Raw genomic sequence first — 57,671 nt, 5'->3', positions numbered from 1 at the left:
TGTCCTCATAGGTCGGCGCGCCGATCGTGCCCATGAATTCGAGGATTTCCTTCAACGGGCTGCCGATCTGCACCAGATCCGGCGGCAGCCCGAGCAGGTCGACGAACTGGCCGTTGGAGCAGATCAGTTGCAGGTCGGCGTCGAACACCGCGATGCCCTGGCGCACATGGTTCAGCGCGGTCTGCAGAATCTCGCGGTTGAAATGCAGCGCGGCATGGGAATCGTCGAGCAGCTTCAAGGCGGCCTTGGCCGACACCGTGCGCTTGCGCAACAGCAGCGACATCACGAGGCGCGACGACGCCGCGCCAATCGAGGAGGCGATCAGGTGCTCGGCATGGCGCAGCAGCTCGAAATCGGCCGGCGCGGCCGGATCGAGCGGGAGGTTGCGCTGGGCGGCGAACGCCTCGAACGAGGCGCGAGCGCGGTCGGGACCGAGATATTGGCCGACCGTGCTCTGGATGTCCTGCACCGTCACGGTCGAGCGCCAGCGCCGGAAGCTCGGCGCACTCGGCGTCAGCTCGGCCGGTACGAAGATGTCCGCCTGCAAGAGCTCGATCGACGACGGCTGCCGCGCCAGCGACAGCACGATGTAGGTCAGGAGATTGAGCGACAGGCTCCACAGCACGCCATGCAGCAGCGGCGGCAGATCGGTGCCGAGCAGCGCCTGCGGCCTGAGTGCCTCCAGCCCGAACGGGCCGTGCTGGAGAAACAGGATGCCCGCGGTCGAGGTGTCCAGGAAGCTCGGGATGAAGAGCGTGTAGAGCCAGACGGCGAAGCCGACCAGCATGCCGCCCATGGCGCCGCGCGCGGTCGCGCGCCGCCAGAACAGACCGCCGAAGAAGCTCGGCGCGAGCTGCGCGATGGCGGCGAACGACAGCAGACCGATCGCGGCGAGCTGGGTGTTGCCGAGCGCGCGGTAGTAGAAATAGGCCATCACCATGATGGCGAAGATCGCGATGCGGCGGGTGCCGAGCAGGAAGCCCGCGAAGTCGCGGCCGATCTCGCGCTGCTCCTGACGCTGCAGCACCAGCGGCACGACGATGTCGTTGCACACCATGATCGACAGCGCCACGCATTCGACGATCACCATCGCGGTCGCCGCCGACAATCCGCCGACGAAGACGAGGATCGACAGCCATTGCGAATTGGCCTCGATCGGCAACGCCAGCACATACATGTCGCTGTCGACGGCGCCGAACGGGAAGGTCACGAGGCCGGCGAGCGCGATCGGAATCACGAACAGATTGATCGCGACGAGATAGAACGGGAACAGCCAGCGCGCGCGCGACACCTCGGCGTCGTCGGCGTTCTCGACCACGCTGACATGGAACTGGCGCGGCAGCAGCATTGCGGCGCAGAACGACAGCAGGGTCATGGTGAGGAAATTGCCGATGCCCGGCACATATTCCAGCGCGCGCTCGGCCTCCGGCGATTTCATCGCGCGCTCGATCAGCTCGACCGGCGAGAACATCCAGAAGGTGACGAAGGCGCCGGCGGCGATGAAGGCGACGAGCTTGATGATCGACTCGGTCGCGACCGCCAGCATCAGGCCATGCTGATGCTCGGTGGCGTCGGTCTGTCGCGTGCCGAACAGCACCGCGAAGACGGCCATCGCGAGCGTGACCATCAGCGCCATGTCGCCGACGATCGGGATGTGGGCGAAGGCGCGGTCGTCGATCAGGATGGTCTGCAGCGAGGAGGCGACGGCCTTGAGCTGCAGCGCGATGTAGGGCACCGAGCCGATGATCGCGATCAGCGCCACCGTTGCTGCGACCGCCTGGCTCTTGCCGTAGCGGGCGCCGATCAGGTCGGCCACGGACGTGATGTTCTGCGACTTGGCGAGCTGGATCACCCGGCGCAGCAGCGGCGTGCAGGCGCCGACCATCAGGATCGGCCCGAGATAGATCGCAAGGAAGTCGACGCTGGTGCGCGAGGCGAAGCCGACCGAGCCGAAGAAGGTCCAGGAGGTGCAGTAGATCGCCAGCGACAGCGGGTAGATCAGCCCAGCCAGCCGGCCACGGCTTTCCGCCGGCCGCCGCTCTCCGGCCCGGTTGCCGCGGCTGGCGACCAGGAACAGGAAGCCGATGTAGCCGAACGCGGCTGCGATCACGCCCCAGTCATGCAGCATGGCCTTCGCGAACTCCTCGATCGCTGCGCCCCGTGAATTGGCTGCGAACTTAGCGCTTTGCGAGAGGCGGGGCGATAGGGATGTGGCGGGGGACGCAGGGAACGAGGAGGCCTCGTTAAGGGCGGCGCGATGTATCGCTTCGACGGCGGCGGTCCGTTCCATATCCAGACGGATCGGTGGAGTCGTGACGATCTGAGCCCGTGTCTCGCGGCGTGGCCGGTCAGCTCCCCTCCCCCTTGCGGGGAGGGGTTGGGGGTGGGGGGCCCCGGGCACTGAATTGAATTAGACGCGCGCCTCGGCCTTATCGTCAGCAGCTGGACTCTTCGCTCCTTTAGAGAGCTCAGGCTGTCTCATGGAGAGCGGGACTCGTGGACCCCCACCCCCGACCCCTCCCCGCAAGGGGGAGGGGAGCGCAGTGGCACGTGAGGTGATCGCGTAGCCAGCTCAGCCGCGGGCGCGCGTAGCCCGGATGAGCGGAGCGATATCCGGGGTCCTATGAGCTGCCGAGGCGAACCCGGGTGTCGCTGCGCTCACCCGGGCTACGAAGGGCTACTCCGCCGCCATCGCCTTCTTGTGCAGCGAAAGGCCCAGCCGTTCCCAGACCTGCAGCAGGGCCTCGGCGAGGCGGTCGATCAGGCCGTCGTCGTGATAGGGCGAGGGCGTGATGCGCAGGCGCTCGGCGCCCTTGGCGACGGTCGGGTAGTTGATCGGCTGAATGTAGATGCCGTGCTCTTCCAGCAGCAGGTCGGACGCCTGCTTGCACTTCTCGGGATCGCCGACGAACAGCGGCACGATGTGGGTGTCGTTGGTCATCACCGGCAGGCCGGCGGCGTTGAGGATCGCCTTCACCCGAGCGGCGCGGTCCTGGTGGCGTTCGCGCTCCCAGCTCGACGATTTCAGGTGCTTGATCGCAGCCGTGGCGGCCGAGCAGATCGGCGGCGGCAGCGCGGTCGTGAAGATGAAGCCCGGCGCGTAGGAGCGCACGGCGTCGATGATCTCGCCCTTGGCGGCGATGTAGCCGCCGAGGCAGCCGAACGCCTTGGCGAGGGTGCCTTCGAGGATGTCGATGCGGTGCATGACGCCGTCGCGCTCGGCGATGCCGCCGCCGCGCGGGCCGTACATGCCGACCGCATGCACCTCGTCGACATAGGTCATCGCGTTGTAGCGCTCGGCGAGATCGCAGATCGCCGCCAGCGGCGCGACGTCGCCGTCCATCGAATACAGGCTCTCGCAGGCGATCAGCTTCGGCCGGTTCGGGCCGGCCGCGATCAGAAGCTCTTCGAGATGGCCGAGGTCGTTGTGGCGCCAGATCTGGCGCTCGCAGCCGGACTGGCGCACGCCCTCGATCATCGAATTGTGGTTCAGCGCGTCCGACAGGATCAGGCAGTCGGGGATCAGCTTGGCGAGCGTGGCGATGCCGGTCTGGTTGGAGACATAACCGGAGGTGAACAGCAGCGCCGCTTCCTTGCCGTGGAGGTCGGCGAGCTCGGCCTCGAGCTGCACCAGGGGATGATGGGTTCCGGCGATGTTGCGGGTGCCGCCGGCGCCGGTCCCGACGCGGGTCGCGGTCTCGACCATCGCGCCGACCACCTTCGGGTGCTGGCCCATGCCGAGATAGTCGTTGGAGCACCAGATCACGACATTGCGTGGTCCGCTCGGCGAGTGCCAGGTCGCATGCGGGAACCGGCCGGCGATGCGTTCGAGATCGGCGAAGACACGGTAGCGACGCTCATCATGCAGGCGACCGAGGGCGGCACTGAAGTACTGGCTGTAGTTCATCACGAAACCCGAACTGGCGCGCTGCAGTGCAGCACCTGAAGTGAAACCTCGCGGCATGCGTGGCGTGAGGTCTTCTTAGAGCGTTTCCAGAGCGGCTGTCGAGCCGGAATCCCACGGCGGGAATTGGGCGATTTGTCCAAGGGAGGAGGGATCTCGGCCGAACGGCGCCCGGATTGCGGCGACGCGGCGGCGGCACAGCTCCGCAGCCTCAGGTGGTGCGATAATGCAGCACGCCGTCGACGTCCTGGCTGGTCAGCCGACCCTCGACCAGCATGTAGTTGACGTGGGCGATCAGTTCGCCGGCGGCAAAGCCCATCTGGTGCGGGTCGAGCACGTGCTTGTGGAACACGACCGGCACGAGCTGCGCCGAGGTCTTCGGCTCGTCGCGGCAGGCGTCCGCGATCATCCGGCAGCGTTCCTCGTGGTGGTCGGCGAGCTGCTTGATGCGCGTCTTCAGCCCGTAGAACGGCACGCCATGGCCTGGCAGCACCAGCACGTCATAGGGCAGGGTGGTGGTGAGGCTCGCCAGCGAGGCCAGATATTCGCCGAGCGAGTTCTGGTCCGGCTCGACCGCCCAGACGCTGACATTGGGCGAGATCTTGCTCAGCACCTGGTCGGCGGACAGGAACAGCTTGTCGGCGGCGCAATACAGCATGACCTGGTCGAGCGCGTGGCCGCCGCCGGTGATGACCTTGAAGCGCCGGCTGCCGATCTGGATCTCGTCGCCATGGGAGATGCGGCGGTAAGAGGCCGGCAGCACCGAGACGCGCTGCAGATATTCCTGGCCGCGGCCGAGCAGCTTGTCGGTCAGGGTCTCGTCCATGCCGTGGCGGCGGAAGAACAGCCGCTGGGCATCGCGACGCTCCTCGGTGCCGCGGTTCTGGTGATAGACCGACTGCAGGTACTCGACCTGCGACATCACCAGCGGGCAGTTGAAGCGCTCGACGATCCAGCCGGCGAGCCCGACATGGTCGGGATGCGAATGCGTCACGATCAGCCGACTGATCTTGACGTGTTTGAGCGGGCCATCGAGCAGCCGCGTCCAGGCGGCGATCGACTCCTCATTGCCGAAGCCTGAGTCCACCGCGACCCAGCCGTCGCCATCGGCGAGCAGATAGATGTTCACATGGTTGAGGCGGAACGGCAGCTTCAGGCGCAGCCACAGCACGCCGGGCGCGACCTCGACGACCTGGTCCTCACCGGGATGCTGCTCCCAGGGATAGCGCAGGGCTTCGGCGGAGGAGTGAACGGTGTCTGTCTTCGTCATGCCTCATCGATTAACGGCCGCTGCGGGCGAGCGCCAGCCGAAAAACACATGGCTGGACGGCATTCCGGGGTACGGAAGGTGCTTCGGGGCGCGCCAGCATGACCTGCCTCGGCGCCTTCTGCTTCGCCACGCCCCCGTCATTCCGGCGCGAGGCCGCAGGCCTCGAACCCGGAATGACCGGCGAGTAGCAACTACGCCGCCCGGATGTTGGTCAGGAACGAATCGACCTCGGCGCGCAAGGTGTCGGCCTCGCGGCGTAGCGCCTCCGAGGCGCTGAGCACCTCGTTGGCGGAGGTGCCGGCCTGGGCCGAGGCGCTGGAGACGCCGGTGATGTTGTTGGAGACCTCGGTGGTGCCGGAGGCCGCCTGCTGGATGTTGCGGGCGATCTCGTGCGTCGCGGTGCCCTGCTGCTCGACGGCGGCGGCGATCGCGGTGGTGACGTTGTCGATCTCGGCGATGGTCTCGCCGATGTTGCGGATCGCCGACACGGCCGACGAGGCGACCTGCTGCATGCCTGCGATCTGGGTGCGGATCTCATCGGTGGCCTTGGCGGTCTGGCTCGCCAGGCTCTTCACCTCCTGCGCGACCACCGCGAAGCCGCGGCCGGCCTCGCCCGCGCGCGCCGCCTCGATGGTGGCGTTGAGCGCGAGCAGGTTGGTCTGCGAGGCGATCGCCTGGATCAGGTCGACGACGACGCTGACGCGGCTCGCATTGTCGGCGAGTCCCTGCATCGTCGAGTCGGTGGCGCCGGCTTCCTCGACCGCCTTCTTGGCGATCTGGGCCGAGGTCACGACCTGGCGGCTGATCTCCGCGATCGACGACGACAATTGCTCGGTGCCGGCCGACACGGTCTGGACGTTGACCGAGGTCTCCTCGGCAGCCGCCGCGACCGCATTGACCAGCGAGTTGGACTGGTCGGCGGTCTGCGACATGCTCTGCGCGGTCGCCTGCATGGCCGTGGCGGAGTTCTGCAGCGTGCCGAGGGCGCTGCGCACCGTCGCCTCGAACGTGGCGATCTGGGCCTCCATGCGCGCGGCGCGTTCGGCCTTCGCGGCATTCTCGCGGTCCTGCTCGGCGGCCAGGGTACGGGCTCGGACCATGTTGTCGCGGAACACCTGCAGGGTGTCGACCATCGCGCCGATCTCGTCGCGCTGCTTCGAGGCCGCAATCTCGGTGTCGAGATCGCCGCTCGACAGCGTCTGCATCGCCTGCTGCAGCCGCTTGATCCGGCGCAGGATGTTGCCGCCGACATAGAGCCAGACGAACAGCACCGAGCCGAGCAGCGTGGCTGCGCCGGCACCGACCATGCCGAGCGTTGCCAGCTCGATGTCACGGCCCGCCGTGCTGGTGGCGCTTTCGGTCGACTTGCGCACGCCTTCGACGAGCTGCTGCACGCTGATGTCGAGACCGACATTGAGCTTTCGCGTCTCCTCCAGCACGGTCTGCCCGTAATCGTTGGCGTCGAGCTCCTTCTCGCGCGTCTTGAACACGCGGGCCTTGCCCTCGCCGAGCGCGGCGAGCTTCAGCGCGGCATCGTGGATTGCCTTGGTGCTGCGGCCGGTCGGCAGCAATTCGAGATTGGATTTGAGCTGCGCCAGCGCCTCCTTGAACTGCCGCTCGATCGTCTCCAGCGTGTCGCTGTCGTTGGCCGAGAGCGCGGCGGCCATCTGCGCCACCAGCAGGTTGCCGGACGCGATCACGTTGCCGAGCTGCTCGACGAACCGTGCGGCCGCCGTTGCGTCGTCTGCCGACACCTCGGCTGCGCCGAGCACGGCGTTGAGCTGCGTCTGGGCATCCAGCATCGGCTCGTTGGCGGCGGCAGTGAAGTCCGCCTGCGCCTTGCGCAGCGCGTCATACTGCTTGTTGTGCAGGGCCGCGACTTCGAGACGCTCGCGTGCGGCCGACACCAGGCTCTGATTGGCCTCGTTGATGTTCTTGATGGTTTCGGCGAGCGGCGCCACCACGCTTTTCGCGGCGCCGAGCGCGCTGATCTCGCTCAGGCGCTCCTGCGTGGTCTTCTGGATCTCCTGCATCTTCTTCAGGCGATCGTTGAGCGCGTCCTCGCTCTGGGACTGCAGCAGCGCCGGGCCGAGGCTGGCCAGGCCGGAGCTCTGCGCCAGCAATTGCAGGCTCGAGGTCAGGCGCGGAATCTCGCGGTCCGAGAGCTCGACCATGGTGCCGCCGACGTGTCGCAGCATCAGTCCCGCAGCGACGCTGATCGCGATCGCCATGCCGGCGATCACTGCGAAGGCTGCGAACAGGCTGCCGCGGACGCCCCATCCAGGTCGCAGGACTCCGAGCACCCTGCTGAAGCTGAACCGAATCGCCATCTCTGGTGTCCCCCGATATGCACTACTTGGAGCTGTTGCTTGCAGGCAGTATCGCGGCGGGCGGTTAACAAATCCGGGAAACTACTCGGGCAGTGCTGAGTTTTCTCGCATTTTCGCATTTCACCGTGCGGCATTTAACAGGACGGAAAGGATTGTTGGGCCGCGCTTTCGATAACCTATGACAGAAAAGGCCGGCATCGCTGCCGGCCTTCCCGTCGTTTGTTGTTATTTGACGCCTGCGGATCAGTAGCGGGCCGCGAGCGGAGCGCCCCAGTTGAAGCGGTAGTTCACGCCAGCCTTGAAGGTGTGGTCGTCGGTGGTGAAGCTGCCGGTCGGGACCAGCGCGGCGGGCGCCGTGAAGGTGGCGCTGCCGAAATTGTAGTACTGATACTCGGCCTTGGCCGACCAGTTGGGCGCGAACATGTATTCGAGGCCGGCGCCGACGGTCCAGCCGTTGCGGTGGTCGCCGTTGGTTGCGAAGCCGACCGGCGTGCCGGCGAACGTCACCTTCTCGTTGTTGTCGGAATAGGCGTAGCCGCCCTTCACGTAGAGCAGGCCCGGACCCCAGGTGTAGCCGAAGCGGCCGGTGATCGAGCCGAGGCCGCGCTGGCTGTTGGTGTAGACGAGGCCGCCGGGGAAGGCGGCGCCGACGCTGCCGCTCAGCCAGCTGTACTGGCCCTCGGCGCCGATCACCCAGGTCGGTGCGAACTGCCAGTCGGCGCCGACCTGCACGCCGCCCAGGAAGCGGCCGTTGGAGTTGTTGCCGGTGGCGAGGCCGGAGAAGTTGTTGTCGCTGGAGAACGCGCCGCCGAGATGGGCGCCGAGATAGAAGCCGGTCCAGTTGTAGATCGGAGCGGCATAGGCCGGCGGCGCCTTGGTGGCGTAGGGATAGGTCCGGGCGCCGAGATCGGCGGCGACAGCGGACTGGGCCGAGGCCAGCGCGGCGACTGCAACGGTTGCGAACAGGATCTTCTTCATGGCGGGTCTCCGATACTCAACTAACAAGGCTCGCGCAGCGCGCGCCGTCGATGGATCGGAGATAGATCGCTTTCGAATAAAATGCTGTCACTCGGGCAGCACACTGGCCTCCAACCCGACCTTCTGCGGGCAAAGGTTCTGGCGTAGTTAGCAATGCACTAACGAAGGCTGGAGCAGGAGCTGACGCCGGGCCTTGCTGTGCCGTCGCGGCACAACTGGTTAAGGCGCGTTAAGAGCTCGATGCAAGGCCGCGACTGCGTCGCGCAGCTGCTCGCGATGGATGATGTCGTCCTTGGGCATCGAAGCGATGCCGGCGGCGAGCTCGTGAAGGATCGCGGCGAGCAGTCCAAAGTTCAGATGCATATGGATCGATTTGCGGACGTCCTCAGGGCCGGGGCGCTCCAGGGTCAATGCCAGGCCAGATGATTCGAGATGGGCTTCGAACCGCGAGGAATGCTCGAACGTGCCGGCATAGAACTTGTCGGGATATTCGAGCGCGATCTCGGCCTTGTCCGGGATGGGTTTCGACATGGTAGCTCCTGAGCGGCGATGCGCGCATGTTCGCAGATCTGCCTCCCGCCGCCTTGCGCCAGGTCATAGTGGGCGGAGCGCCTGCGTCCCCCGATCGAGTCGGGCCGGACCGCATTTCTACGGGGGCGGAAATTTACCTTCCCTGAGAAAAGGTTGTGCACGCTGATCAAATTGACGACTCGATGCCGGTCGTTCCGGACGGACCAGCTCCATGCAAGCGAGCGGAGAGGGCTCCGGCGGGGCGACGGCGGGTGCAGTCCACCCTCCAGCGAAATGTGCCGCCGACATGAAGATGCGTCTCTCCATTTCCACGTTCATTGCGGCTTTTGGCCTTGTGCTCGCACTCGGCTTCGGTGCGGTCGTGCTGACCAGCGCCTATGCGCTGCGCGAGCTCAAGGTCGGCGGGCCCCTCTACGACAAGATCAAGCTCGGCAATGATCTGGTGGCCGACATCCTGCCGCCGCCTGAATATGTCCTCGAGGCCTATCTCGAGGCGACCCTCGCACTCCGGACGCCGAAGGATCTCGACACGCATGTCAAGAAGCTGGCGCAACTGAAGAAGGACTATGAGGATCGCAAGACGTTCTGGATCGGCTCGGCGCTGCAGCCTGATCTGAAGTCGCTGCTGGTCGAACGATCGGACGGTGAGGTCCAGAAATTCTGGCAGGCCCTGGAAGCCGAGTTGATCCCGGCGCTGCGCTCCGGCGACATGGCGAAGGCCGATGCCGCCTATGCCCGGCTGGCCGAAGCCTACGCCGCCCACCGCGCGGTGATCGATACGCTGGTCGACAAGGCGAACAAGCTGAATGCGGACATGGAGGCGACGGCGGCGACCCAGGATCGCAGCATCTCCATCGTCGTGTGGACCGTGTCCGGCATCGTTCTGGCTCTGGTCGTCGCCGGCATGTCCGGGCTGGTGATCGGCGTCGTCCGTCCGCTGTCGCGCATGACCGGCCTGATGCGGCGGATCGCCGAGGGCGATCCGTCGGCCGACATTTCCTATTCGGAACGCGGCGACGAGATCGGCGCGATGGCGGGCGCGCTGAGCATCTTCAAGACCAACGCGCTGGAGAATGCGAGCCTGCGCGACAAGCAGGAGCGCGACCGTTTGGCCGCCGAGGAGCATAAGAAGCGCGCCATGCTCGACATGGCCGACGTGATCGAGCGCGAGACCGAGACGTCCGTCGAAGCTGCGGCCGGCGCATCGCGCCAGGTCGAGGCCGTCGCCGCAGGCCTCTCGAAACTGGCCGAGGAACTGTCGACCGACGCGCAATCGGTGGCCGCAGCCTCGGAGCAGTCGCTCTCCAATGCCCAGACGGTCTCGTCGGCAGCCGAGCAACTGAGCTCGGCGATCCGCGAGATCTCGAGCCAGGTGGCGCGCGCCAGCACGATCACCAAATCGGCGGTGACGGAGCGCGAGAAGGCGAAGAACACGATGCTCTCCTTGTCCGCGGCCGTGGACAAGATCGCCGAGGTCTCCAACCTGATCGGCGGCATCGCCGAGCAGACCAACCTTTTGGCGCTCAATGCCACCATCGAGGCGGCGCGCGCCGGCGATGCCGGCCGCGGCTTTGCCGTGGTTGCGGCCGAGGTCAAATCGCTGTCGGATCAGACCGCCAAATCGACCGAGGAGATCTCGCGCCTGATCGGCGAGGTGCAGACCACCACGCAGGCGACCGTCGACGTCGTCGAAGGCATCGGCAGCCAGATTTCCGAGATCGACGAGGTCGCAGCCTCGATCGCCGCGGCGATGGAGGAGCAGCACGCGGCGACCCAGGAAATCAGCCGCTCGGTCCAGTCGTCGGCGAGAGCGGCGCGCGACGTGTCGTCCAAGATCGGCAATGTCGGCAGGGACGCCGGCATGGTCAACGATCGGGCCGCCGAGGTGCGCAACGCCATCGGCTCCGTGGCAACGGGCCTGACCTCGCTCCGTGCCACGCTGGTGAAGGCCGTCAGGACGGCGACCGCCGAAGCCGATCGCCGTCAGTCGCCGCGGCTGAAGTCCAGCCTGGCGATCAAGGTCGTCGACGATCGCAAGGGCGTGGTGAAGGCCGATCTGGTGGATATTTCCGAGGGCGGCGCCTGGATCCGGTTCGATCCCGAGCCGGGCATCGGCGATCGCGGCGTCATGGAGTTCAGCGGCTTCGACGGCCGCGTGCAATATCGGGTCCGCGCCCGTGACAAGGACGCGCTGCATGTCGAGTTCGACCCCGGCCAGAATCGCGAGGCGTTTCTGGCGTGGTTCAGGCGGACCTTCGCACGGCAGGCGGCGTAGACGGAGCGCCGTCGCTTGCCTCCGCTCTCGGCCAAGAGAACGGAGGCTTCGTGCCGGTCCTCAACGCGCCATCGTCATTGGCGCGAGACCAGATCGCTGATCCGCACTGGGAAGCGCCTGATCCGAATGCCGGTCGCGTGCGCCACCGCGTTGGCGACCGCCCCGGCGGAGCCGGTGATGCCGATCTCGCCGACGCCCTTGATGCCGAGCGGGTTGACGAACGGATCGTGCTCCTCGACCGTGAACGCCTCGATCGCCGGGACGTCGGCATTCACCGGGACATGATACTCGCCGAGATTGGCGTTCATGATGCGGCCGCTGCGCCGGTCGGTGACGGCCTCCTCGTGCAGCGCCAGCGAGATGCCCCAGATCATGCCGCCGATGAGCTGGCTGTTCACCAGCTTCGGATTGATGATCCTCCCGGCCGCAAACGCGCCGACCATCCGCGTCACCCTGACCTGGCCGAGATCGGGATCGACCTTGACCTCGGCGAAGACGGCGCCATGCGAGCTCATCGCGTACTGCTCGTTGGCGGCGGGATCGGGCACGCCTGAGCCGGAGCCCTCGATCTCGGCGAGACCGGCGCGGGCCAGGATGTCGGCATAGCTCTCGCCGCGGCTGTCATCGTCGCGCCGCAGCAGCCGCCCGTTGCGAGCGATCACGCCGGCATTGCCGGCGCCGAACAGTGGCGAGCGCTCATCCGCCGTCGCAAGCCCGGCAAGCTTCGCGATGACCGCGGCTCCCGCATTGTGGATCGCGGTGCCCACGGTCGCCGTGTGGGCCGAGCCGCCGGCGATGCCGGCATCCGGCAGATCCGACGTTCCGGCCTTGAACGTGACCTGGTCGAGATCGAGCGCGAGAGAATCCGCGGCGATCTGTGCGAACGCGGTCCACGCGCCCTGGCCCATGTCGTGCGCGCCGCTCTCCACCACGCCGCTGCCATCGCGCCGGATCACCGCGCGCGCCTGGCCTGCGAACATCAGCGCATGGAACGTCGCCGTGCCCATGCCCCAGCCGACCAGGAAGCCGTCCTTGTCGCGCATCGTGCGCGGCTTCAGCGGCCGCTCCCACCAGCCGAAACGCTCCGCACCTTGCGTGTAGCACTCGCGCAGCGCCTTGGACGAGAACGGCTTGCCGGTGGCCGGCTCGACCTCGGCGTAGTTCTTGACCCGGAAGGCGAGCGGATCGAGGCCGCAGGCCTCGGCCATCTCGTCGACGGCGCTTTCGAGCGCGATCGAGCCCGGCGCGATGCCGGGCGCGCGCACGAACAGCGGCGTGCCGGTGTCCATGCGCACCGCGTCATAGGTGGTCGCGATCGCCGGCGCGGTATACAGCGTGTGCGTGACATGCGCCGCCGCCTCGTAGAAATCCTCGAAGCTCGAGGTCGCGATCCGCGCGTGATGATGGATCGCCGACAATTGTCCCGCGCCGCTTGCGCCGAGCTGCAACGTCTGCCGGGTCGGCGAGCGATGGCCGAACGGACCGTAGAGCTGCTCGCGGCGCACCACGAGCTTCACCGGACGTCCGGTCAGCTTCGCGGCGAGGATGCCGAGGATCTGCGGTCCCGCGATGAGGCCCTTGCCGCCGAAGCCGCCGCCGAGATAGGGGCTGCGGATCAGGATGCTCTCCGGCGCGATGCCGAACAGCTCGGCGAGGCGCCCGCGCATCATCACGAGGCCCTGGGTCGGCGTGTCGATGACGAGGCGATCGCCCTGCCATTCGGCGACGATCGCATGCGGCTCCATCGCGTTGTGATAGTGCGCCGGGGTCTCATAGGTCGCGGTGATCTGCCTGTCGCTGCCCGCCAGCGCGGCCTCGACATCGCCATGGTAGCTCTCGGCAGGAAATCCCATGCCGACCACAGGCGGCACGTAGGCGTCGCTGGCGTCGAGCCCGATGCGGGCCGGCTCGACTTCGTAGCGCGGGGACAGCAGAGCGGCGCCTTCGGTCGCTGCTTCCAGGCTCTCGGCGACGACGAGCGCGATCGGCTGGTTGGCGTAGCGCACGCGATCGTTCTGCAGCGCCTCGAAGCGGAACGCGAACGGATTAGGCTTGCCGTCGGGATCGGCGTGCAGCGGCGGCCGGTTGGCGGAGGTCATCACCTCGACCACGCCGGGATGCGCCTTGGCGGCTTCGACGTCGAGCGCGACGACGCGGCCGCGCGCGATGCTGGAGACGGCGAGCACGGCATAGAGCAGGCCGGGCGGATTGTTGTCGGCGGCGTAGCGTGCCGTGCCGGTGACCTTGGCGCGGCCATCGACGCGCGACAGCGACTGGCCGATGTTGGAGCCGTGTCTGATATGGGCGGGATCGCGGGAGAGATTGAGCTCAGGCGTCATGAAGCACTCCTGGAACGGAGGAGAAGGGAGAGGCCGGCAGCGCCGGCATGCGCGACGGCGTGCCTTGGCTCGCGGCCTGCAGCGCGCGCACGATCAGGCTGCGCGCGAGCGGGATCTTGTAGGCGTTGTCGCCGGAGGGCTTTGCGTCGTGCAGCGCCGCCTCGGCGGCGCGTTCGAACAGGCGCGCATCCGCGGGCTGTCCTGCGAGCAGCGCTTCGGCCTGGTGGGCACGCCATGGCTTGGCAGCGACGCCGCCGAGCGCCAGGCGCGCCTGCTTGATGCTGCCGTTCTCGATCACGAGACCGGCTGCCGCCGAGACGATCGCGAACGCGTAGGAATTGCGCTCGCGGACCTTCAGATAACGCGCATGCCTGGCGAAGGCGCGTGCAGCCGCCGGCAGCCGGATCGCGACGATCATGTCGCCCGACGCGAGCACGGTCTCCTTCTCCGGCGTGCTGCCGGGCAACAGATGCAGCGCCTCCAGCGCGACCTCGCGCCGGCCCGCTTTGCCTTCGATCTCAACCACGGCATCGAACGCCGCCAGCGGCACGCAGAAGTCCGAGGGATTGGTGGCGATGCAGGCCTCGCTCCAGCCCAGCACAGCGTGCTGGTGGTTGTCGCCGCCGCGGGCGTCGCAGCCGGCGCCAGGCGTGTGCTTGTTGCACGCCGACGCCGGGTCGTAGAAATAGGCACACCGCGTCCGCTGCAGCAGATTGCCGCCGACGGTGGCCGCATTGCGCAATTGCGCCGACGCGCCGGACAGCAGCGCTTCCGCCACCGCCGGAAAGTCGCGCGCGAAGCCTGAATCATGCGCGAGATCGGCATTGCGCACCAGCGCGCCGATCCTGACATCGCCATTGCCGAGCGTCTCGATGCGCGTGAGCTCGGCGAGATGCGAGATGTCGACCAGCCGTGCCGGCCGGACGACATTGCCCTTCATCAGGTCGAGCAGGTTGGTGCCCGCGGCGAGATAGGCGGCGCCGGGTGCGCCGGCGGCGGCAATCGCTTCGGCGACGCTCGACGGCTTCACATAGTCGAACCGGTTCATGCCGCGCGCTCCTTCGTATCAGAGAGCGTCGCCTGCGCGTCGAGCACCGCCTCGACGATACCGACATAGGCGCTGCAGCGGCATAGATTGCCGCTCATGCCTTCGCGCACGCGCTCGGGATCGGAGCCCGCCTGGCCTTCGTTGATGAGCCCGACCGCGCTCATGATCTGGCCCGGCGTGCAGAAGCCGCATTGCAGGGCATCATGGGCGATGAAGGCTTCCTGCACCGGGTGCAGCTGGTCGCCTTGAGCAAGTCCTTCGATGGTGGTGATCGCGGCGCCGTCGAGGCTGACGGCCAGCGTCAGGCAGGAGTTGATGCGGCGGCCGTCGACCAGGACGGTGCAGGCGCCGCACTGGCCGCGGTCGCAGCCCTTCTTGGTGCCGGTGAGGTGGAGGCGCTCGCGCAGCAGGTCGAGCAGGGTGACCCTGGGGTCGTCGAGCGCAAGCGTTCGCGGCTCACCGTTGACGGTGAGTCTGACAGTCCAATTCATGCGTTGTTCCGATCGAAGCGATGGCCTAATCGGATCGCAGCGGGCACCGCCTTACGGGCGGTGGTCCGTCCAGATCCAGCGACCGCGGGACGACAGCTCAGGAAGGTTGGCTGTCCCGGGTGGCAGGTCTATTTATACGGAGGGTTCCTCCGTTTAGCAAGGGGACATGAACGGTCCGTCATCAAGAGCTGGTGAGATGCAGACGAAACCACAAGAGCGGCCGCGCAAGCCGCGCGCCGATGCGCAGCGAAATCGCGAGCGCGTGCTGGAGGCCGCCAAGGCGGTGTTCAGCGCCGGCGGCGCCGAAGCCAGCCTGGAAGCGGTGGCGCGCCAGGCCGGCGTCGGCATCGGCACGCTCTATCGTCACTTCCCCACCCGCGAGGACCTGTTCGAGGCGGTGTACCGGCGCGAGGTCGAGCAGCTCTCGGAGCTCGCCGAGGCGCTGAAGAGCGAGCCGTCGCCGGTCGAGGCGCTGCGGCGCTGGCTGCGCTCGACGGTGCAGTTCGTCGCCACCAAGAAGGGCATGATGGCCGCACTGGCGATCGTCATGAACGCGAACTCCGAGCTCGCCGCCTATTCGCACGGCCATCTCACCCGCTCGATCGGCGCGCTGCTGTCGCGGGCCGTCCAGGCCGGCGAGATTCGCAGCGACATCAGCGCCGACGACGTCCTGCGTGCGCTGATCGGCATGTGCTACATGCACGACCAGACCGGCTGGCAGCAGAGCGTGCTGCGGCTGCTCGATGTGTTCGTGGACGGGTTGCGGGTGCAACGTTGATGGCTCCCGTCGGGAGCCAATGATGCGAGTCGCCGTCGCCCTTATCTTGCTTGTCGCACTGCTCTATTCAGGCGAGTGGGTCTATCGCAGCTTCATCCGGCCTATCGATCCGCTTCCTCCCGAGATCGCCGCGCTTGCGGACCATTTTGAAAGGAATGGCATCAAGGTCTCGCCCTTTGCCGTACGGCATGGCTTTCGACATTCGGAGGTGCAGGCGGTGGCGGCCTTCAAGGTTGCGGAGCTTCCGATCCCATTTATCGCTATCGTTTGCCCCGATAGCCGATCCGCGGCCGTCCGGCTTGCGGGGCTCAAGGGCGACGGCGTGAGGAGTGCTGGCCAGAATGGCCGCATGGTGCTGGACCTCGGCCTGTGGGCCCACGACGATCAGGAGCGCGCGGCGAAAATTGGAGCTCTGTTCGAAACCTTCGAGGGCGAGATGACCGCCCGTTAGCCGCGCGCCTCACGATTGCAGTTATCCCCTCAACCACTCCATCAGCGCCTGCGCGGTCTCCTCCGGCTGCTCGGGCTGCGGCAGGTGACCGCAATTCTCCAGCACGACCAGCCAGCTGCCGTCGATGCCGTCGGCCATCTCCTTCGACAGGCTGTTCGGAATGGTGTTGTCGGTGTCGCCGGTCAGCACCAGGGTCGGGCAGCGGATCGCGGTCAATGTCGGCCGCGAGTCCGGACGCGACATGATGGCCGTCAGCTGCCGGATGAAGCCGATGACGCCGACCTCCTCGGCCATGTCGTGCACCAGCTGGCGCAGCCGCGGATCATCCTGGCGCGACGGATGCACGAAGCCTGAGAACAGCTCGTCGACCACGCCGTGATAGTCGCCCTCCTTGGCGCGGGTGATCATGGTGCGGCGGCGGGCGCTCGCCTCCGGCGTGTCGGGCCTCGCCTGGGTGTTGATCAGCGCCAGCCGGCCCACGCGCTCCGGCGCCTGGCGCATGATCTCGAAAGCGATGTAGCCGCCCATCGAATGTCCCGCGAGCGCGAAGCGCGGCGGCGCCTCGGCCAGGATGCGGCGCGCGATCGCGGCCATGCTGTCATCGCGGACGTGGTTGGCCACCATCACCGGCCCGAGCCGCCACAGCGCCGGGATGACAGGCGCATAGATGCGCGGCGACGAGATCAGTCCAGGCACCAGCACGAGCGGCAGCGCATCAGTCATGGGTCTTCCCCCGGAAACGGCGTTCACCTGCAGGTCCGGGTGTCTTCCACCCGGCATGCCATTTACGCGCGTGAGGCGGCCGATGTCCAACGATGTGCCCCGCTTCGCGCCCGCCGCCCCGGGGCGACGACCTCGTCCTCAGCCTTGCCCTGGCTCCTCCTGCGCCTCTTCGCGACGGCGTATGGCCGGACGGACGCAGTGATCGGGTCGCACGCGATGCTGCTTGGGCCGCGGCGCCTTTGGCTTTCGTGATTGCGGCGCCATTCGCGGCAATCTGGTGGCGTCGTCCGCAATTCGCGCGCGAGGCGGAGGTCGAACTACTTCCGCTCCGGATCATGCCACCATCGCACGCAGCGCGATGATACCTGGATGGATCGTCAATCGTGGCAAACAGGGTCGAGCGTCACGATAATATCACGTAATGGGCGTGGGGCCAGGCGTCGGAAGGCTTGCGACTACAACGATTAGTTCGGGCAGCCGGTAACTTCACGTGGCCGGCGATGGCCGGCTCTCTCGTCCTGTTGCGGCGATGAGTTGGTAGCACCGCGCTGTCCGTGATGACATCGGAACGATTGTCGCGCGAAGTCCGGCTCTCACGAGAACGGCGAGTGCGCCGATCCGCGATGCAGCGAGGGTCGGGACGATGTGCTCGATCAGCGGCGCGACGATGCGTCCCGGCGATGTCGCTGCCGGATGGAGCAGCGGCGCTCGTGGCCGCGAGTTCGATGCGAAGGTTGCGGTGGCGTGACCTGATGCGCGAGCGAGAGCCAGCGCGCCAGCGGCCGAGGCCTCTCCCCGACGATCAGACGAGCAGTGGCTGCGCCGTCGCCGCGAGCTTCTTCAGCAGCGGCAGGAAGCGCTCCTTCATCTCGTCGACGCCGATGCGATCGACGTGGCCGCCGATGTTGGCGGCGGCGATGATGCCGCCGTCATAGCGGCGAATCGGCACTGAAATCGAGCGGAAACCCTGCTCCGCCTCACCGTCGACGAGCGAGTAACCGTCGTCGCGGACGGCGATGATCGACGCGAGCAATGCTTCCTTGTCGGTGATCGTCTGCGGCGTCATCTCGGTCAGCGTCATGCGCTCGACGGCCTGGCGCAACTGATCGTCCGGCATCCGGCTCAGCAACACGCGGCCGACCGACGTGCAGAACGCCGGTAGCCGATAGCCGATTTCGAGCCCGGTCGAGAACATCCGCGCCGACGTCGCGCGCGCGATGAAGACGACCGTCTCGCCGTCGAGGACGGCGAGCGAGCAGACCTCGCGCGCCTCGCCGGCCGTGTTGTCCATCAACGGCTGCATTACGCTGTTGATCTGGTTGGAGGCGAGATAGCTGGAGGCCAGCAGCAGCACGCGCGGCGTCAGCGAGAACAGCCGGTCGTCGCCATGGACGAAGCCGGAGGCCTTCAGGGTCAGCAGAATCCGTCGCACCGTGGCGCGGGCGAGGCCGGTGAGTTCCGCGGCCTTGCTCAGCGTCATCGGGCGGCCCTCGCGGCTGAAGGCTTGTATCACCCGCAGGCCGCGATCGAGCGCTTCCACGAACTCGGGACCGTCGCCCCGAGCCTGCTTCTTCTCCTCATCAGTGCGCTTCAGTTTCGGCATCGGCCTGACATGATCCGCTGTTGTTGTTTTCGGCCGCAGTGAAGCTGCAGTCCGTTGGCCCCTCGGCTTCGGTTGTAGCTTTTTCACTTGCGCTTCTCCCCACTTAAAGCGAATCTAATCTGGGCGAACATGTGTTCGTCTAGCGAACATTATTAGATGATCGCGTGACGCTCAACGCCCGACTTGCGACGGAACAGGAGAGACGGCCATCATGATGAGCCAGGAGCAGAACGACCTGATCACGCGCGTCGGACCCGGCGCGCCCGCCGGTAAACTAATGAGGATGTACTGGCAGCCGGCCGCGCTGGTCGATGAGCTCGCGGGCGAGCGGCCGGTGCGCGCGGTGAAGCTGCTCGGTCAGGACTTCGTGCTCTTCAAGGATGCGCAGGGCCGCTACGGACTACTTGATCGCGATTGCCCGCATCGCGGCGCCGATCTCGCCTTCGGACGGCTGGAGAACGGCGGGTTGCGTTGCGCCTTCCATGGCTGGCTGTTCGACGCCGACGGCAATTGTCTGGAGACGCCGGCCGAACCGGCCGGCTCGCCGCTGTGCAAGAACGTCAAGCAGCGCGCTTATCCCGTGGTCGAGAAGGGCGGCATCCTCTGGGCCTGGCTCGGCGATGGCGCAGCCCCGGCGTTCCCGGACCTCGACTGCTTCACCGCGCCCGACGCCTACACCTTCGCCTTCAAGGGCCTGATCGAATGCAACTGGCTGCAGGCGCTGGAGGTCGGCATCGACCCGGCGCATGCCTCGTTCCTGCACCGCTTCTTCGAGGACGAGGATACGTCGACCGCCTATGGCAAGCAGTTCCGCGGCGCCTCCGCCGACAGCGAGCTGCCGATGACCAAGGTGCTGCGCGAATATGATCGTCCGATCATCAATGTCGAGCGCACCGAATACGGCCTGCGCATCATCGCGCTGCGCGAGATCGATGCCGAGCGCACCCACGTCCGCGTCACCAATCAGCTGTTCCCGCATGCCTTCGTGATTCCGATGAGCACGGAGATGACGATCACGCAGTGGCACGTGCCGGTCGATGACGAGACCTGCTACTGGTACGCGATCTTCACCAGCTACGGCGCGCCGGTCGACCGGGCGAAGATGCGGGCACAGCGGCTCGAGCTCTATGAGCTGCCGGACTATCGCTCGCGCAAGAACAAGAGCAACGACTACGGCTTCGATCCCCGGGAGCAGGCGACCGCGACCTACACCGGGATGGGCAACGACATCAACGTGCACGACCAGTGGGCGGTGGAGTCGATGGGCCGGATCCAAGACCGCACCCGCGAGCATCTCGGGCAATCCGACAAGGCCATCATCCAATATCGCCGTCTGCTGCGCGAGCAGATCGAGAAGGTCGCGGGCGGCGAGTCGCCGATGCTGTTCCTCGATGCCGCTGAGGCCCGCAGCGTGCAGGGCCCGGCGACGATGGACGGCATCGGCCCGACGCGCGGCTGGGAGACCTACTGGATGGAAGTCGACGTCCGCCGCCGCCGCAACGCCCCCTGGGCCCCGCCGGTGCCGGCGGATATCATTCGGCTGGCCCCGCATCTGAGCGCGGCGGAGTAGCTACTTTGCTCCGAGTTGCCGTACGGTGGCCAAGGCCGGCGGAATGGCGCAGCGTGCCGTCCGACGGCGTACCCACCATCCACGTGCACCGTCGCGGCGGTGGGCGCGTCGTGTTCGCAGCGTCCACTGGCGCAACAGCGGAGGCCGCGCCGCGAACGCGCCTTTGCCCGTCCTACGATTCGAGGAGCCATCGTTGAGTTTCGTCGACAAGCATCAGTTGTGGACCGTCGAGCAGGCCGAGGCCGCAGCGCGCATGCGCCGCCTCGCCGAGGAGCACGGCCTCACCACCATCCGCTTCTCGTTCCCGGACCAGCACGGCATCCTGCGCGGCAAGACGCTCACCGTCGATGCGGCGCTGTCCTCGCTCGAGGACGGCTGCTCGATCACGACGACCCTGCTTGCCAAGGATACCTCGCATCGCACCGTGTTTCCGGTGTTCACCGCCGGCGGCGGCTTCGGCATGGCCGAGATGCAGGGCGGCAGCGATGCACTGATGGTCGCCGATCCCACCACCTTTCACGTGCTGCCCTGGGCGCCCGGCACCGGCTGGGTGCTGTGTGATCTGTACTTCGCGAATGGCGCGCCGGTGCCGTTCGCCACGCGCAATCTCTATCGGTCGACATTGGCGACGCTCGATCAGCGTGGCTATCAGTTCAAGGCCGGCCTCGAGGTCGAGTGCCACATCTTCAAGGTCGAGGATCCCAGGCTCGCGCCCGGTGACGCCGGCTCGCCCGGCCAGCCCGGCGTGCCGCCGACGGTCAGCCTGCTGACCCAGGGCTATCAATATCTCACCGAGCAGCGCTTCGATCAGATGGAGCCGGCGCTCGAGATCATCAGGGCGAACCTCGTCGCGCTCGGCCTGCCGTTGCGCTCGATCGAGCTCGAATATGGCCCGAGCCAGTGCGAATTCGTGCTGCAGCCGGGCATCGGGCTGGCGCCTGCAGATACGATGGTGCTGTTCCGCAGCGCCGTGAAGCAGATCGCGCAGCGCCACGGCTATCACGCCACCTTCATGTGCCGGCCGCGCATCCCCAACGTGATGTCGTCGGGCTGGCATCTGCACCAGTCGCTGGTGGCGCGCGACGGCAGCAACGCGTTCATGACGGAGGACGCCGAAGGTCTGTCCACGCTCGGCCGTCACTACATGGCGGGCCTGCTCGCGCATGCGCGCGCCTCCGCGTTGTTTTCGACGCCGACGATCAACGGCTACCGGCGCTACCGCGCCTATTCGCTGGCACCGGACCGCGCCATCTGGGGCCGCGACAACCGCGGCGTCATGATCCGCGTGCTCGGCGGCCCCGGCGATCGCGCCTCGCGCCTGGAGAACCGCATCGGCGAGCCCGCCGCCAATCCCTACCTCTACATGGCCTCGCAGATCGCAGCCGGCCTCGACGGCATCGATCGCAAGCTCGATCCCGGCTCGTCCGCTGACGTTCCCTACGAGACAAAGGCAGATCTCCTGCCGAAATCCTTGGGCGAAGCGGTCGATGCGCTGAAGCAGGACGCGTTTTTCCGCGAAGCCTTCGGTTCGACCTTCATCGACTACTACACCTTCCTCAAGACCGCCGAGCTCGAGCGCTTCCAGGCCGAGGTGTCGGACTGGGAGCAGCGCGAATATTTCGAGATGTTCTGACCACGATGCAGCGCATCGCACGCTGCGCGTCAGCCCGCCGTCGACCCGGATGCTCTGCCCGGTGATGTAGGCCGCGCTCCGTCGGCGGACGCGCAACATCCTCGTCGCGCGCGCAATGCGCCGACGATGATGCGGCGCGGGCATTTCCATATCCGCCGGATTTGTTCCCCCGCCGCCTCCTCGCATTTTCGTGAGCCCTGTGTGCGCCGTCCCGCGTGCAGGCATGCCTGCGGGAACCCGATCCCATCCATCGGCATATCGAAGGGGCGCGTTGCGCAACTCACGCCGGTGCCGGCGCGACCCTGCATGTCATGGAGAGAGAAGGCGGAGCAAGGAAGCATGTTGGAACACAAGCCGCAGCGCGATCGCGCGGTCGTCGACAGCGGCGATGCATCCGATCTGTCGTCGGAGCGCCACGACATCTTCTTCGCGGCCGTCGAGACCACACGGATGCCGATGATCGTCACCGATCCGCGCCAGAACGACAATCCCATTCTGTTCGCCAACCGGGCGTTCCTGGAAATGACCGGCTACGAGATCTCCGAGATCGTCGGCACCAATTGCCGTTTCCTGCAGGGGCCGGACACCGACCGCGACACCATTGCAGCGATCCGCACGGCGATCGCCAACCGCCAGGACATCGCGGTGGAGATCCTCAATTATCGCAAGAATGGTGCTGCGTTCTGGAATGCGCTGTTCGTCAGCCCGGTCTACAACCGCGACGGCGAGCTGGTCTATTATTTCGGCTCGCAGCTCGACGTGTCGCGCCGCCGCGACGCCGAGAGCGCGCTGGTGCAGTCGCAGAAGATGGAGGCGATCGGCCAGCTCACCGGCGGCATCGCGCACGACTTCAACAACATCCTGCAGGTCATCATCGGCTACACCGAGACCCTGCAGGGCGCCGTCGCCGATCTGGCCCCGCGGCACCGCCGCGCCGTCGAGAACATCCGCACGGCCGCCAACCGGGCCGCGACCTTGACGCAGCAGCTATTGTCGTTCGCGCGCAAGCAGCGGCTCGACAGCCGGCCGATCAACCTCAACAACATGATCGAGACCATGGTGCAGATGGCGCGCCACACGCTCGGCGACAGCGTGCGCATCGTCGTCAAGGCGCAGCCGGGCCTGTGGAACAGCCGCGTCGACCAGACCCAGGCGGAGGTTGCGCTGCTCAATCTGTTCGTCAATGCGCGCGATGCGATGCCGCACGGCGGCACGTTGACCATCCGCACCGAGAACAAGGAGATCGCGGAGGAGGACATCGTGCAGTTCGGCGTGCCCAAGGGCGGGCGCTATGTCGTGCTGAAAGTGTCCGACGACGGCGTCGGCATTCCGCACCATATTCTCGCGCGGGTCGCCGAGCCGTTCTTCACCACCAAGGAGGAGGGCAAGGGCACCGGGCTCGGCCTCGCCATGGTCTACGGCTTCACGCGGCAGTCCGGCGGCAGCACCTATATCTACAGCGAGGTCGGGCTCGGCACGACCGTGCAGCTGCTGTTTCCGGCGACCGAGCAGGCGATCGCCGCGCCCTCGATCCGGACGCAGATGGCGATGGAGCGGTCGGGCAGCGAGCGCATTCTGATCGTCGAGGATCGTCCGGACGTGGCCGAGCTCGCGCGCTCGATCCTGGAGGATTTCGGCTATCGCATCGAGGTCGCCGCCAATGCGCATGCCGCGCTCGAGCTGCTGGATTCGGAGGCCCGCTTCGATTTGCTGTTCACCGATCTCGTGATGCCCGGCGGCATGAACGGCACCGTGCTGGCGCGTGAGGCGCGCAGGCGCCAGCCGAAATTGAAGGTGCTGCTCACCACCGGCTATTCCGATGCTGCGGTCGAGCGCGCCGATGCCAACATCGGCGAGTTCGAGATCATCAACAAGCCGTACCGCCGCACCGATCTGGTCCGCCGCGTCAGGCAGTTGCTCGACGGCCCCACCGGCGTGACCTGATGCGACGCTTGACCCGGCGACTCCTCGCGTCGAAAGTCGGCCCGGAAAGCGGAGATTCAGCCATGCGTCCCGTCACGATGCAGACAGCGGCCGATGCGCCGGCCGTGCCCACGCGCGGCGCGTCGCGCGAGCCCGGCGTGGTCGCGGCCAGCGTCTATGCCGATGGCCGCCGCGTCGCCGACATCGCCATCGAGGAGGCCGGCGCCTGGAGCAGGCGGCCGGGCCATGTAGTGTGGATCGGGCTGCATGAGCCTGATGCTGCGCTGCTGCAGCGCGTGGCCGAGCAGTTCGGACTGCACGAGCTCGCGATCGAGGATGCGTCGAAGGCGCATCAGCAGCCCAAGGTCGAACGCTACGGCGATGCGCTGTTCGTGGTCGCCCGCACCGCGCAGCTCGTCAAGGAGCACATCGTGTTCGGCGAGACCCACGTCTTCGTCGGCCCCGGCTTCGTCGTCTCGGTGCGCCACGGCGCCTCGACCTCCTATGGCGCTGTGCGCGAGCGCTGCGAGAGCTGTCCCGGCTCGCTCGCCAAGGGCGAGGACTACATCCTCTATGCGATCCTCGATTTCATCGTCGACAACTACCGCCCGGTGACCGAGAGCATCATGGCGGAGGTCGAGACGCTGGAGGAGGTCGTGCTGCAGCGGCCGCTCGCGCGCCACGAGGTCGACCTTCTGTATCGCCTGCGGCGCGACCTGCTGCGGCTGCGCCGCGCCGTCGGCCCGGTGGTCGACGTCTGCAAGCGGCTCGAGCACGTCGACAACGTCGCGATCGATGCCGAGATGGCGCCGCTGTTTCGCGACGTCCTCGACCACGCCAAGCGCGCCGAGGAGGATGCGGATTCCCTGCGCGAGATCCTCGCCTTCGTGTTCGAGGCCAGCATGATGGCCGGCCAGGCGCAGCAGACCGACATCGCCCGTCGGCTCACGGCCTGGGCTGCGATCCTTGCGGTGCCGACCGCGGTCGCCGGCATCTACGGCATGAACTTCGAGCACATGCCGGAGCTGAAATGGCAATACGGCTACTACGCGGTGCTCGGCTTCATCGCCACTGTCTGCAGCGTGCTGTATTGGCAGTTCAGGCGGCGCGGGTGGCTGTGAGTTGACGGACCGTTGGTCCCTCCTCCCGAAGCGGGTCCGGTCACTTGCGAGCGGCGCGAGGCGTTGCCCCGAATCCCTGCGCCAAAGCGATGCGCGATGCCAGTGCACTGAGTGCGGTGGCGCCGCGACCGCCGAGCACGACGTGGCGCGTGTGACATCGAGATCGTTTGCCGTTGAGGAGGCAAGGCGTGCCATGGCGCAGCGGTCACGCCGCCGCGGATCGCTCCTGATGCGCGAACCACCACGCGGCGATGGCGTCCGTCAGTTCGTCCCAGATCGCGGTCGGCAGGTCGGGCACGGCGACGCGCACGCTGTAGCGATCCGTGGTGGCGTCGTGAAACCATTCCGTCGCAGCGAAATCGAAGCCGAAGCTGCCGGCGTGGCGGATCGGCAGCCCGGCGCGCCGCAGATCATCACTCATGGCGGTTGCGGCTTGCCGCGCGGTGGCCTCGTCCAGAGGCGCGCGACCGGCGAGCGTGACGTAGAGGCCGTGCGCGAAGTCGAGCTCCGCGGTCAGGCCGTGCAGCGCGGTCGCGAATTGACGCCGCGCGCGCCGGCTGTTGCGCAGGATGGCGGCGACGCGGCGCGCGGTCAGCTCGCGATAGGCGGGCAGGCCGACATAAGGCGGGAAATGCGCCGGCAGCGCGGCGCCGCCGAGCAGCCTGACGGCGTTGCGCGTCTCGTCCGGCAGCGTCTGAAGCGCAACGCGGCTTGCAGAGCCGGCATTGGTCCAATCGCTGAAAGCGACCGAGCCAAGCCGGCCGTACTCGGCGCCGAGCGAGTCGAGCTTGGTGTGGCTGCGCACCATCACGACCGGCACGTCCCAGCGCCGCGCCCAGGCCAGCACGCGGCGAATGCGGCCGGAGCCATTGGCAAAGCAGGTGGTGTCGAAGATCAGGAGATCGATCGCCGGGCGGTCGCAACTCAGCACGGCTTCGAAGCGCGGCGCGGTCGCGCTGGAATCGATCAGCAGCAGCCGCGGCGCCGGCGAGGGCTGCGCCAGCGCGTCGGCAAGGCCGCGGGTCAGCGTCACCGGGCGCAGATGCCGCGCATGCGCCGCGACCAGCTCCTGCGTCTCGCCATAGGAGCCCGGCAGCATCAGCAGGTCCGCCGTGTTGCCGAGAACGGGCCGCGTCGCCAGCAGCAGCGCCGCGATCGCGGCCATGCCGGAGATGGTGTAGATCGTGTCATGGCGGCTCTCGCCCACCGCATAGAATGACGGCCCGCGCACGTCGAGATCCGCGCGCTGATAGTCGTAGCTGAAGGCGAACGGGCCGGCGCGATGATCGGCGGCATCCGCCCAGGCGGTCTCCGTCGCGGTCCAGTCGCCCAGCGCGTGCTCTGCCTTCAGCGCGGCCGTGAGCTGAAACTTGCGCCGGATGACCTCCATCACGGCGCGCGGCGCCGGCAGCGCATGCGGTCTCCGCAGGCAGCCGTTCAGGAGCTGCAGCTCCTGATGCTTGCGGGCGAGATAGGCTTCGATCGTCTCCATCGGGCTCTTCACGGGTGATGCGGCCGGGATGCAACGCGCAGGGATCGCGATGGGTCCAAACGCGGTACGGTAGCGCTGCGCGATTTGCTGTAGTCTGGCCGGACAAGGAGGAGATGATGGGCAGGGAACTCGAAGGTAAGGTGGCGGCGGTCACCGGCGCGGCGTCGGGCATCGGGCTGGCCAGCAGCGCAGCGATGCTGGCGGCCGGCGCGCGCGTCGTCATGATCGATCGCGACGCCGCGGCGCTGGCGAGCCTGCGCGCGCGGCACGGCGACGCTGTGATCCCCGTGGTCATCGACCTGCTCGATCCCACGGATTGCGCCACCCTGCTGCCGCGCGTCCTCGATGCGGCCGGCCGGCTCGACATCCTCCACGCCAATGCCGGCAGCTATCTCGGCGGCGATCTCGTCGACGCCAGGACCGACGCGATCGACCGCATGCTGAACCTCAACGTCAACGTCGTGATGAAGAATGTGCGCGACGCTCTCCCGCACATGATCGCGCGCGGGACGGGCGACATCATCGTCACCAGCTCGCTCGCGGCGCATTACCCGACGCCGTGGGAGCCGGTCTATGCGTCGTCGAAATGGGCGATCGACTGCTTCGTGCAGACGGTGCGCCGCCAGGTGTTCAAGCACGGCATCCGCGTCGGCGCGATCTCGCCGGGTCCGGTGGTGACCGCGCTGATCGCGGACTGGCCGGCCGAGAAGCTGAAGGAGGCGCGCGAGTCCGGCAGCCTGCTGGAGCCGGGCGAAGTCGCCGACGTCGTGCTGTTCATGCTGACCCGCCCGCGCCATATGACCATTCGCGACGTCGTGATGCTGCCGACGAACTTTGATTTGTAGGCGGGGCGGGCCGGGCGCTCGGTCCGCTCGCGGCTCGAACAGCAGCCCGCTCGGATGGCCTGGTGCACATGCGCTGGGGCCAGCCCCCGTTGAAATACGGGATTCGATTTAAGCACAACCTTAATCATAAGGAACCTAGCGTGGGCCCGCGTAATCCGGGGGCAATGATGAAAATCGGCCGACTTTTTGCAATTTCGATGCTTTCCGTGACGGCTTTGGCCGTCCTCCCTGCTGCACAAGTCGTGATCGAGCAGGTGAAGGCGGTCAGCGACAAGGCCGAAGCGATCAAGACCGTCGAGGCGTTCGGCGCGGTGCTGCTGTTCGCCCAGGATGTCGTGGGTCACCGCGCGCCCTACATCACGCCGATCTTCCAGGAAGGTCCCGCAACCCCCGCGCAGCTCGAAGGCGTGCGCAAGATCAGGCAGTCGTCCGAGGCGTCCTTCGCGAAAGCGCGCGCACAGTTGACGAGCGTGTCCGACAGCGAGGCGATCACCCGCAGCCTGGACCAGGCGTCGTCCAAGCTGTCCGAGATTCTTGCCAAGGTGGACCCCACGCTGACCGCGCCGCTGAGCGCGCGCGACCCGGCTGCGATCAAGAGCTTTCTCCCCGGGGTCACCCAGGTGGCCCTTGCGATCGAGCCGATTCTGAACCGTCTGCAGAACCGCATCGCCAATGCCGACGCGTCGCTGACGACGCTGCTCGACGTCGCCCGCACGGCGCAAGACCTGCGCGTGACCGCCGGCGGTCGTGCCGCCGCGCTGTCGCCGGCGCTCAGCGCCCGCCGCGCCGTGGCTCCGGCCGAGAAGGCGGCGATGGATCGCGCCCAGGGCCGCACCGAGGTCGACCGCGAGCGCCTGGAGGCCGGCATCGACCAGCTCGGCAATCCGGAGCGCCTGCTCACGGCCTTCAAGGACGCCCGGGAGGCCTATTTCGGACGCGCCGTTCCGATCGTCGACAAGGACATCGCCGCCGGGCTCGGCGATCTCAACTACGCACTCACCGCTGACACCCTGGCCGATGCGGTCGTCCCGGCCGTGCAGAAGTTCTTCGTCGTGCGCGACGCCGCGATCGCCGAGGCGCGCGACCGCGCCGTCGCGGCGCGCGATGCAGCCTATCTGATGCTCGCGCTGGCGACGGCGGTGGTCGTTGCCCTCGCCGGCATTCTCGTGTTCGTCACCATGCTGCTGCGCCGCCGCGTGATCAACCCGATCGTGAACCTGACCGGCCTGATCGGCCAGATGGCGGCCGGCAATGACGACGTGACGATCCCGACGATCAATCGCGACGACGAGATCGCCGCGATGGCCGGCTCGCTGCAGACGTTCAAGGAGGCGCTGCTGGAGAAGAAGCGCGCCGAGGAGGCGGCCGCAGCCGACGCGCAGGCCAAGATCGAGCGCGGCCAGCGCGTCGAGCGCTTCACCCGCGAGTTCGAGGCGGCGATCGGCGAGGTCGTCGGCGTCGTGTCGTCGGCGTCGGCCGATCTGGAACGCTCGGCCTCATCGCTGACGACGACGGCGGGCCGCTCGCTGGAGCTCGCCACCGTCGTCGCATCGGCCTCCGAGGAAGCCTCGACCAACGTGCATTCGGTCGCCGCGGCCGCCGAGGAGATGAGCTCGTCGGTCACCGAGATCAGTCGCCAGGTGCAGGACTCCGCGCGCATCGCCAACGAGGCGCTGGCGCAGGCGCGCAAGACCAACGACAACGTCGCGGAGCTCGCCAAGGCAGCGGCGCGGATCGGCGACGTCGTCGAGCTGATCAACGCGATCGCCGGCCAGACCAACCTGCTCGCGCTCAATGCCACCATCGAGGCCGCCCGCGCCGGCGAGGCCGGACGCGGCTTCGCGGTGGTCGCCTCGGAGGTGAAGGCGCTGGCCGAGCAGACCGCCAAGGCGACCGGCGAGATCGGCCAGCAGATCGGCGGCATCCAGGCGGCGACCCAGGAGTCGGTCGGCTCGATCAAGGAGATCGGCGAAACCATCGCCCGGATGTCGGAGATCGCCTCGGCCATCGCCTCGGCCGTCGAGGAGCAGAGCTCGGCGACGCGCGAGATCTCCCGCAACGTCCAGCAGGCGGCGCACGGCACCCAGCAGGTGTCGGCCAACATCGCCAGCGTCCGGCAGGGCGCCGACGACACCGGCTCGGCCTCGTCGCAGGTGTTGTCCGCCGCGAAGTCGCTCTCCGGCCAGAGCAGCCGCCTCCGCGACGAGGTCAGCCGCTTCCTCGATTCGGTGCGGGCGGCGTAACCCATCAGAGGCTGCGGCGGCTCCGTCGAGGCCGATCGATCACCTGCACAGGCGTCGATTGGCTAGCCGGCCGGGCTTCCGCGATCAGCCCGCCGCCCATTGGGCCCGCGGGCCATTGCAGAAGACAATCCGCGCATGTCAGCATCGGGGCTCGTGCCCCGATGTCCCTCCGCTGTGCGGCCGCGAAGCCCGCAAGCGACGTGCAGGGTCGCGATTCCCCGGGTGTGATCGAGCTATGGACCGCCGGACGACGCGTCGTCCTGCGAAATCGGTGCCGCACGGAACGCCTCTCGCAAGGCCAGAATCCGATCGTCGAGGTTCATGATTTCGGCGGCGCGCTCCAGGTCGCGCCAGAATCCGCCGGGCGGCGTGGTGAGGCGGCCGAGCTCCATGAGTGCGTCGAGCGCAAGCGCGAGCTCATTGTGCTCGAGATATTCGGCGAAGTCCTCGTACAGCTTGGCGCAGGCCTGCACGTGCCGGAGCGGAGGCGCTGGCAGCGCTGTCTGTGCCCGCCCGAGCGAGGCTCTGACCGCCGTCCATCGTGCCGCCAGCTCCGGACTCACCATCTCTCGCTCCCTGCGGTCGGTAAGCTCCATGATGGAATATAGGAGTCAACAAGTCGGCTCAAATCCCGGCTGTGCCCCGATCCATCCTCCGTCTTTCCGTCATCCGCCTGATGGCGCCGAGCATACGCCGGCGGATGAGGCCGCTCACCGGCCGGATCACGAGCCAGTACGGCGGGAGCATGAAGAAGGATGTGCGGCCGGGACAGTAGACGCGCGTCTCGGTGACGAGCCGCGTCATCTCCCTCTCTGGCTCGGCCACGAAGCCGAGCACGAGCTTCGGCGTGCGAACGCCACCGGGCTAAGCTGTGACAAGGAGGCGTGTCATGAATGACGCCGCCCTAGGCAGCGCCGCGCCGAGGTTCTTTTGCTTTTGTGGGTCTGCTCGCTGGAGCGTACCCATATGAGCGCTCGCTCGGGGCTGTTGCAGATTGGCGATCGCCTCCCGCACGAGCGGCGGCCTACATGATGCCTATGCAGAGCGGATCCAATCGGCTGGGGCTCACGTAGGCCCGTCCAAAGTTAAAGCGAACAGGGTAGCCCACCGGGGGAAATTTCGGCCGCCACAACTCTCGCTATCGTCTCAAAAGTTTTCCAAATTTTTTTGTTCGGCTATGTCCATCGGACGAAACAAGTGATGATCAATTCACTGCTGATTCCGTCCATCGTCCCCCGGTGGGCCGATAGATGCTCGCAGGATTCCTGTGGGCAAAGGAGGGGATTATGAACTTTGACCTTCAAACTTTCTCTGTCTTGACCGGCGTCGCCTCAGCCGTGGTGGGGTTGGCCTATAAGCTAATGCCGCGATCCGTTGATCGCCTGAAGCGTGATCTCGAACTTCTGAAACTAGCTCGGGAAGCAAAGGCGAACTTTCTTCCGTTACAGCGTCACGTCGACGCGCAAATCAATGAAGCATATCTCAGTAAAGGGGTCGGCTTTAAAAGATCTTTCGATATTGCTTTTGGTAATGTCGCCTTCGCAATAATGATTACGACCCCGATGATCGGGATTATCGGCGCCGGAATAGCATTTGGTTCAAAGTACCTATTTGCTCTCTCGGACAATGCGGTGAACTCCATCGGCGTCGGTTTTCTTATGCTCGGCATTTTGGGCGGCATAATTGGCGGAGGTGATCTTGCCAAGAAGGACTTGGCTGATGCTCGCAAAGAAATAGAGGAAAGAGAACGAATGCTTGCCGCCGCCGATGAAGAAGAGCTGCGTCGTTTTCGAGCAACCAACTCATCGTCGAGCAAGGGTGAGGCATCTACAGATAATTCAGCTCCCGATGAAGCCGAAACGTCTGCGCACGATTCGCTCGAAACTGGAGGCGAAACGCCGACGCCGCCAGCGCCTAGCTCTTGTCAAGCTCCTGAGGTCGGCGTCGACCGCGATAGCGACCTTAAGGTCAGATCAGCTTGAGAGGCATGCTGATGTGCGTCGAGTTTACGGGAGCATGGCCACCTCAAGCTCGGGCGAGCGCTTCTTGCTATCAGACCACGGGCGGTCCTCGCCAGACAATGCTCTCGTTCCCCGCAGCGAGTTGGGCTCCCGCAACCTGGACCCAGGGGGACTCGGTAGCTGAGAGCTAGATCGGGCAAACAGATTTTTCTGCAGAAGTATGTGGCTCCTCCCGCGGCTGGCGCTTCAAGGACCGGAACGACTTACCGGTAGAATAAAGTTTTACTAACATCCGCAGGTTGACACCGCCTCTAACCCTCTCGAAGATTGATGCTCAAAGGGGGAGGGGGCATGGCAGAGGATAAACCGGTCCAAATCGCTCAAATTTCATTCTTCATGGCAAAGCCTGGTCGCACATTTGAGACGGTGCTTAATGTGGATAAGACGACTCAGCGGGCAACGACGCAGTTCGATTTCGAATTTGAAGGCGAGATGTTTCGGTTCCTCTACTTTGAGACAGTCTCAAGAAAGTCAAATCCGCCCTGGCTCGAATTCGTAAACGATAGGATGCCGCGGTCGGCCCGCGTCGCATTCGCAGCTCTCAGCAAGAACCCTAATGGCGTACTTTTGATCAAAATTGACGATCAAGTATTCGCTGCATGTTTCGGACGAAGTGCCTCAACCTGTCTTGACGATGCGGGTTTTGAGCCGGACTTCGGAATCAAGACCGCTATGAATCTTTGCGGTAATGAAGAAATCCGTCAGACCAGAAGCCAAAGCAATACAATTACGCCAACTCAAATCGATCGTCAGGTCGGAAAGCCAGCGGATGCCTTTACTTTCGGTCTTAGTGAGGCCGAGGATCTGCGCTACATCTCTGCACATATTCCGGGGAATAAGAATGTAACGTTGCAGGGCCGAAACAACCTGACCATCAAGGTCATCGGTCAGAACAAGCTGACTTGGTCGTTGATCGTTGCGAAATGCAGAGAGTTTCGTGACGCCTTTCATCGAAAGGACTTCGCGACTCTGTTTCCGAACTACAAGAACTTCCGCCAAGCTTCGCCAGAAGAGTTGACGTTACTTGACGCCGCGTTGCTTGAGCGGCTATCTCGCCGCCAATTTGAGCTCATCGCGCTTGGAGTGCCAGAGTTCGTTTTGGACGAGGAATACAGCTTCACTTACTCGAACAATAAGAAGCGCGAGAACACCATTTACTCATTTCTGAGTGTCGAGCAACTCGATGAACATTTTGACCTCGATAAGATTTCGATTGAGAAGCTGAAGGCAAAGCATATTTTCGCATACTCGTCGGAAGAAGATCGTGTTCTGCCGTACAGGCGTTGGCGGCTATACAACTGCTTGGTGTTTGAGCAAAAGTTGAACGGCAAGTATTTCGTTCTGAGTGATGGCCGTTGGCTCGAAGTCGATGGCGATTTCTACCGATCGATATTGGACTTCGCCGAAAGAACTCTCGACGAACAGCCGTGTGAAGTTGCTTACGCAAATATCGACATTAGCGATATGAGCGAGAAGAGGAACAAGGAATCGATATTCAATTCGGAGGTCTGCAGGCGTCTTCCGTCCGCAATTCTCTTCGATCGCGCGAAGCTAAGAATTGGTGGCGGTCGCGCCGATAAGGAGTTTTGCGATATCCTAGATAAGACGGACGCGGGTGTTGTTCGAATTATTCATTGCAAGCCATACAAAGACTCATCTTCCACAAATTACCTATTCGCCCAAGCGAGTCTCTATAGCGCTGCGTTTTTGCGGGACCAAATCTTTCTCACCGATATACGTTCGTTTATCTCATCCCGGCCTGCCGGAGTGAAGGAAGGCTATCTTAGCTACATCGCTGAGCATACCGCTGAGTTGAATGGTCGCGACTATGATGTTTGCTTATGGTTGCTATATGACAATCGCTCTCCAAAGCCAGAAAGAACTAAGATATCGATAATGGCTCTCTATGAGCTGAAATTGATGTATGAACATCTAAGAAATATTCTGAAGTTTAGGCGTGTGGTGTTGCGTTTCGTCCCTGTGAGGAAGGTCCAGTTCACGACAAGAAGTGCGGCTTGATGTCATCCTTTCTCCTTGCTCAGTTGATGGCGGGGGTGCTGCGGCTGTTAGGTTAAGTATCGCTACGCATTGTGGAGGGGTAATGTGGGTACTTGGGATGACGTCAGCTATTATGAAGATGAAGCGAATCAGGCTGAATTCATCGAAGAGACGTTGAAGAACATCTCTGAAGACGGGGTGAGGAACTATCTAGGAGCGTACGGCGATGCGGTGGATGACCGTATCCAATCCTGTATGAAGGAGGCGAGAATGCTGGTAAGCGCCGCTTTCTATCCATCTGCCATTGTAATGGCGGTTACCGCGATTGAGCTTACCGTGAGATTCCTCCTGCTCAGACCTCTTATGCAGGCTGCGTTCCTATCCGAGGACTGGGCCAATCTATTCACACAGCGGATTGCGTCTGGGCAAGGATCGAGTGATCGACAGATTCTCCCATCCATCTTGGCGTTCCATGGGGTTAATCTGCAGGATATAAAGCTGAGCGATGGACGTCGCCTATGGAATGAAATTACCGAGACTGTCTACCCGGCTCGGAATCTGATCGTCCATAGAGGGGAGCCTGCCTCGCAGGATGATGCAATACTCGCAATTCAATGTGCTGAGCAGCTTCGGAAGGCCGTAGTAGAGCCATACGCTAAGAAGCTTGGCTTCACTCTCGAAACGACTAAATGTTGGCAGAGGACGAAAACGATGTTCTCTGGCGCTGTGTACAATCCACGAAGCCCTTTTACCGATAAGTCGAGTCTGCCCCTTGCGCCAGAGATAAAAAGAGATCGTGGGGCTGATGTAGCTTTGCGGCCTTCGGCGCCGACGTAAATACTGATCAGGCATTAGCGACGCGTGCGCTTGTGGAGGGTCGTCCTGTGCTGCGGGAGTTGCCTTTTCATCGTGCTCAAGGTTCGCCGGTCGTAGCTCAGTGCATACCCCTCATGCCCGAACTGCCCGTCGTGCCAGTTTGCCGCAACGATTCAGCTTGTGTCGTCGGGCAAATCACCTGCACACTTTCGGCCGTCCCGCGCTCATCGAAGAGGGGCGTTCGCGAGTCGTCACGAGCGTTGGGTGTGGGATGCGGTGGCCGGGTCGGAGTTGCAGCGCGCATTCGCGAGCGGACGAACAACTTCGAGTCGGACGGTGAAGTCGCGTGGTCCTGGCCTCCCGATGCTGAGGTCAAGCTCGCTGATGTGCGTCAGTGCATCGCGGGTGATGGGGGCAACAAAGCCCGGTCCCCAGGGAGAGCGCGTATAAATCGTAAGCCCATCGCGCAGGGAGGGCCGGGTGTGTTCGGCCAGACCTGTGGTACCTGCCGCCTGCATTTTTTTCCGCAGGCGGGCCACGGGCGCGGCCAGCGCCCGGCCTTCCCTGCGCCCTCGATTTTCCGGAGAGGGCGGTGCTGCAGCAGAGCTCGGACGCAAATTGCGCCGCGAGGCCGATGACGCGCATCTGTGCGTGGCCTGTGGTTCCGAGGCGTCGCCGAGGATCATGTCGGGGAAGAATGCCCTGGTGCTGCCGGACAGGATTGAACTGTCGACCTCTCCCTTACCAAGGGAGTGCTCTACCACTGAGCTACGGCAGCAAAGGGACTGGCGGGGACAGGCCCGAAGGCCGCGACCGAACGCGGGCGGTTCTTGCCACAAGGTCCCCGCCTGCGCAAGCGTGGCTCGTCCGGTTTTCGGGGAAAGACGTCAGCGTGATGCATCGAAATGGAGCGAAAGACCTCCGAATCGGCGCGAAATCGCCCGTTCGCGGCGGATTCTCGCGGTTTGCCGCTCGAGGTGCCCAACTGGCCGTAGCTGCGGCGGCAACTCCCCATCCGGGCAGGCGACGGCCGGCCGGGCGGAACCTAGCGTCTGCGTCGCCAACGCCTCTTGGCTTTCGCATCTGCGGCCCCAATTGTGCCTCTGGTATGGGGTGACCAGGGGAAGGGGATGACCGAGAAGACCGGGAAGGCGGCGCCGAAGGGCGCGCGCGAGGAGCGGCTGAAGCAGGCGCTGCGCGAGAACCTGAAGCGGCGCAAGGCGCAGAGCCGCGCGCGCAGCCAGGCGGGGACGGTCGAGAAGGACGGCTTGGACGAGGCCGCTGCCGACGGCGCGGACGATTCGAAGCATTGAGCAGATGGCAGGCGGGGTGGGCGTGATGGCAGCGGATGAGGGGATGACGGCGGATGCGGCGGCACAACGGGCAGAGCTCGCGAAGACGTTGCCGCGCTTCGACCAGACTTTTCCGGAGCTGACGCCGCCGGAGATCGCGCGTCTGCGCGGCTTCGGCGAGATCCAGACCTATCGTGACGGCGAGCTGCTGTTCGAGACCGGCAAGCCCGGCCCCGGCATGTTCGTGATTCTCAAAGGCCATGTCGCGATCACCCAGCGTGACGGCCTCGGTCACGTCACGCCGGTCATCGACCAGGGGCCAGGGCAGTTTCTGGCCGAGATCGCCCAGCTCTCCGGCCGCGTCGCGCTGGTCGACGGCCATGCCGAGGGCGACGTCGAGGTCATCCTGATTCGTCCCGAACGGTTGCGCGCGCTGCTGATCGCCGAGGCCGAACTCGGCGAGCGCATCATGCGGGCGCTGATCCTGCGCCGGGTCAATCTGATCCAGGGCGGCGCCGGCGGCCCGGTCATGATCGGCCCGCCGCAATCGGCTGCGATCGCGCGGCTGCAGAGCTTCCTCACCCGCAACGGCTTTCCGCACCATCTGCTCGATCCCGCTGATGATCACGACGCGGCCGATCTGATCGCGCGCTATTCGCCGACGCCCGCCGAGCTGCCGCTGGTGGTGGTGTCCGACGGCAGCGTGCTGCGCAATCCCAGCGAGACCGAGCTGGCGCGTGCCGTGGGGATGATCGGCGGCCCGCGCGGCGAGAAGATCTACGATGTCGCGGTCGTCGGCTGCGGGCCGGCGGGCCTGGCCACCGCGGTGTATGGCGCCTCCGAAGGTCTGTCGGTGGCGGTGTTGGACTCGCGCGCGTTCGGCGGCCAGGCCGGCGCCAGCGCGCGCATCGAGAACTATTTCGGCTTCCCGACCGGCATCACCGGCCTGGCGCTGACCGCACGCGCCTTCAACCAGGCGCAGAAGTTCGGCGCCGAGATCATGATCCCGGTGGCGGTCAATGCGCTCGACTGCGAGCGCAGGGCCGGCGCCTTCGTGCTGGCGCTCGAGGGCGGCGACGAGGTGCGGGCGCGCTCGGTGGTGGTCGCCAGCGGCGCGCGCTATCGCCGGCCTGATCTTGCCCGGCTCAAGGAGTTCGAGGGCCGCGGCGTGTGGTATTGGGCCTCGCCGATCGAGGCGCGGCTGTGCGCGGGGCAGGAGGTTGCGCTGGTCGGCGGCGGCAATTCCGCGGGGCAGGCCGCGGTGTTTCTGTCGGGCCACGTCAAGAAGGTGCGGATGATCATCCGCGGCGGCGGGCTTGCCGCGTCGATGTCGCGCTATCTCATCGAGCGCATCGAGGCGACGCCGAACATCGAGCTGTTGTTCAACACCGAGGTCGTCGCGCTCGATGGCGGGGCCGACACGGGCCTCGAACGCATCACCCTGAAGAGCCGGCTGTCCGGCGAAGAGACGCCCGCCGACATCAGCAATCTCTTTCTGTTCGTCGGCGCCGATCCCGCCACCGGTTGGCTCGACGGCTGCGGCATCACGCTCGACCGTGCCGGCTTCGTCGTCACCGGCGCGCAGTCGGAGCAGAATGCCGGGCGGATGGTGTCGCCGCTGGAGACCTCGGTGCCCGGCGTCTATGCGGTCGGCGACGTCCGCTCCGGCTCGGTCAAGCGCGTCGGCGGCGCGATCGGCGAGGGCGCCCAGGTCGTCGCCGCGCTGCACGGGTTTCTGGCCGATGCGCTGGTCCCACCGGTCTGATTCGCGGATTCCCGCCGCGGCGGGCCGCACCGTCAGGGGATGAATTCCCCGGCGATGCGACCTGCCGTTGCGAACCCATCAAATCGCCGTAATGTCGGTCCTGTTGCGCCGACCTTAGCCCAATTTCCCGGCCAGCCCCACAGGACCAGCATGGATCGCATTCGCATCGTCGGCGGCAACCCGCTTCGCGGCACCATCCCGATTTCGGGCGCGAAGAACGCCGCCCTGCCGCTGATGATCGCGGGTCTTTTGACGCCGGAGACGCTGATCCTGGACAACGTCCCGCGCCTTGCCGACGTCGCGCAGCTTCAGCGCATTCTCGGCAATCACGGCGTGGACATCATGTCGGTCGGCAAGCGTCCCGGCGATGGCCAGTACCAGGGCCAGACGCTGCAGATCTCGGCGGCCAACATCATCGACACCACGGCCCCCTATGAGCTGGTGTCGCGGATGCGCGCCAGCTTCTGGGTGATCGCGCCGCTGCTGGCGCGCATGCACGAGGCGCGGGTGTCCCTGCCCGGCGGCTGCGCGATCGGCACCCGTCCGGTCGATCTCCTGATCATGGCGCTGGAAAAGCTCGGCGCCAGCATCGAGATCGATGCCGGCTATGTCGTCGCCAAGGCGCCGGGCGGCCTGCGCGGCGGCACGATCGATTTCCCCAAGGTCACCGTCGGCGGCACCCATGTCGCGGTCATGGCCGCGAGCCTCGCCAAGGGCACGACCGTCATCGCCAACGCCGCCTGCGAGCCGGAAATCACCGATCTCGCCGACTGCCTCAACAAGATGGGCGCGCGCATCACCGGCGCCGGCACGCCACGCATCGAGATCGAGGGCGTGGCGTCTCTGCACGGCGCGCGTCACACCGTGCTGCCCGACCGCATCGAGGCCGGCACCTATGCGATCGCCGCGGCGATGACCGGCGGCGATGTCCGGCTCGCCGGCGCGCGGCCGGAGCTGTTGCAGTCCGCGCTCGACGTGCTGATCGAGGCGGGCGCCGAGATCACGAGCGACGCCGAGGGCATCCGCGTCGTCAGAAACGGCCACGGCATCCGCCCGGTGCAGGTGACGACCGCGCCGTTCCCCGGCTTTCCGACCGACCTGCAGGCCCAGCTGATGGCGCTGATGGTCTGCGCGCAGGGCGCCTCGGCGATCACCGAGACCATCTTCGAGAACCGTTTCATGCATGTGCAGGAACTCGCGCGGTTCGGCGCGCGGATCAGTCTCGATGGCGAGACCGCGCGGATCGAGGGCACCTCGAGCCTGCGCGGCGCGCCAGTGATGGCGACCGATCTGCGCGCCTCGGTGTCGCTGGTGATTGCCGGGCTTGCCGCGGAAGGCGAAACCATGATCAATCGCGTCTACCATCTCGATCGCGGCTTCGAGCGGCTGGAGGACAAGCTGAAGGCCTGCGGCGCCACGATCGAGCGCATCCGCGAGTGAGGGCGCTGCCAAGAGGATGAGACCGTGACCGACCGGCTCAAACTGATCGCGCTTGATGCCGACGATCTCGCCGTGATCTCGGCCCATGTGCAGGATGCGCGGGTGCAGGCGGCCGACATCATCTGGCGCCAGGCCGAGAAGCGGCTTGTGATCGGCATGAACCGGCTCGACTGGGACCAGGCGCTGCATGGTGAGAGCGAGCCGCGCCGGCTGTTGGCGGCGCTGCGGTTCGATCGGGTGCTGGCCTGCAAGTCGCGGCGGATCGAGGTCGATGCGCCCGATACTGTGCTGGAGCTGATCGGCATCGAATTCCATGCCGGCGCCGAGCCGCCCGCCGGCAGCGCGCTGCTGCTGTTCTCCCATGGCGGCGCATTGCGGCTCGATGTCGAATGTCTGGAATGCGAGCTGACCGATCTTGGCGAGGACGATCTCGGCACCAGCGATATCGATGGCGGTCCGCCGCTGACCCGGTAGGCGCCTGTTCAAAGGGTTGACGGCCCCGCGCTGCCGCGCCATTGAGCAGGGGGTCGGGGGCAGCCACCCCTTCGGAAAGTGCCAGAGATGCCCATTCGCCTGTCCCGCGCCAGCACCGATTTCGACGCCCAGTTTCGGCAGTTTCTCGCCGCCAAGCGCGAGACCTCCGCCGACGTCGAAGTCGCCGCGCGCGTCATCGTCGACGACGTCGCCAAACGCGGCGATGCGGCGCTGCTCGAGGCAACGCGCAAGTTCGACCGGCTGGAGCTCGACGCCTCCTCGCTGCGCGTCAAGCCTGCCGAGATCGAGGCCGCCTTCAAGGCCTGCGATACGGCCACGTTGGACGCGCTGAAATTCGCCCGCGACCGCATCGAGGCCTTTCATCTCAAGCAGCTGCCGCAGGACCAGCGCTTCACCGACGCCGCCGGCGTCGAGCTCGGCTGGCGTTGGAGCGCGATCGAATCGGCAGGGCTCTATGTGCCGGGTGGCACTGCGGCCTATCCGTCCTCGGTGCTGATGAACGCCATTCCGGCCAAGGTCGCAGGCGTCGCGCGCCTCGTGATGGTGGTGCCGGCGCCGGACGGCAGGCTCAATCCGCTGGTCTTGGCCGCCGCCCATCTCGGCGGCGTCTCCGAGATCTACCGCGTCGGCGGCGCCCAGGCGGTGGCGGCGCTGGCGCATGGCACGGCGACGATCGCCCCCGTCGCCAAGATCGTCGGTCCCGGCAATGCCTATGTCGCCGCCGCCAAGCGGCTGGTGTTCGGCAAGGTCGGCATCGACATGATCGCCGGCCCCTCCGAGGTGCTTGTCATCGCCGACGACAGCGGCAATGCCGACTGGATCGCGGCCGATCTGCTCGCGCAGGCCGAGCACGACGCCAGCGCGCAGTCGATCCTGATCACCGACAGCCGCCGCCTCGCCGATGATGTCGCCCGCGCCGTGGAAGGCCAGCTCAAGACGCTTCCTCGCGCCGCGATCGCCGGCGCGTCCTGGGCCGATTTCGGCGCCATCATCGAGGTCGACAATCTCGACCAGGCCGTGCCGCTGGCGGACGCCATCGCCGCCGAGCATCTGGAGATCATGACGGCCGATCCCGACGCGTTCGCGGCCAAGGTCCGCAATGCCGGCGCCATCTTCCTTGGCGCGCACACGCCCGAGGCGATCGGCGACTATGTCGGCGGCTCCAATCACGTGCTGCCGACCGCGCGCTCGGCGCGGTTCTCCTCAGGCCTCGGCGTGCTCGACTTCATGAAGCGCACGTCGCTGTTGAAATGCGGCCCCGAGCAGTTGCGCGCGCTGGGACCAGCAGCGATGACTCTGGGCAAGGCCGAGGGTCTCGACGCCCATTCACGCTCCGTGGGAATACGCCTCAACCTGCCATGACCCAGCACCCGCCAGGCGACGACCGGACCAATCGCATCGTGGCGGTGACGCTCGACGAGGAGTCGATCGGCCGCTCTGGTCCGGACATCGAGCATGAGCGGGCGATTGCGATCTACGACCTCGTCGAGGAGAATCTGTTCGCGCCCGAAGGGGCCGACGGCGCCGGTCCGTTCACCCTGCATCTCGGCATCACCGCCAACCGGCTGATGTTCGACATCCGCCGCGAGGACGGCACGCCTGTCGTGACGCATCTGTTGTCGCTGTCGCCGTTCCGACGGATCGTGAAGGACTATTTCATGATCTGCGACAGCTACTACCAGGCGATCCGCACCGCGACGCCCGACAAGATCGAGGCCATCGACATGGGCCGCCGCGGCATCCATGACGAGGGCTCGCGCACCCTTCAGGAGCGGCTGAAGGGCAAGGTGCGGGTCGATTTCGAGACTTCGCGCCGGCTGTTCACCCTGATCACCGTGCTGCACTGGAAGGGCGAGGGCCAGTGATACCGTCCGCGCTGCATCGTCGCCTGCTGCCGGGCCCGGCCACCTTCGCGGCCGAGGGCGCCTAGGCGCATGGCCGAGGTGCCGCCGCGCGCGCGCCAGCCGCAGGCGGTGCTGTTCGCCTGCGGCCAGAACAGCGTGCGCTCGCCGATGGCGGAGAGCCTGCTGCGCCAGATGTATCCGCAGGCGCTCTATGTCCGCTCCGCCGGCGTCAAGAAGGGCGAGCTCGACCCGTTCGCGGTGTCTGTGATGGCCGAGCTCGGCCAGGACATCTCGCAGCACAAGCCGACGACCTTCGAGGAGCTCGAGGACTGGGAGGGGCTGAATTTCGACCTCATCATCACCCTGTCTCCCGAGGCCCATCACAAGGCGCTGGAGCTGACCCGCACCATCGCCGCCGATGTCGAATATTGGCCGACGCCCGATCCGACCGGCGCCGACGGCAACCGCGAGCAGAAGCTCGCCGCCTATCGCGAAGTCTGCGACGGCCTGTTCACGCGGATCCGCAAGCGTTTCGGCAAGCCCGGGCCGGCGGGCTTGTAGGGTCCCGGTTCCTGCACAGGTGTCATCGAACCGAAATACCAACGTCGTCCGCCGCTCAAACTGAGGCCGTAGAGCAGGCCCGTCTCGGCCTTGTCGCACGCCTCGCGGGTTGTGGAATGGCAGCCCTTCCGATAGGTTCCGCGCGCCCGCCCCACAGCTTCCGAATCCCCTAGCGAAATCAGCATGCTCGGCCGTCCCAAAATCGTTCTTGCATCCGGTTCGCCCAGGCGTCTGGCGCTGCTCAACCAGGCCGGCATCGAGCCCGACGCGCTGCGCCCGGCCGATGTCGACGAGACGCCGAGGCGCGGCGAGCTGCCGCGCGCCTGCGCCAATCGCCTCGCCCGCGCCAAGGCCGATGCCGCGCTCAAATCCGTCCAGCTCGACGACGAGCTGCGCGGGTCGTTCATCATCTCCGCCGACACGGTGGTCGCGGTCGGCCGCCGCATTCTGCCGAAGGCCAATCTGGTCGACGAGGCCTCGCAGTGCCTGCGGCTGCTGTCGGGCCGCAACCACCGCGTCTACACCGCGATCACGCTGGTGACGCCGAAGGAGGCGTTCCGCCAGCGCCTGGTCGAGACCCGCGTCCGCTTCAAGCGGCTCAGCGAGGACGACATCCAGGCCTATATCGGTTCCGGCGAATGGCGGGGGAAGGCCGGCGGCTATGCCGTGCAGGGCATCGCCGGCTCGTTCGTGGTCAAGATGGTCGGCTCCTACACCAACGTCGTCGGCCTGCCGCTCTACGAGACCACGACCCTGCTCGCCGGCGAGGGTTTCCCGATCCGCTTCGGCTGGCTCAACACGGTCGCCGTCTGACCATTCGCGTGCGGGGGGGCATCCGCGCGTCCAGCCCATTAAATAGCCGCCGATGTCAGACAAATCGCCCCACCGGAGCGCCCCCGCTTCGAAATCCGCCAAGCTCATCCGCCGCTGCCCGATCTGCAACCGGCCCGCGGCCGAGGCCGTCCGCCCGTTCTGCTCGCCGCGCTGCCGCGACGTCGACTTGCATCGCTGGCTCAGCGGCTCCTATGTCATCCCGGCCGCCGAAGGCGACGAGGACGACGTCGAATAGCGCCGTGTTTTCATCATCTTGCCCCTGCGGGGCCGGCCGGTCGGGACGGGCGTCCCGCGCCGCCGCGCAACCGCACAAGGAATGTGAAAACTTGCCCTCAGGGCGGTAGACAGCGCGGTCCGGTCCCACTATAACCCGCCGGCTCGCCGGGCTTTTTTGCCCGCAAGAGACCTGCCCAGGTAGCTCAGTTGGTAGAGCATGCGACTGAAAATCGCAGTGTCGGTGGTTCGATTCCGCCCCTGGGCACCATGTCTCAAATCAGGCTTTGATCTTCCTCGGTTTTTTCCCCTTTTACTCCCACTTTCTTCAACCGGGCCCAAAAGTGGGAGACTATTGTTCGCGGTTTGATCGAGGGACAGGAGTGGCATCGCGCTCGCGGCGAGACGTTTTTGGTTGGCCCTCTTGGTATAGTGCGTGGCCTCCTTCATCGTCTGCCATCCGAAGATCGCCATCAGCTGCTTCTCGGCCGCGCCGTTCTCGGCCGCAACGCATGCGCCAGCCTTTCCCAGGCCATGTGCCGAACAATGATTTAATCCGGCCCGGTCGCACCAATCGCGGAACTTTGTTGCCGAAACCATTGCCGGTGAATGGGCGGCCGAACTCTGTAACCAGAAACGTCAGATCGCCACATGGCGACGCGTCGATTGCAGATTGCAACCAGGGCATAATCGGGATCGACAGGGTTACGGGCTTGGTCTTCCGGTTTTTCACCTGCGTAAACGTAAGCCAACCATTCTTGATGTGTTGTCGGCCAAATTTAACGACGTCCGATCTTCGCTGACCGGTGAACAGCAATAGCGCGAGTGCGAGATGCGCCTTGGTGCCGATTGGATGCTTCTTGGCATATTGCAGCACTTCAGCAATCGTCCAAGTGTGGAAGCCCTGCGATCCGGTCTTCGTGTACGGCACATCCCGTGCCGGATTTCGCTCGGCGCCGGGATGCTCCGCCGCGATTGCATACTTGACGACTTGGCGCAGCGCCTTGATGTGACCGTTGGCAGCCTCGGGAAATTCCGCTTTGCGATCGCGCAGCGCGCGCACCTTGCTGCTCGGCATCGAGGCGTAGGGCAAGGAACCGATCAAATTTGAATTCTCGTCCGAGACCGGTTCGCTACACAAATTATCGAGAATGCCGCGTCGGGCTGACTTGGTGCTGGTGTCGAGTCTCGTGAATTCCGCCGAGGCGTAGTATTGCTCAATCAGCCATCGCAGCGACCCATTCTTCGCGCGCGTGCCCTGCGGTTGTTCGGTCTCTCTGGGCCCGATCTTGCCATTCAGAGCGGCCTGGTACTCTCTCCCGAATTCGTCGGTACCTGGCACGGCACGAAGTCGGATCTTGGGTCCTCGATTGCGCTGGGAATACCGGCGACACATTACCGTGTCGATCCATGTCCTCGTATACGTACTTGATACGCAGAGTGGCCATTGCGAGTCCATTTAATCACGCGGCAACTTCATCCCATGGATTGGTGCTCTTCCGCGCCGGCGAGATCAGCATTCGTGTCGAAGCCGTTCCGGAGCACGGCATGGCGACTATTTGGGACGCCGACGTCCTGATCTGGGCTGCTTCGCAAATCGTTGAAGCTCGCGATGGCGGACTGAAGACGTCCCGTCTGATAGCGGCAACGCCCTACGAAATCCTGACCTTCGTCGGCCGCGGCACCAGACCGCTGATGCCAGCGTGATTTGTTTGCACGACTAACGACTCTCTAGTCTCTCTCAGAGCAAGTCTCTCTCATGAAACCCAGAATTGGCGTTTACCTCTCCGAGGGCATGGCTGCGCGGTTGGCAGAAGCGGCCAAAAATCCCCGTGCCACTCGTTCTCTGGTTTCCCGGGGATCGCGTCCCGCTCCTGAACGGCTTGATGGTGATGCTGGGCGCGCCGGGTGCGGTCACGGCGACATTGCCGGCCGACCTGTTGCTGGAGTGGATTGGTTGGCGTGAACTATTTGGTCTGCTCGCTGGGCTGACTGTCGCCAGTGCGGTCACGATTTATCTGATCGTGCCCGAGAGGACTGCAGTTCCGGGCGGCGCGGTCGCAGCCGGTTTGAAAGAGGTCTATGCCGATCCGCGATTCTGGCGCGTTGCGCCGCTCTCGGCATCCTGCATTGGAACGGCCTGGGCTCTTCAAGGGCTCTGGGCGGCGCAGTGGTTCAAGGACGTTGAGGGCCTCGATCGCGCCGGCGTGGTATTTCATTTGTTTGCGATGGCGGTCGCGCTCAGCCTGGGTGCCATTCTTCTTGGGGGCGCTGCCGATCGGCTGCGAAGGCGCGGTGTTGGACCGGAGGTGCTCCTGGGGCTTGTTGCGGCTGTCTTTATTGCAACTCAGTTCGCATTGATCTGCGCTTGCCCTTGCCGTCATATTTGCAGTGGGCCGTTGTAGCGGCCGTCGGCGCGGCTACGGTGCTGAGCTTCGCGACTCTGGCCGAGTATTTCCCGAAACAGCTCCCCGGAAGGGCCAACGGCGCGCTGAATCTGTTCCACATTGCCGCGGCCTTCGTTGTGCAATACGCGACCGGCGTTGTACTTCAGTATTGGACACCTCAAGCGGGACACTATCCCGAAATCGCTTATCGGACAGCCTTTGCTCTCAATCTCGCGCTCCAGGTCGTGGCTTGGATCTGGTTCATGTCTCCGCGCGTCAAAGCCGACTCGCGACAAAGGCGCGCGAGCGCCGTGCTCGAATTAGAGACCCGGAAGGCGATAGTCCGATAACCATACGCGACGATGTAGATACGAGACCGGAGCACAAGGAACTCTCCCTGATCACACTGGTGGAGGTGATCAAAATCGTTAGAAGCACAGGGCGCTCGAGGTGCTTCGCCCTATTGCGCAGGGACGTGCCTCTTCGGTCGAGCCGCCCGGGACAGGAGCAGCGCAAGCGGGCCCATGAGAATCCCGGCAGCCAGCATCATAAAGGCAAGCCGCCACCCGCCGGCGCTCTGGGGTCCTCCCGCCGCGTCGAGGGCCACGCCCGTGCCCCAGGCTCCGAGGGCCGACAACCCGAAGCCCACAGTGGAGTGCAGCGCCAACGTGGCTCCCCGATAATTGGGGTCGGCCGCTGCGCTCATTCCCGCGGTCAACGCTCCAGAGTCGGCAGGGACCGTTACGCCGTAGATCAGCAGCAGCAGCACCAGCGCCCAGGCCGGGGCGGTTACGTTGAAGGCGATGATGGTCGCCACGCAGGCGGACGTGATCATCACCGCGATAATCGCACGGTGCCGCCCGAACTTCAGCGCGGCTTCGTTGCCCAAAATGCTGGCGGGCATCGAGATGATTGCAAAGAAGAAGCTCACTACGACTGGCGACAGCCATGATGGCGCGTCCTGGTGCGCAACCACGAACGTCCAGAAACCTACCAGCCAGGTACGGATGCCGTAGAGTTCGAAACAGTGGGCACCGTAGCCGAAAATGTAGCCGAGTGCCTCTCGGTTGGCGAACACCGGCTTGAAGTTCAAAAGACGCCCCGTCTTGGGCTCCGGTCGGCGAGCTTCCATCAGCGCGCACGTCATCACCATTGCAATGGGTCCGATTCCGGTGATCACGAATGCAGCAGGCCAGCCCCATTTGTCCGCAGTCACCTGCGCCACCAGAAAAGAGATGCCCACCCCGAACGAGAAGCTCGATGTGTACAGCGTGACCGCACGCGAACTATCTCCTGCCGGGAGCCGGTCGGTGAGCGCCTTCAGGCCCGGCATGTACGCCCCCGCAAAGCCGAGTCCGGCGATCGACCAGATGATTGTGCCCGACCAGAATCCTTGCGCAAACAAACCGAAGGCGATGGTCGCAAGTCCGCTCACGACCGATCCGCAGAGGAGCACCAAGCGCGCGTCGATACGGTCCGTCAGCGTCGTCAGTAGGGGCACCGCGAGCATGTAGCCGAAGGCGTAGCCGCTTGCCATCAAGCCGCCTTCGGCGGCACTGAGCCCCCATGCCGGCATCAGGTGTTGAGCCAGATTTGCCGAAAGGGTCACGTGCGGCAGCAGGTTGCCCACCTGTCCGAGACACATCACCGCGATCAGCGGCCGGCCGGTCAAGTTGCGGATGCTCGCCTCCCCTCGAGTTTGTGGGCATTCATGCGGTTCGCCCAGGCGGCAGGAGCAGCAGCGCGACGAAGGCAGACAGCGATGCGAGAGCGCTGACCCAAAGCGCGACGCTACCGACATGTTCTACCATGAGCCCCATCGCGAGCGGTGCGACGGCTCCCGTTGCCCGTGCCGGAAGCGAAATCATGCCGACCCGTCTCCCGAAGCCGGCGGGTCCGAACAGAGCCAGCGGCAGCGTGCCGCGCGCGATGGTGATGATCCCGTTGCCAGCGCCGTACAGGACCGCATAGGCAGACGCGAACAGAGGACCTCCCAGGATCAGCGTGATGACGCCGATGGGATTCATCAGTGTAGCAAGTCTCGCCGAGAGCAGCGGGTGGAAGCGACCGAGCCAACCCGCTTCGAGAAGCCGGGCACCAACTTGGGCGGGCCCCACCAACGTTCCTGCGAACAACGCGGCGGCTGGTGAGGCACCCAGGGACACCAGCATCGTCGGCAGGATGGCCGAAAACCCCGAGCTGACGAACCCGACGGCGGCGAACATGTAGGCCAGCACCACGATCGCGAACGTTTCGCTTTCACGCGAGGGGAGTTGAGGATGATCCACCGTCCCGGCTTCCTGTCGTAGGGGCGCGGCACGCGGCAAGTAGAGATTGAGAGGAAGCGCCAGGACCAAATGGATCAGCACCCAAGCCTGGCACGCCACTCGCCAGCCGTATTGGGCATCCAGCCACGTCGACAAGGGCCAGCCGACGGTGCTGGCAAACCCGGCGATCAGCGTGATGCCGGTGATGGAGCGTCGCGCCTTGCTGCCGTAGATGCGCGCGAGCGTTGCGAACGCCGCCTCGTAGAGGCCCATTCCCATGCCGATCCCGAGCAGCACCCAGGATACGACCAGGAGTGCTGGCCCCTCTGCGATCGAGAGCACGAACAAGCCGCCCGACAGAACAAGGTTCGAGGCCGCGAGCAGGCCTCGGCCTCCGAACGTGTCGATGGCATGCCCCACCCGTGGCCCCAGAAGTCCCGCGATCACGAGGGCGCCCGAGAGCGCCGCGAAGACATGGGTGGGTGCAAGACCCAAATCCCGCGCGATTGGCGCAGCGAGGATGGCCGGAAGGTAATAGCTCGACGCCCACGCAATGGTTTGCGTGGTGCCGAGTGCAACGACGACCGCGACCGGACCTGCAGCCTGGCCCGCAGGAATTCGATTCATGAGCACCCGCAGCCCGAAGCTCCCGTCTTCTTGGCCGCCTCGTCGGCGCCGCAACAGGCCGATGCATCCTCCTTGGGAGGGCCGCCGCAGCAGGCCGTCGCGAGCGTGGCCGCCGCGACGCTTCCACGCGTGCAGACGCCGGTCTCCGGCAGCACGAGCTCGACCCTCGCCGCGGCGGCCTTGTCGCCCGCAAGGTGGGCCGCGATCGAGCGGACCTGTTCGTAGCCGGTCATCATGAGGAAGGTGGGGGCGCGGCCGTAGGACTTCATGCCGGCCACGTAGAAACCGGGCTCGTCGTGTGCGAGTTCGCGCGCACCATGGGGGCGTACCGTTCCGCAGCTATGCTCGTTCGGATCGATGAGGGGAGCGAGAGCGACGGGCGCCTCGATGGCCGGATCGAGTTTTAGGCGCAGTTCGGACAGGAACGACAGGTCGGGACGGAAGCCCGTCGAGACGATCAGTTCATCGGCGACCACGCTGCGTGCCCAGCAGCACGCGCCGGTCGCGATCCGGAGCCGGCCTTCAACCTCCGAGATATGCGTGACGCCGAATTCGGCTTCGACCCGGACCTTGCCGGAGGCGACGAGCGCGGCGAAGGCGGCGCCTAGCTCGCCGCGTGCCGCGAGCTTGTCGTTGCGGCCGCCGCCGAACGCCTTCGCAGGGTCGGCGCTGCGCAAGAGCCAGACCGGCTCAGTGCCAGGTGCCTTTTCGGCGAGGTGGGCGAGGTCGATGAGCGTACCGACGGCCGAATGGCCGGCGCCGAGGACGGCGACCGCCTTCCCAGCGTATCTGGCTCGCTCGGCGCCGCGGACGTCCGGCATGCCGTAGGCGATCTTGCCCCCGTACTCTCGTTCTCCGAGGGCGGGCAGACCGTTTGCGCCCGCGGGATTGGGAGAGAACCAGGTGCCAGACACGTCGATGACGGCATCAGCCCGCAGCACCTCGGGCCCCTTGCCGTTCTGATAGCGGATCTCGAAAGGAGCGCCCTCGCGACCCTTGGTCTTGGCTTTGTCGAATCCGACCCGGCTGATCGCGGTCACGCGGCTCGAGGTGCGTATCGACTCGCGGAGCGCGGTTTTCGTCGCCAACGGCTCCAGGTAGCGGTCGATGAGCTCGCCGCCGGTGGGGTAGGATTGAGGGTCCGGAGAGTTCCATCCGGTCGGCGCGAGCAGACGCTGCGCGGCTTTGTCCACGTTGTACTCCCAGGGCGAAAAGAGCTGGACATGCTGCCACTGGCGAACGGCATGTGCCGCTTCGGGTCCGGCCTCGAGCACGATCGGCTCCATTCCGCGCTCGAGAACGTGCGCAGCCGCGGCGAGACCGACGGGGCCTGCCCCCACGATCGCCACCTTCTTCTTCTCCGTCATGATCGTCTCCTATCCTTCTAGAATTATCGAATATTAATCGACCAGAAATCAAGCCGCCGGCTTCTTGCTCCGGCACTCCACTTCGTCGGCGCAGCACTCGGCCGCCATGAAGTCGACCAACCCGCGCATGATCTCGTAGTTGGCGTGGCAAACGAGCGTGGTGGATTCGCGGACCTGCGTGATCAGGCCGACGGAGACCAGCGTCTTGATGTGATGCGACAGCGTGGACGCAGGAATCTTGAGCTTTTCCTGGAGCCGGCCGACCGGCAGACCGGCCCTGCCGGCTCTCACGAGGGCCCGATAGATCTGGAGCCTGGTCCGGTTTCCAAGCGCTTCCAGGCGCGCTGCGACGTCTTCGATCTTCATGTGGCAAATATGCGCCGGCGCGCAGGAAGAGTCAATTATATTTCTAGAAATGTCGAAATAGCGCGTGCTCTGGTTCTCTCAGGCATACCAGGCGAAGAAGCGATCGAGAACTTGACGGCCATTCGCCTCGAAGCACCGCCCGTGACTCACGATTATGCGCTCGGGGTCCCAAGACAAGACTCTGTCAATTGCGGCTCGGGCTCTTCTTCGGTGCAACAAGAGTGGCAAGCGCATTCCGAAAAAGATCTGGCCAGTGGGATGGTACATTCCCGTGAGGCGCGCAGCCGAGCGCCAGGGCTCGCTAATCTTGTCCAGCTCAAGGTTGATGATCGTATCGGTGAGAATGAGCGTTCTGGACGCCTTGTGAAAGAAGACGATTTCTCCGAAAATGCCTCCTGGGATGGCAGTTTGGTCGATTTCACCTCCCCACGCCGGCGGCGGCGTCGACGTAAGCTCATCGTCAAACCGCACGTCAATTCCTCGCGCCCGTGCGCGTCGGCGTGCGCCCGGAGACCCCCACGTAGTGGCATCGGGGAATGCTCGCGACCACTCCCCGATGTGAGCATAGTGAAATTGGTTTGGTGATACGAGATGGCTGATCGAACCGATCGATCGTAGGTGGCGCGCGAGTTCGAGATCGAGCGCGATGGGTGAATGGAGGAATAGTTCACCATTCTGAAGCTGCACGACGGTCATGCGCGTCGAAAACGGCAGTGGCAGCTTCACGCCAGCCATCGTCAGGTACTCGAATGGCCCGTCGACGACCCCGATTCCTGGCGCGAAGGGCTTGTATTCGTTAATCGGGTCGTACAGCGATGGAGTACGCGACATGGCGGTCTGCCGGGCGTTCCGGGCCGCCGATTATAGCCCTCTCGCCTTTCAAGACCTAGAGCCGGCGCAGGTTTAGCGGGGCGGCATCGATTGCACCTCTATCCGGCGGGTTCAGCGTGCACGCTCTGCTCCCGGTGTTGTGGAGTGCGATGGATCGCGTCGAACCAGGCAAGAACGGCCTCGGCCGAACAGGGGAGCTCAGCTCCCAAGCCGCCGTGAAACTGGCGCCAGCGTTCCACGTAGGGCTCCCGCACCGCTGTCAGGAGCGGGGTTCCCGCGCAGACGACGTCCGCGCAGGAAGCGAGCAGCCCGTGTCCTGTGGCCTCGGCTCTGCCAAACCGACTGATGACGACGAGATCCACTGCATCCCTGATCGCGGATTCTATGCAATGCGCCATCGAGAGCAGGGCCTGTTCGTCCAGCTTGCAGCCGCGAGACTCGCTTCCGCGATCCTGGGTGATCCTCGCCCGCTCCCCGGTGCGAAGGTCCAACAGGTCGAGCATCCGGCATTTTGCCGAGCCCGGCGCCATGTTGACCTCGGCTGACCGGCGGCGACATGACCGAGATCAATACACTTGATCGGGGCCGGGCGGCCCCCGCCGCCCGGTCCTCGTCTCTACGCCTTGTAGTGCTGCGATTTGAACGACAGTCGCTTGGTGGTTTCGGGAGCGGAAGCGATCTTGCGGATGTCCGCCCACGTCTGCTTGTAGTTGGGAATGATGAGCTCGTTCACTCCGGCGTTGACGACGTTGCCCTGCACGCCGGTCGGGAACGCAAAGAGCATAAACGTCTGCTTTGGCTTCGCCGACGGCGTTGGCTGGACCATCGCTTGGGTCGAACCGGCATCATTATAGACCTCGACCAGATCGCCTTCGCCCAGGCCGAGCTCCTTCATGTCGTTCGGGTTCATCTCGATGAAGGGGTACGGCGTCCGGTCCATGACGAAGTCGTTCTGGGCATCCATGAACGCATTCTGCCAAACGAGGTTGGTCCGTCCGTTGTTGACCAGGAACTTGTAATTGGCCTTCTGCTCGGCCTTGCCCGCGGCCTGAAGCCCGCGCCAGGGCGCGGCCATGAAGAATGCCTTGCCGTCCTTGGTCGAGAACTTTCCGTCCGTGTACAGTCGCTTGGTTCCCTGGATCTTGTTGTCGGCGAAGCCGACAGATGGCTCCTGGAAGCCGTTCGTGCCCATCGCGCGGAGGCGCGCATACGTGACGTTCTCGCCGCCTTTCTCGTGCTTGCGGTAGCCGTCGTTGAAGGCGTCTTCCTCCGTCTTCCAATCGAACCCTTTGAACTGATCGGCGTAGGAGGCATTGCCCTGCTCGCGCAGCACGCGCTCCATCGTGTTCGCAAACCGGGCGGCGATGAGGCAGTCCGGCATCGCGTTGCCGGGCGGATCCATGTAGCGTTCGGTCAGCCGCATTCGTCGTTCGCCGTTCATGGATGTCAGGTTCATCTCGCCGGAGATGGCTGCAGGCAACCAGACGTGGGAGGCTTGTCCGATATGGGTCGGCACGATGTCGACGTCGACCGAGAACAGGCCGCCCTGCCGGATCGCGACCATGATGGCGTCGACCATGGCCTTGCGGTCACCCCAGGGCACGGTGTTCATGGCGTCCTTCACCATGTCCGTCCGGCGCTTGTACACCTGCTTGAACTTGAACGCGTTGAGCGTCGTCTTGTAGTGGTCGCAGGCCCAGATGTGATGGATGCCGCCGCGCCCCTCGATGAGGAGCTTGTCGACGTAGGCGGCCGGCCGCCCGACATGGGCGTCGGATGGACGCGAGTAGCCTTCCTGGTGGCCGCCCAGGCGCACGACTCCGCCGCCCGGCCGGCCGACGTTGCCGGTCGCGAGCGCGAGGTTCACGATGGCGCCGTTGGTGCGGTAGTTGTCGTTGCCCCAGATGATGCCCTTCTCGTATCCGAACATCGTCCGCCGGCGCTTGCCGCCGGCCTTCGGCTCCGCGATCCACTGGGCTGCCTTGACGATGTCCTCTCCGCGGAGCCCGGTGATCTTCGCCGCGTCCTCGATCGACGTGCGGTTCGCAGCCAAGGCCGACGCGAAATCGGTCAACGGTTGATCGGCCGGCGTGCCGCCGGGCCGCGATATCAGACCGGCGGCCTGACCCGAGGGCAACGTGCTTGCCGCGATGAACTCCTTGTCGATCCACCCCTTGTCGGCCACGTAGGTCAGAAGCGCGTTGAACAGCACGAGGTCCGTGCCAGGCTCAAGCGCGAGGTGGAGGACACGATCCTTCCCGCCCTCGGCTTCGCAGGCTGCCGTAGTCGCGGTGCGGCGTGGATCGATGATGATGATCCGGCTGGCCTCGACGGGTTCGCCGGGGAATTCCTTCTTCCTCTTGTCCATCGTGGTGCCGCGCAGGTTCGGTATCCAATGGTTGAGGAAGTAGTTGGTCTGGGTCTCGAGCGGATTGGTGCCGATCGCCACGATCGTGTCCGCAAGCTCGGCGTCCTCGTAGCAGTTGTTGAGCTCGCCGACGCCCATGTCGCGCGTCGCATGCACCTCGGAATTGTAGGCGGGCCGATTGTGAATGCGGACGTTCTTGATCTTCATGGCGCCGAAGTAGAGCTTTCCGGTACCCCAGGTGTTCTCGTATCCTCCAGCCGATCCGCCGTGGTCGAACATCGACACGAAGAGGCCGTCTTCGCCCTGCTCGTTGATGACCGCTGCCGTGACGCGTGCCACCAGATCGAGCGCGTCATCCCAGCTCGTCGGCTGCATCGAGCCATAGCGCCAGACCATCGGGTCGGTCAGACGCTGCAGCTGGGTGTTCCGTTGCTGGGAGGTGTGGTTCTCGGCCATCCGCGCGCCGCGGATCGAACCGAGACCGGAGTTCACGACACAGTCCGTGTCCGGCTTGATGACGAGGTGAACGTCCTTACCGTCCTGCTTGACGATGTTGTACATGGACGGCGAATACCAGGCCGCGGTCTCCGCGCCCTGCTGCTTGGACAGGTCGACGCCGAATTTGTTGGACTTCGGATCGAAGCCACCCTGCTTGTTGATCGCCCAGGTGTAGGCTTTGTAGCCGCATCCGACGATACAGTAGTGGCAGGTGACGTTGTGCTCCTTGGCATCCGCCGGGATGATCGGGAGGCGGTCGGTCTGGCGCTTATAGGTCATGTTGTCCCTCCCTCACAGAACGTTGGAAAGCCGGCCGTACAGGAGCTCGTCCACACCGTCGGCGTAGATGTCGCCCTTGCCGTCGATCCGGAGCTGGTATTGCGCGAGGTTCTGGGTGGTGTGACCCCAGATCTGCTGTCCTCCCTTTTCGACGTCGTAGCGTCCATAGTGACCGGGGCAGCTCAGCGACCTATCCTCCTTCGAGTAGCTCAGAGGGAAGCCCTTGTGCGGGCACACGGTCGAGAACCCAACGATATCGCCGTCGGGACCAATTCCGCCCTCCACGCGGGTGCCGAGCTTGATCAGCACGCCCGGCGCGTCCGCATCCGGATACGCGACGTCCATGGGCTCATTCGTTTTGAGCTGAGACACGTTGGCGAGGCGGTTCGATGGATAGGCCACGCGGGCTTGGGACGGGGCAGCCTGAGCGGGCGTCGACATCGCGCTCGCGGCCACGGCGCCGGCAGCGGCCACCGTTGCGCCGCTTAGAAATCGGCGCCTGCCGGCGTCGACCATCAGATCGCATTTTTTCATGAGGGCTTCTCCCGGGTGATGCGCGGATCATTGGGCTGATCCGTTCATCTCTGGAGTCCAATTCCCGGGCCAGAAGCGTTGACGCGCTAAGCTCTTGAAGTCTCTAGGACGCACTGCAGCAAGCTGTCCAATTCTCCGAACATCCACAAACGAGATGTTCAGAAAACTGAACGTCTCAGACCGCGTTGATGCCGAAACGGCGCATGCGATCCCACAGCGTGGTTCGCGAGACACCGAGCAGCTTCGCCGCTTCGGCGATCTGCCCGCCCGTATCCTTGAGCGCGCGCTCGATCTCCTGTTGTTCAGCGGCGTCACGCGCCTCGGCGAGCGATCTTCCGGACGGCTGGCTCGCGCTGCGCATCGTCTCGGGAAACAGGTCGACCGGCATAAGCCATGGGCCCGTCGCCAACGCGACCGCCCTGTCGAGCCGATTCCGCAGCTCGCGCACGTTGCCGGGCCAGGGGTGAGCCAGAGCGGCACTTTCGGCGCCGCTACTCAGTCCGCGCAGGTCCGGATTTGCGCTGGCAAGTTCGGTGAAGAAGCGATGCATGAGAAGCTGAATGTCTTCGGGCCGCTCGCGAAGCGGCGGAATCGCGACCGCGACGACGTTGATGCGGTAGTACAGGTCTTCGCGAAATCGCCCCGCAGCGACTTCCGCCGCGAGATCCCGGTTGGTGGCACAAACGACGCGCGCCCGGAACGGGACGATGGCTTCGCCGCCCAGGCGGTAGAAGCGGCGTTCGTCGAGCAGCCGAAGCAGCTTTGCCTGAAGTTGCAGTGGCAGCTCGGCGACCTCGTCGAGAAAGAGGGTCCCGGATTGAGCGCGCTCCGCATACCCGAGGTGCCTGCTGTTGGCGCCCGTGAAGGCGCCTTTCTCGTGTCCGAAGACCTCGCTCTCGAGCAGATTGTCCGGGATGGCGGCGCAATTGACTGCCACGAATGGCCGGGAAGCGGCATCCGAAACGTTGTGGAGGTGGCGTGCGCAGACCTCCTTGCCAGAGCCGGTCTCGCCGGTGAACAGCACGGGCGTATTGCGGCCGGCCATGCGGGCGAGCAGTTCCTCGATGCGGCGCATCTGCTGCGACAGTCCCAATACGCCGTCCGGAACCGCCGGCCTACGGCCGATCAGAGCGCGGGCGCGCGATATCAGATCGTCGAGTTCGAATGGCTTGGTCACGTAGTCGCCCGCGCCGGCCCTGATGAGAGCCACCGCATGGTCGATCTGGCCGTATGCGGTCATGAACAGAAACGGCGGGGCGGCACTTTCGCCGCTCACTTTCCGGAAGATGTCCTCACCCGACATGTCCGGCAAACGGATGTCACAGATGACAAGATCGGGGGCACCTCGCCTCAGGCCCGCGAGAGCTTCCTGGCCGCTGCGCCACCACTCGACCTTGCAGCCTTCCAGCTCCAGGTACTGGTTGAGGGATTCTCCCATGATCGGATCGTCTTCGATCACAGCGATGGACACTGACTCAGGCAACATTGCGCTGCTCCTCCCCCGAGCCATCGGGTATCGCTATGGAGATCGCCGTTCCGCCGCCGGCCGGATGCTCGACTCGGATGGAGCCGCCGACTTCCAGAACGAGACGCCGAATGATCCAAAGGCCAAGGCCGGGCTCTCCGGGCCGCGGCGCGGCATCCGCTTCACGGCTTTCGAGGTAGCTGACCCTATCCTGGTCGAGTCCGGCGCCTTCGTCGCTCACTGTCAGGACTAGGCTGCCGTCCACCAGTCCCGCTTCGAATGCGATACGGCCGGCGGGCGCGCTTGCTTGGCACGCGTTGAGCAGCAGATTAAGCGCGGCCTGACGGACGGCATTCGCTCTGACGGGAATCTCGCCGGGAAGCTCGTTCGCCCACGACAGCGAAAGGTTTCTGCGATCGAGCTCGGGACCGATCAGAAGACGCAGATCCTCGATGTCGCTTGGCTTGAGCGGACGCATCGCGGTGTCGACACGGTGGGTCACCAATGCGGACCTCACGACGTCGCGGATGCCCGCGAGCCCCCGCTCGAGAAGAGAGAGTGCACGCTCCCGAACCCCGAGCTGATGGCCATGTCGCCGAAGCGTCTCGATCGCGTTGAACATGCCTCCCAGGGGATTGTTGATTTCGTGGGCCATCCCGGAGGCAAGACGGCCGAGGCTAGTGAGGCGTTGCTCTTCCGCGACGCGAGCAGCCAGCGCCTCACGCTCGTTCCATGATCGCACCATCATGTTGTAGTGTCTGAATAGGCGACCGAACTCCGAACTGGGCGGTCCGACATCCTCATCTGCGATGCACAGCAGTTCGCCGGACTGCCCCCGCCTGAAATGCGTGGTCAAGAGCTGCACCGGTCGCAGCATTCTGCGCACTGCGATGAAGCCGACCGCCGCGACCAGCATAGTGATGGCGATATTGGTCGCGACCAACGTCCAGAGCACGTCCCGCCGCTCCTTGAATCGAGCGCCGACGTCGAATTGGGTGTAGATCACCCCGATGCGACGCCCCTGATCGAGCAGCACGCGGCGGACGCCGGCACGCTCGGCCTGCTCGTCAAGCCAGCTATCGTTTGCGTCCGCAAACCGATCGACGATCGACTTCGGCACGGGTGCAAAGGCCGGCACGGTACGGGGATCGAAGGAAGCCAGGACGATGCCGTCGGGTTCCGCCACCACCGTCTCGAGAATTGTCAAGCCGCGGTACAGTGAACGAGCGCGGTCGAGATTGTCGAACGTCTCCCAGGCGTCCCCACGGATCACCCCAGGCATCACCGACGACGAAAGCCCGTCCAGGTAGGCGGCGGTCAATTCCCGGAAATGGCGATCCTGGGTTTCGGCGAGCCTCTTGAGCACCTGATCTGTGAGCACCACCCCGATGGCGACCATGAGCAGCGCCACAAGCGCAGGGACCTTGATCACGACCGGCAGATTCGATCTCAGGTCGAAGCGAGCGCTCATCCGAGGCTCCGAACATAGTTCATCTTCGCCCCAATCGTGTCGAACAGGGATGGATCGCTTCTCGTGAAACCGTCGAGATGCAGCATCTGCAGCACCCGACGGGCTTCTGGATCGGAGGACATCCCGACGAATGCGGCGGCCAGGTCATCGACCGAAAGCCCGCTCGGGCGGTTCTTTCCGCACGCCACCGGCGGAAATCCTAGCCATTCCGATTGTCGCAACACGCGAGTTGGAGCCGTCAAATCGGGCTCTACGATGCTGAGGACTTCCCACACGTAGCCATCGACGGATCCGCTATCCGCCAGCCCGGAGGCGACTGCGCGGACGACATTGCGATGACCATAGGTGAAGAAGTGATGCCTGAAGAAATCCTCCGGCTTGGTG

At 65.3% G+C, this 57,671-nt stretch carries 47 protein-coding genes, 2 tRNA genes and 1 pseudogene (2 of these 50 only partly in view); 24 read left to right on the top strand and 26 right to left on the bottom strand.

Annotated features, from left to right (window positions below):
- The 6 genes from QX135_RS11955 to QX135_RS11930 form a co-directional block, all read right to left on the bottom strand.
- A protein-coding gene (locus QX135_RS11955; RefSeq protein ID WP_316181323.1) for a PAS domain-containing hybrid sensor histidine kinase/response regulator crosses the window boundary here: on the bottom strand, positions 1 to 2,128 show its 5' portion. It extends 1,391 nt beyond the left edge of the window; the window shows 2,128 of its 3,519 coding nt (coding positions 1–2,128); its start codon is at positions 2,126 to 2,128; its stop codon lies off the left edge, out of view.
- A 549-nt stretch (positions 2,129 to 2,677) separates the two neighbouring features.
- Positions 2,678 to 3,907 (bottom strand): 5-aminolevulinate synthase, encoded by a 1,230-nt coding sequence (hemA, locus tag QX135_RS11950; RefSeq protein ID WP_316181401.1) that lies wholly within the window; start codon positions 3,905 to 3,907, stop codon positions 2,678 to 2,680.
- Positions 3,908 to 4,115: 208 nt separating this feature from the next.
- Positions 4,116 to 5,174 (bottom strand): MBL fold metallo-hydrolase, encoded by a 1,059-nt coding sequence (locus tag QX135_RS11945; RefSeq protein ID WP_315778419.1) that lies wholly within the window; start codon positions 5,172 to 5,174, stop codon positions 4,116 to 4,118.
- 191 nt (positions 5,175 to 5,365) lie between these two features.
- Complete coding sequence (locus QX135_RS11940; protein WP_315784733.1) at positions 5,366 to 7,504, bottom strand: HAMP domain-containing methyl-accepting chemotaxis protein; 2,139 nt, start codon at positions 7,502 to 7,504, stop codon at positions 5,366 to 5,368.
- A gap of 243 nt (positions 7,505 to 7,747) precedes the next feature.
- Positions 7,748 to 8,482 (bottom strand): porin family protein, encoded by a 735-nt coding sequence (locus QX135_RS11935; RefSeq protein WP_315784731.1) that lies wholly within the window; start codon positions 8,480 to 8,482, stop codon positions 7,748 to 7,750.
- A 219-nt stretch (positions 8,483 to 8,701) separates the two neighbouring features.
- Positions 8,702 to 9,013: a hypothetical protein gene (locus QX135_RS11930; protein ID WP_315735943.1), complete on the bottom strand. Its 312-nt coding sequence runs from the start codon at positions 9,011 to 9,013 to the stop codon at positions 8,702 to 8,704.
- A 286-nt stretch (positions 9,014 to 9,299) separates the two neighbouring features.
- Between QX135_RS11930 and QX135_RS11925 the strand changes: the two genes are divergently transcribed.
- Positions 9,300 to 11,288 (top strand): methyl-accepting chemotaxis protein, encoded by a 1,989-nt coding sequence (locus tag QX135_RS11925; protein WP_316181328.1) that lies wholly within the window; start codon positions 9,300 to 9,302, stop codon positions 11,286 to 11,288.
- A gap of 74 nt (positions 11,289 to 11,362) precedes the next feature.
- Here the strand turns inward: QX135_RS11925 and QX135_RS11920 are convergent, their stop codons facing one another.
- From QX135_RS11920 to QX135_RS11910, 3 genes are read right to left on the bottom strand one after another with little or no spacing between them, the layout of a single operon-like run.
- Positions 11,363 to 13,627 carry a xanthine dehydrogenase family protein molybdopterin-binding subunit gene (locus QX135_RS11920; RefSeq protein ID WP_315773771.1) on the bottom strand — a complete coding sequence of 755 codons (2,265 nt, stop codon included), beginning with the start codon at positions 13,625 to 13,627 and terminating at the stop codon, positions 11,363 to 11,365.
- The gene (locus QX135_RS11915) at positions 13,617 to 14,675 is read right to left on the bottom strand and encodes a xanthine dehydrogenase family protein subunit M (RefSeq protein ID WP_316181331.1); all 1,059 of its coding nucleotides are present in this window, start codon (positions 14,673 to 14,675) and stop codon (positions 13,617 to 13,619) included. The genes QX135_RS11920 and QX135_RS11915 overlap by 11 nt, the downstream gene beginning before the upstream one ends.
- Complete coding sequence (locus QX135_RS11910) at positions 14,672 to 15,166, bottom strand: (2Fe-2S)-binding protein (RefSeq protein ID WP_316181333.1); 495 nt, start codon at positions 15,164 to 15,166, stop codon at positions 14,672 to 14,674. Before QX135_RS11910 ends, QX135_RS11915 begins: the two co-directional genes overlap by 4 nt.
- A 196-nt stretch (positions 15,167 to 15,362) precedes the next feature.
- Here QX135_RS11910 and QX135_RS11905 point away from each other — a divergent pair, with 196 nt between their 5' ends.
- Together QX135_RS11905 and QX135_RS11900 are read left to right on the top strand one after the other, a co-directional pair.
- Positions 15,363 to 15,944 carry a TetR/AcrR family transcriptional regulator gene (locus QX135_RS11905; RefSeq protein ID WP_316181335.1) on the top strand — a complete coding sequence of 194 codons (582 nt, stop codon included), beginning with the start codon at positions 15,363 to 15,365 and terminating at the stop codon, positions 15,942 to 15,944.
- 22 nt (positions 15,945 to 15,966) lie between these two features.
- Positions 15,967 to 16,395: a hypothetical protein gene (locus QX135_RS11900; RefSeq protein ID WP_316181337.1), complete on the top strand. Its 429-nt coding sequence runs from the start codon at positions 15,967 to 15,969 to the stop codon at positions 16,393 to 16,395.
- Positions 16,396 to 16,416: 21 nt separating this feature from the next.
- On the opposite strand, the gene QX135_RS11895 is transcribed toward QX135_RS11900, so the two are convergent.
- On the bottom strand, positions 16,417 to 17,118 hold the full coding sequence (locus QX135_RS11895) for an alpha/beta hydrolase (RefSeq protein ID WP_315757568.1): 702 nt from the start codon (positions 17,116 to 17,118) through the stop codon (positions 16,417 to 16,419).
- Between the two features lie 802 nt (positions 17,119 to 17,920).
- Positions 17,921 to 18,721, bottom strand: coding sequence for an IclR family transcriptional regulator C-terminal domain-containing protein (locus QX135_RS11890; RefSeq protein ID WP_316181339.1), 801 nt, complete (start codon positions 18,719 to 18,721; stop codon positions 17,921 to 17,923).
- A 211-nt stretch (positions 18,722 to 18,932) separates the two neighbouring features.
- Here QX135_RS11890 and QX135_RS11885 point away from each other — a divergent pair, with 211 nt between their 5' ends.
- From QX135_RS11885 to QX135_RS11870, 4 genes are all read left to right on the top strand, one after another.
- Positions 18,933 to 20,291 (top strand): aromatic ring-hydroxylating dioxygenase subunit alpha, encoded by a 1,359-nt coding sequence (locus QX135_RS11885; RefSeq protein WP_316160896.1) that lies wholly within the window; start codon positions 18,933 to 18,935, stop codon positions 20,289 to 20,291.
- 193 nt (positions 20,292 to 20,484) lie between these two features.
- Positions 20,485 to 21,924 (top strand): glutamine synthetase family protein, encoded by a 1,440-nt coding sequence (locus tag QX135_RS11880; protein WP_315813308.1) that lies wholly within the window; start codon positions 20,485 to 20,487, stop codon positions 21,922 to 21,924.
- Between the two features lie 339 nt (positions 21,925 to 22,263).
- On the top strand, positions 22,264 to 23,868 hold the full coding sequence (locus QX135_RS11875) for a hybrid sensor histidine kinase/response regulator (protein ID WP_316181343.1): 1,605 nt from the start codon (positions 22,264 to 22,266) through the stop codon (positions 23,866 to 23,868).
- A gap of 62 nt (positions 23,869 to 23,930) precedes the next feature.
- A complete protein-coding gene (locus QX135_RS11870) occupies positions 23,931 to 24,968 on the top strand; it encodes a magnesium and cobalt transport protein CorA (protein WP_315773774.1) in 1,038 nt (345 codons plus the stop codon).
- 205 nt (positions 24,969 to 25,173) lie between these two features.
- Here the strand turns inward: QX135_RS11870 and QX135_RS11865 are convergent, their stop codons facing one another.
- A complete protein-coding gene (locus QX135_RS11865; RefSeq protein WP_316181345.1) occupies positions 25,174 to 26,460 on the bottom strand; it encodes a hypothetical protein in 1,287 nt (428 codons plus the stop codon).
- A gap of 116 nt (positions 26,461 to 26,576) precedes the next feature.
- On the opposite strand from QX135_RS11865, the gene QX135_RS11860 reads away from it, so the two are divergent.
- Positions 26,577 to 27,305 (top strand): SDR family oxidoreductase, encoded by a 729-nt coding sequence (locus QX135_RS11860; RefSeq protein ID WP_316181347.1) that lies wholly within the window; start codon positions 26,577 to 26,579, stop codon positions 27,303 to 27,305.
- A 167-nt stretch (positions 27,306 to 27,472) separates the two neighbouring features.
- Positions 27,473 to 29,548 (top strand): HAMP domain-containing methyl-accepting chemotaxis protein, encoded by a 2,076-nt coding sequence (locus QX135_RS11855; RefSeq protein WP_316181349.1) that lies wholly within the window; start codon positions 27,473 to 27,475, stop codon positions 29,546 to 29,548.
- A gap of 233 nt (positions 29,549 to 29,781) precedes the next feature.
- On the opposite strand, the gene QX135_RS11850 is transcribed toward QX135_RS11855, so the two are convergent.
- Positions 29,782 to 30,114 carry a hypothetical protein gene (locus QX135_RS11850; protein ID WP_315778403.1) on the bottom strand — a complete coding sequence of 111 codons (333 nt, stop codon included), beginning with the start codon at positions 30,112 to 30,114 and terminating at the stop codon, positions 29,782 to 29,784.
- A gap of 720 nt (positions 30,115 to 30,834) precedes the next feature.
- Here QX135_RS11850 and QX135_RS11845 point away from each other — a divergent pair.
- The 3 genes from QX135_RS11845 to QX135_RS11835 all read left to right on the top strand — a co-directional run bounded on the left by QX135_RS11845 (position 30,835) and on the right by QX135_RS11835 (position 34,404).
- Positions 30,835 to 31,530: a hypothetical protein gene (locus tag QX135_RS11845; protein ID WP_315773780.1), complete on the top strand. Its 696-nt coding sequence runs from the start codon at positions 30,835 to 30,837 to the stop codon at positions 31,528 to 31,530.
- 330 nt (positions 31,531 to 31,860) lie between these two features.
- Entirely contained in the window at positions 31,861 to 33,588 is a 1,728-nt protein-coding gene (locus QX135_RS11840; RefSeq protein ID WP_316181351.1) for a DUF6119 family protein, read from the top strand.
- A gap of 84 nt (positions 33,589 to 33,672) precedes the next feature.
- Positions 33,673 to 34,404: a hypothetical protein gene (locus tag QX135_RS11835; RefSeq protein WP_316181353.1), complete on the top strand. Its 732-nt coding sequence runs from the start codon at positions 33,673 to 33,675 to the stop codon at positions 34,402 to 34,404.
- Positions 34,405 to 35,086: 682 nt separating this feature from the next.
- Here the strand turns inward: QX135_RS11835 and QX135_RS11830 are convergent.
- Positions 35,087 to 35,161, bottom strand: a tRNA-Thr gene (locus QX135_RS11830).
- Between the two features lie 352 nt (positions 35,162 to 35,513).
- Between QX135_RS11830 and QX135_RS11825 the strand changes: the two genes are divergently transcribed.
- The 10 genes from QX135_RS11825 to QX135_RS11780 all read left to right on the top strand — a co-directional run bounded on the left by QX135_RS11825 (position 35,514) and on the right by QX135_RS11780 (position 43,098).
- Positions 35,514 to 35,696, top strand: a complete 183-nt coding sequence (locus QX135_RS11825) for a hypothetical protein (RefSeq protein WP_316179371.1) — start codon at positions 35,514 to 35,516, stop codon at positions 35,694 to 35,696.
- Positions 35,697 to 35,739: 43 nt separating this feature from the next.
- Positions 35,740 to 37,440, top strand: coding sequence for an FAD-dependent oxidoreductase (locus QX135_RS11820; protein WP_410052037.1), 1,701 nt, complete (start codon positions 35,740 to 35,742; stop codon positions 37,438 to 37,440).
- 150 nt (positions 37,441 to 37,590) lie between these two features.
- Positions 37,591 to 38,880: a UDP-N-acetylglucosamine 1-carboxyvinyltransferase gene (gene murA, locus QX135_RS11815; RefSeq protein ID WP_316179375.1), complete on the top strand. Its 1,290-nt coding sequence runs from the start codon at positions 37,591 to 37,593 to the stop codon at positions 38,878 to 38,880.
- 24 nt (positions 38,881 to 38,904) lie between these two features.
- Positions 38,905 to 39,354, top strand: a complete 450-nt coding sequence (locus QX135_RS11810; protein ID WP_315735991.1) for a DUF2948 family protein — start codon at positions 38,905 to 38,907, stop codon at positions 39,352 to 39,354.
- Between the two features lie 87 nt (positions 39,355 to 39,441).
- Positions 39,442 to 40,737, top strand: a complete 1,296-nt coding sequence (gene hisD, locus QX135_RS11805) for a histidinol dehydrogenase (RefSeq protein WP_316179377.1) — start codon at positions 39,442 to 39,444, stop codon at positions 40,735 to 40,737.
- Positions 40,734 to 41,240 (top strand): UPF0262 family protein, encoded by a 507-nt coding sequence (locus QX135_RS11800; RefSeq protein WP_015663966.1) that lies wholly within the window; start codon positions 40,734 to 40,736, stop codon positions 41,238 to 41,240. The genes hisD and QX135_RS11800 overlap by 4 nt, the downstream gene beginning before the upstream one ends.
- Positions 41,241 to 41,309: 69 nt before the next feature.
- Positions 41,310 to 41,780, top strand: coding sequence for an arsenate reductase ArsC (locus QX135_RS11795; RefSeq protein WP_315735995.1), 471 nt, complete (start codon positions 41,310 to 41,312; stop codon positions 41,778 to 41,780).
- Between the two features lie 183 nt (positions 41,781 to 41,963).
- The gene (locus QX135_RS11790) at positions 41,964 to 42,593 is read left to right on the top strand and encodes a Maf-like protein (protein WP_315773787.1); all 630 of its coding nucleotides are present in this window, start codon (positions 41,964 to 41,966) and stop codon (positions 42,591 to 42,593) included.
- Positions 42,594 to 42,645: 52 nt separating this feature from the next.
- Positions 42,646 to 42,849, top strand: coding sequence for a DNA gyrase inhibitor YacG (gene yacG / locus QX135_RS11785; protein WP_316179379.1), 204 nt, complete (start codon positions 42,646 to 42,648; stop codon positions 42,847 to 42,849).
- 173 nt (positions 42,850 to 43,022) lie between these two features.
- Positions 43,023 to 43,098: transfer RNA gene (locus tag QX135_RS11780), tRNA-Phe, on the top strand.
- 81 nt (positions 43,099 to 43,179) lie between these two features.
- On the opposite strand, the gene QX135_RS11775 is transcribed toward QX135_RS11780, so the two are convergent.
- A complete protein-coding gene (locus QX135_RS11775; RefSeq protein WP_316179381.1) occupies positions 43,180 to 44,169 on the bottom strand; it encodes a hypothetical protein in 990 nt (329 codons plus the stop codon).
- 104 nt (positions 44,170 to 44,273) lie between these two features.
- Here QX135_RS11775 and QX135_RS11770 point away from each other — a divergent pair.
- Positions 44,274 to 44,513: pseudogene (locus tag QX135_RS11770) on the top strand (replication initiator protein A); the annotation flags it as partial.
- A gap of 200 nt (positions 44,514 to 44,713) precedes the next feature.
- The gene (locus tag QX135_RS11765; protein WP_316179383.1) at positions 44,714 to 45,232 is read left to right on the top strand and encodes an MFS transporter; all 519 of its coding nucleotides are present in this window, start codon (positions 44,714 to 44,716) and stop codon (positions 45,230 to 45,232) included.
- A 442-nt stretch (positions 45,233 to 45,674) separates the two neighbouring features.
- On the opposite strand, the gene QX135_RS11760 is transcribed toward QX135_RS11765, so the two are convergent.
- The 11 genes from QX135_RS11760 to QX135_RS11710 all read right to left on the bottom strand — a co-directional run.
- Positions 45,675 to 46,859, bottom strand: coding sequence for an MFS transporter (locus QX135_RS11760; RefSeq protein WP_316179675.1), 1,185 nt, complete (start codon positions 46,857 to 46,859; stop codon positions 45,675 to 45,677).
- A gap of 64 nt (positions 46,860 to 46,923) precedes the next feature.
- Positions 46,924 to 48,108, bottom strand: a complete 1,185-nt coding sequence (locus QX135_RS11755) for an MFS transporter (RefSeq protein ID WP_316179385.1) — start codon at positions 48,106 to 48,108, stop codon at positions 46,924 to 46,926.
- Entirely contained in the window at positions 48,105 to 49,475 is a 1,371-nt protein-coding gene (locus tag QX135_RS11750) for an NAD(P)-binding domain-containing protein (RefSeq protein ID WP_316179387.1), read from the bottom strand. The genes QX135_RS11755 and QX135_RS11750 overlap by 4 nt, the downstream gene beginning before the upstream one ends.
- Before the next feature lie 48 nt (positions 49,476 to 49,523).
- Entirely contained in the window at positions 49,524 to 49,841 is a 318-nt protein-coding gene (locus QX135_RS11745) for a metalloregulator ArsR/SmtB family transcription factor (protein WP_315736010.1), read from the bottom strand.
- A gap of 78 nt (positions 49,842 to 49,919) precedes the next feature.
- Positions 49,920 to 50,672 carry a DUF4336 domain-containing protein gene (locus tag QX135_RS11740; protein ID WP_316179390.1) on the bottom strand — a complete coding sequence of 251 codons (753 nt, stop codon included), beginning with the start codon at positions 50,670 to 50,672 and terminating at the stop codon, positions 49,920 to 49,922.
- A 98-nt stretch (positions 50,673 to 50,770) separates the two neighbouring features.
- Complete coding sequence (locus QX135_RS11735; protein WP_316179392.1) at positions 50,771 to 51,202, bottom strand: DUF2478 domain-containing protein; 432 nt, start codon at positions 51,200 to 51,202, stop codon at positions 50,771 to 50,773.
- 86 nt (positions 51,203 to 51,288) lie between these two features.
- Positions 51,289 to 53,817: an arsenate reductase (azurin) large subunit gene (locus QX135_RS11730; protein ID WP_316179394.1), complete on the bottom strand. Its 2,529-nt coding sequence runs from the start codon at positions 53,815 to 53,817 to the stop codon at positions 51,289 to 51,291.
- A gap of 12 nt (positions 53,818 to 53,829) precedes the next feature.
- The gene (locus QX135_RS11725; protein ID WP_316234093.1) at positions 53,830 to 54,351 is read right to left on the bottom strand and encodes an arsenate reductase (azurin) small subunit; all 522 of its coding nucleotides are present in this window, start codon (positions 54,349 to 54,351) and stop codon (positions 53,830 to 53,832) included.
- Positions 54,352 to 54,526: 175 nt separating this feature from the next.
- Entirely contained in the window at positions 54,527 to 55,837 is a 1,311-nt protein-coding gene (locus QX135_RS11720; protein WP_316179397.1) for a sigma-54 dependent transcriptional regulator, read from the bottom strand.
- Positions 55,827 to 57,287, bottom strand: a complete 1,461-nt coding sequence (locus QX135_RS11715) for a HAMP domain-containing sensor histidine kinase (protein ID WP_315786081.1) — start codon at positions 57,285 to 57,287, stop codon at positions 55,827 to 55,829. The genes QX135_RS11720 and QX135_RS11715 overlap by 11 nt, the downstream gene beginning before the upstream one ends.
- Positions 57,284 to 57,671: the 3' portion of a PhnD/SsuA/transferrin family substrate-binding protein gene (locus tag QX135_RS11710; RefSeq protein WP_315812348.1), read on the bottom strand. It continues 362 nt past the right edge of the window; the window shows 388 of its 750 coding nt (coding positions 363–750); the start codon falls outside the window, past its right edge; the stop codon is at positions 57,284 to 57,286. The genes QX135_RS11715 and QX135_RS11710 overlap by 4 nt, the downstream gene beginning before the upstream one ends.

Source organism: Bradyrhizobium sp. SZCCHNR1098, assembly GCF_032489375.1.
In the GTDB taxonomy this organism is placed as follows: domain Bacteria; phylum Pseudomonadota; class Alphaproteobacteria; order Rhizobiales; family Xanthobacteraceae; genus Bradyrhizobium.
This window is presented reverse-complemented; position numbering and strand designations above follow the sequence as displayed.

Coding starts and splice junctions, on each gene's coding strand:
- hemA (WP_316181401.1), bottom strand. CDS start 3,907: ATGAACTACAGCCAGTACTTCAGTGCCGCCCTCGGTCGCCTGCATGAT.
- QX135_RS11945 (WP_315778419.1), bottom strand. CDS start 5,174: ATGACGAAGACAGACACCGTTCACTCCTCCGCCGAAGCCCTGCGCTAT.
- QX135_RS11940 (WP_315784733.1), bottom strand. CDS start 7,504: ATGGCGATTCGGTTCAGCTTCAGCAGGGTGCTCGGAGTCCTGCGACCT.
- QX135_RS11935 (WP_315784731.1), bottom strand. CDS start 8,482: ATGAAGAAGATCCTGTTCGCAACCGTTGCAGTCGCCGCGCTGGCCTCG.
- QX135_RS11930 (WP_315735943.1), bottom strand. CDS start 9,013: ATGTCGAAACCCATCCCGGACAAGGCCGAGATCGCGCTCGAATATCCC.
- QX135_RS11925 (WP_316181328.1), top strand. CDS start 9,300: ATGAAGATGCGTCTCTCCATTTCCACGTTCATTGCGGCTTTTGGCCTT.
- QX135_RS11920 (WP_315773771.1), bottom strand. CDS start 13,627: ATGACGCCTGAGCTCAATCTCTCCCGCGATCCCGCCCATATCAGACAC.
- QX135_RS11915 (WP_316181331.1), bottom strand. CDS start 14,675: ATGAACCGGTTCGACTATGTGAAGCCGTCGAGCGTCGCCGAAGCGATT.
- QX135_RS11910 (WP_316181333.1), bottom strand. CDS start 15,166: ATGAATTGGACTGTCAGACTCACCGTCAACGGTGAGCCGCGAACGCTT.
- QX135_RS11905 (WP_316181335.1), top strand. CDS start 15,363: ATGCAGACGAAACCACAAGAGCGGCCGCGCAAGCCGCGCGCCGATGCG.
- QX135_RS11900 (WP_316181337.1), top strand. CDS start 15,967: ATGCGAGTCGCCGTCGCCCTTATCTTGCTTGTCGCACTGCTCTATTCA.
- QX135_RS11895 (WP_315757568.1), bottom strand. CDS start 17,118: ATGACTGATGCGCTGCCGCTCGTGCTGGTGCCTGGACTGATCTCGTCG.
- QX135_RS11890 (WP_316181339.1), bottom strand. CDS start 18,721: ATGCCGAAACTGAAGCGCACTGATGAGGAGAAGAAGCAGGCTCGGGGC.
- QX135_RS11885 (WP_316160896.1), top strand. CDS start 18,933: ATGATGAGCCAGGAGCAGAACGACCTGATCACGCGCGTCGGACCCGGC.
- QX135_RS11875 (WP_316181343.1), top strand. CDS start 22,264: ATGTTGGAACACAAGCCGCAGCGCGATCGCGCGGTCGTCGACAGCGGC.
- QX135_RS11870 (WP_315773774.1), top strand. CDS start 23,931: ATGCGTCCCGTCACGATGCAGACAGCGGCCGATGCGCCGGCCGTGCCC.
- QX135_RS11865 (WP_316181345.1), bottom strand. CDS start 26,460: ATGGAGACGATCGAAGCCTATCTCGCCCGCAAGCATCAGGAGCTGCAG.
- QX135_RS11860 (WP_316181347.1), top strand. CDS start 26,577: ATGGGCAGGGAACTCGAAGGTAAGGTGGCGGCGGTCACCGGCGCGGCG.
- QX135_RS11855 (WP_316181349.1), top strand. CDS start 27,473: ATGAAAATCGGCCGACTTTTTGCAATTTCGATGCTTTCCGTGACGGCT.
- QX135_RS11850 (WP_315778403.1), bottom strand. CDS start 30,114: ATGGTGAGTCCGGAGCTGGCGGCACGATGGACGGCGGTCAGAGCCTCG.
- QX135_RS11845 (WP_315773780.1), top strand. CDS start 30,835: ATGAACTTTGACCTTCAAACTTTCTCTGTCTTGACCGGCGTCGCCTCA.
- QX135_RS11840 (WP_316181351.1), top strand. CDS start 31,861: ATGGCAGAGGATAAACCGGTCCAAATCGCTCAAATTTCATTCTTCATG.
- QX135_RS11825 (WP_316179371.1), top strand. CDS start 35,514: ATGACCGAGAAGACCGGGAAGGCGGCGCCGAAGGGCGCGCGCGAGGAG.
- QX135_RS11820 (WP_410052037.1), top strand. CDS start 35,740: ATGACGGCGGATGCGGCGGCACAACGGGCAGAGCTCGCGAAGACGTTG.
- murA (WP_316179375.1), top strand. CDS start 37,591: ATGGATCGCATTCGCATCGTCGGCGGCAACCCGCTTCGCGGCACCATC.
- hisD (WP_316179377.1), top strand. CDS start 39,442: ATGCCCATTCGCCTGTCCCGCGCCAGCACCGATTTCGACGCCCAGTTT.
- QX135_RS11800 (WP_015663966.1), top strand. CDS start 40,734: ATGACCCAGCACCCGCCAGGCGACGACCGGACCAATCGCATCGTGGCG.
- QX135_RS11795 (WP_315735995.1), top strand. CDS start 41,310: ATGGCCGAGGTGCCGCCGCGCGCGCGCCAGCCGCAGGCGGTGCTGTTC.
- QX135_RS11790 (WP_315773787.1), top strand. CDS start 41,964: ATGCTCGGCCGTCCCAAAATCGTTCTTGCATCCGGTTCGCCCAGGCGT.
- yacG (WP_316179379.1), top strand. CDS start 42,646: ATGTCAGACAAATCGCCCCACCGGAGCGCCCCCGCTTCGAAATCCGCC.
- QX135_RS11765 (WP_316179383.1), top strand. CDS start 44,714: ATGGTGATGCTGGGCGCGCCGGGTGCGGTCACGGCGACATTGCCGGCC.
- QX135_RS11760 (WP_316179675.1), bottom strand. CDS start 46,859: ATGTGTCTCGGACAGGTGGGCAACCTGCTGCCGCACGTGACCCTTTCG.
- QX135_RS11755 (WP_316179385.1), bottom strand. CDS start 48,108: ATGAATCGAATTCCTGCGGGCCAGGCTGCAGGTCCGGTCGCGGTCGTC.
- QX135_RS11750 (WP_316179387.1), bottom strand. CDS start 49,475: ATGACGGAGAAGAAGAAGGTGGCGATCGTGGGGGCAGGCCCCGTCGGT.
- QX135_RS11745 (WP_315736010.1), bottom strand. CDS start 49,841: ATGAAGATCGAAGACGTCGCAGCGCGCCTGGAAGCGCTTGGAAACCGG.
- QX135_RS11740 (WP_316179390.1), bottom strand. CDS start 50,672: ATGTCGCGTACTCCATCGCTGTACGACCCGATTAACGAATACAAGCCC.
- QX135_RS11735 (WP_316179392.1), bottom strand. CDS start 51,202: ATGGCGCCGGGCTCGGCAAAATGCCGGATGCTCGACCTGTTGGACCTT.
- QX135_RS11730 (WP_316179394.1), bottom strand. CDS start 53,817: ATGACCTATAAGCGCCAGACCGACCGCCTCCCGATCATCCCGGCGGAT.
- QX135_RS11725 (WP_316234093.1), bottom strand. CDS start 54,351: ATGAAAAAATGCGATCTGATGGTCGACGCCGGCAGGCGCCGATTTCTA.
- QX135_RS11720 (WP_316179397.1), bottom strand. CDS start 55,837: ATGTTGCCTGAGTCAGTGTCCATCGCTGTGATCGAAGACGATCCGATC.
- QX135_RS11715 (WP_315786081.1), bottom strand. CDS start 57,287: ATGAGCGCTCGCTTCGACCTGAGATCGAATCTGCCGGTCGTGATCAAG.